A 57,671-nucleotide genomic window follows, 5' to 3' on the forward strand; every position below is an offset into this window, starting at 1 on the left:
CATCCGACATTACTGCGGTGCTGGAGTTTGGCAGCAGTGCCGGATGCGGCGCGAGCGCTTTGTCCGGCCTACGTTTTAATGCCAGCAAAAATGGTGAATCACCTGGGTGATCAACTCGCGGGTGGGTTTAATAAACCGTGTCTCCAGATATTCATCAGGCTGATGGGCTTGATTGATTGAACCTGGTCCTAACACCAGCGTCGGGCATAGCGTCTGAATAAACGGTGCTTCGGTACAGTAGTTCACCACTTCGGTCTGTGCGCCGAGCAATTTCTCAACCACTTCAACCAGTTGATGATTCGGCGGGCACTCATAGCCAGGGATCGGCGGATGCAGTTCTTCGACCGTCAGACGACCCGGCCAGCGTTCGCTTACCGGTGCCAGCGCGTCGTTGAGCAAGCCGTTAAGTTCATTGAGCGTCATGCCTGGCAGCGGACGAATATCCATATGCAACTCACAGCAGGCGCAAATTCGGTTAGATGCGTCACCGCCGTGAATATGCCCGAGGTTGAGCGTGGGATACGGTACGGTAAACGCTTCATAGTGATAGCGTTCTTTAAGGTCGTCACGTAATTGTAAAATATGGCCGATGGCGTCATGCATCAGCTCGATGGCATTCACCCCGCGTGCCGGATCGCTGGAGTGCCCCGACTGACCCATAATGCGAATGGCGTTAGAAATATGGCCTTTATGTGCGCGTACCGGTTGCAGTGACGTCGGTTCGCCAATGATGGCGCAATCCGGGCGCAGGGCGGTGGTTTCGGCAAAATAACGCGCTCCGGCCATACTGGTTTCTTCATCGGCAGTCGCCAGAATGTAGAGCGGCTTTGCAAGCTTCGTAACGTCGACATCGCGTAGTGCATCAAGGATAAACGCAAAGAAGCCTTTCATGTCGGCGGTGCCCAGACCATAGAGCTTGCCGTCATGCTCAGTCAGCGTAAACGGATCGCGCGTCCAGCGCCCGTCATCAAACGGCACGGTATCGGTATGCCCCGCCAGCAACAAGCCGCCAGCGCCGTGTCCGCAACTTGCCAGCATATTAAATTTGTTGCGTGTTCCCGGCAAGGGCTGCACTTCCACATTGAAGCCCAAATCTTTGAACCAACCCGCCAGCAGAGTGATTAAATCTGCATTGCTTTGATCGAGCGCTTCTTCCGTGGCGCTTATTGAAGGTGTGGCAATCAGAGCACGGTAGATCTCGATAAATGGCGGTAATTTGTTTTTCATTGTTGACACACCTCTGGTCATGATAGTATCAATATTCATGCATTAATTGTGAATAAAAATACACTAACGTTGAGCGTAATAAAACCCACCAGCCGTAAGGTGAATGTTTTACGTTTAGCCAGGCAAACAGACATAAGAAGGTGAATAGCCCCGATGTTGAATACGCTGATTGTGGGTGCCAGTGGTTACGCTGGCGCAGAGCTAGTGACCTATGTAAATCGCCATCCGCATATGAACATAACCGCTTTGACTGTTTCAGCGCAAAGCAATGATGCGGGAAAGTTAATCTCCGATTTGCATCCGCAGCTCAAAGGCATCGTTGATCTGCCACTGCAGCCGATGTCGGATATCAGCGAGTTTAGCCCAGGGGTGGATGTGGTGTTTCTCGCCACTGCCCATGAAGTTAGCCACGATTTAGCACCGCAGTTTCTTGATGCAGGCTGTGTGGTATTCGACCTTTCCGGCGCATTCCGCGTTAACGACGCCGCCTTCTATGAAAAATATTACGGCTTTACCCATCAATACCCGGAACTGCTGGAGCAAGCCGCTTATGGTCTGGCGGAGTGGTGCGGCAATAAATTAAAAGAAGCGAATTTGATTGCGGTGCCGGGGTGTTACCCGACGGCAGCGCAGTTGGCGCTTAAACCGTTGATTGATGCCGATCTTCTAGATCTCAATCAGTGGCCGGTCATCAACGCCACCAGCGGTGTAAGCGGTGCAGGACGTAAGGCAGCGATTTCTAACAGCTTTTGTGAAGTCAGCCTGCAACCATACGGTGTCTTTACCCATCGCCATCAACCGGAGATCGCTACACACCTTGGTGCTGACGTGATCTTCACCCCGCATCTGGGCAATTTCCCGCGCGGCATTCTGGAAACGATTACCTGCCGTCTGAAACCGGGCGTGACCCAGGCGCAAGTAGCACAAGTGTTGCAACAGGCATATGCGCATAAACCGCTGGTACGGTTGTATGACAAAGGCGTTCCGGCGCTGAAAAACGTTGTCGGGCTACCGTTCTGCGATATCGGTTTTGCCGTTCAGGGCGAGCATCTGATTGTGGTGGCGACCGAAGACAACTTATTGAAAGGTGCGGCGGCACAGGCAATCCAGTGTGCCAATATTCGTTTCGGCTATGCGGAAACGCAGTCTCTTATTTAAGGGTGCAATGATGAATCCATTAATTATCAAACTGGGCGGCGTATTGCTGGATAGTGAAGAGGCGCTGGAACGGCTGTTTAGCGCACTGGTGAATTATCGCGAGTCTCATCAGCGTCCGTTGGTGATTGTTCACGGCGGCGGCTGCGTGGTGGATGAGTTGATGAAAGGGTTGAATCTGCCGGTGAAAAAGAAAAACGGCCTGCGCGTGACGCCTGCGGATCAGATAGACATTATCACTGGCGCACTGGCGGGAACGGCAAATAAAACCCTGCTGGCGTGGGCGAAGAAACATCAGATTGCTGCTGTGGGGCTGTTTCTCGGTGATGGCGACAGCGTCAAAGTGACCCAGCTCGATGAAGAGTTGGGCCATGTTGGACTGGCGCAGCCAGGTTCGCCTAAGCTTATCAACACGTTGCTGGAAAACGGTTATTTGCCGGTGGTCAGCTCTATTGGTGTGACGGACGAAGGGCAACTGATGAACGTCAATGCTGACCAGGCCGCGACGGCACTGGCGGCAACGCTGGGTGCGGATCTGATTTTGCTTTCTGATGTCAGTGGCATCCTCGACGGTAAAGGGCAACGAATTGCTGAGATGACCGCGGCGAAAGCAGAACAACTGATTGAGCAGGGCATTATTACTGACGGCATGATTGTGAAAGTGAATGCGGCGCTGGACGCTGCACGCACGCTGGGCCGCCCGGTGGACATCGCCTCCTGGCGTCATGCGGAACAGCTTCCGGCACTGTTTAACGGTATGCCGATGGGGACGCGGATTTTAGCTTAATTTTTGTTGGCCGGAGGCACAGCTTCCGGCATTGAATTTCAAAATAAGGAAACAGAGTTATGGCACTTTGGGGCGGGCGTTTTACTCAGGCAGCAGATCAACGGTTCAAACAATTTAATGACTCATTGCGCTTTGATTACCGTCTGGCGGAGCAGGATATTGTCGGCTCTGTAGCCTGGTCCAAAGCCCTGGTAACGGTAGGTGTGTTGACCGCAGAAGAGCAGGTGCAACTAGAAGAGGCGCTGAACGTGCTGCTGGAAGACGTTCGCGCCAGGCCACAACAAATCCTCGAAAGCGACGCCGAAGATATCCATAGCTGGGTGGAAGGTAAACTGATCGACAAAGTGGGTCAGTTAGGCAAAAAACTGCATACCGGGCGTAGCCGTAATGACCAGGTAGCGACTGACCTGAAATTGTGGTGCAAAGAGATGGTCAGCGAGTTGCTGGCGGCTAACCGCCAGTTGCAATCGGCGTTGGTGGAAACGGCGCAAAATAATCAGGACGCAGTGATGCCGGGTTATACCCACCTGCAACGCGCTCAACCGGTGACGTTCGCTCACTGGTGCCTGGCCTATGTTGAGATGCTGGCGCGTGATGAAAGCCGTTTGCAGGACGCGCTTAAGCGTCTGGATGTCAGCCCGTTAGGTTGTGGTGCGCTGGCGGGAACGGCCTATGACATTGACCGTGAACAACTGGCTGGCTGGCTGGGTTTTGCCTCGGCAACGCGTAACAGCCTGGACAGCGTTTCTGACCGTGATCACGTACTGGAACTGCTTTCTGCCGCCGCCATCGGCATGGTGCATCTGTCGCGTTTTGCCGAAGATCTCATTTTCTTTAACACCGGCGAAGCGGGTTTTGTCGAACTGTCTGATCGCGTGACTTCCGGTTCATCCTTAATGCCGCAGAAGAAAAACCCGGATGCGCTGGAGCTGATTCGTGGGAAATGTGGTCGTGTCCAGGGCGCATTAACCGGCATGATGATGACTCTGAAAGGGTTGCCGCTGGCCTATAACAAAGACATGCAGGAAGACAAAGAGGGCTTGTTCGACGCACTCGACACCTGGCTGGATTGCCTGCATATGGCAGCGCTGGTGCTGGATGGGATTCAGGTGAAACGCCCGCGTTGTCAGGAAGCGGCGCAACAGGGTTACGCTAACGCCACTGAACTGGCGGATTATCTGGTGGCAAAAGGCGTACCGTTCCGCGAGGCGCACCATATTGTGGGTGAAGCGGTGGTGGAAGCCATTCGTCAGGGCAAACCACTGGAAGAACTGCCGCTGGCTGAGTTGCAGAAATTCAGCAAGGTGATTGGAGAAGATGTGTATCCGATTTTGTCGTTGCAATCGTGCCTCGACAAACGTGCGGCAAAAGGCGGCGTCTCACCGCAGCAGGTGGCGCAGGCGATTGCTTTTGCAAAGGCGCGGTTGGTGTAACTTGTTTATATCGCTCCCCTGAAAACGGGGAGTTTGCCTTATCATGCCTACGTAGTGTTGCGCTTTGTAAGCCAGATAAGGCGTTTACGCCGCATCTGGCAGGAATTTATCATCATCCTGATGCCCCTGAGTTTTACGTCCAGCCACAGCCATTCTTCGTCACATTCCTTTTAATTCTTGCGTCTTCTTTACGTTTACTTTTCCTATAAAAATCATTTTCAAATACATCAAACAATACATATTTTAATTAATTGAATATAATTAATTTCTATTGCTGTGTTCATTTTTAAGATTAATGGAATTTGTTATGTGATTATTTAACGTGTTGTTTTAACGATGATGGTTAATATTGTAGGCAATATTTAAGGATATTTCTGTTCCTCGGCGGAAAATTTTATTTTTAATGTGATCACGGTTGAATAATCACTTTTTCTTCCTTGTATGGTAGTAGGCATAAAATTAAGTTTAAAACGTCTATTTAAAACACAGGAGAGTGCAATAATGAAAATTATTGCTGCGGACGTTTTTGTCACTTGCCCCGGGCGTAATTTCGTTACGCTTAAAATAACCACTGAAAGCGGACTTTGTGGGCTGGGAGATGCCACATTAAATGGTCGTGAATTGTCGGTCGCTTCCTATCTGAAAGATCATCTTTGTCCACAATTAATAGGTCGCGATGCCAGCCGTATCGAAGATATCTGGCAATTCTTTTATAAAGGTGCTTACTGGCGGCGTGGCCCCGTCACGATGTCGGCAATCTCTGCCATTGATATGGCGTTATGGGATATCAAAGCTAAAGCAGCCAATATGCCGCTGTATCAACTGCTGGGTGGCGCTTCTCGCGAGGGCGTGATGGTCTATTGCCACACCACCGGGCGTACAATTGATGAAGTCCTTGAAGACTATGCAAAACACCAGCAAATGGGCTTTAAGGCGATTCGGGTGCAGTGCGGCGTGCCGGGTATGCAAACTACCTATGGCCTGGCGAAGGGAAAAGGGCTGGCTTACGAACCGGCAACCAAAGGCCAGTGGCCGGAAGAACAATTGTGGTCTTCAGAAAAGTATCTCGATTTTACGCCGAAGCTCTTTGAGGCCGTGCGCAACAAGTTCGGTTTTAATGAACATCTGTTGCATGACATGCACCATCGCCTTACCCCTATTGAAGCGGCGCGCTTTGGTAAGAGCATTGAAGATTACCGCCTGTTCTGGATGGAAGACCCGACACCTGCCGAGAATCAGGAATGTTTCCGTTTGATTCGCCAGCATACCGTGACACCAATTGCGGTCGGAGAAGTCTTTAATAGTATCTGGGATTGTAAGCAGTTAATCGAAGAGCAGTTAATTGACTATATCCGCACGACGATTACCCATGCTGGTGGAATTACCGGGATGCGACGGATTGCCGATTTTGCATCGCTTTATCAGGTGCGTACCGGTTCGCATGGCCCTTCTGATTTATCGCCCATTTGCCATGCGGCAGCACTGCATTTTGATCTCTGGGTGCCTAACTTCGGTGTTCAGGAGTACATGGGTTATTCCGAACAAATGCTTGAGGTCTTCCCGCATAGCTGGCGCTTCGACGCGGGTTATATGCACCCAGGCGATGAACCAGGGCTGGGTATCTCCTTTGATGAGAAGCTGGCGGCGAAATATCCGTATGATCCGGCGTATCTCCCCGTTGCGCGTCTGGAAGACGGTACATTGTGGAATTGGTAGTGATTTAAGCGAAACCGTATATCTGTCGCTTAATTTATTTATTGAGTAATCAAATCTATTCAATTTTCTCAAGGAGTATAAAAATGGATGTTGATTTGCCAGGTAGTGTTGCGGGTAATAAACCGCAACGGATTCGCCGTATTCAGACGGTGGCGCTGGTTTTATTATTTATGGCGGGAATCGTTAATTTTCTCGATCGCTCATCATTGAGCGTGGCAGGCGAGGCGATTCGTGGCGAGTTAGGATTATCAGCCACAGAGTTTGGCGTTTTACTTTCTGCATTTTCTCTGTCTTATGGTTTTTCACAACTGCCTTCCGGTATTTTGTTAGATCGTTTTGGTCCACGAATTGTGTTAGGCGCAGGATTAATATTCTGGTCATTAATGCAGGCATTAACAGGAATGGTTAATTCCTTTAGCCACTTTATTATTATGCGTATTGGACTGGGTATTGGTGAAGCGCCGTTTATGCCTGCGGGGGTGAAATCTATCACCGACTGGTATGCGCAAAAAGAACGCGGCACGGCGCTGGGGATCCTTAACTCATCTACCGTTATCGGTCAGGCCATCGCGCCCCCTGTTCTTGTATTGATGCAACTGGCGTGGGGCTGGAGGACGATGTTTGTCATCATCGGCCTGGCGGGGATTCTGGTTGGGATTTGCTGGTACGCATGGTATCGCAACCGGGCGCAGTTTGTCCTGACCGATGAAGAACGAGCGTATCTCTCTGCACCGGTTAAGCCGCGTCCACAATTGCAATTTAGCGAGTGGCTGGCGCTGTTTAAACATCGGACAACCTGGGGGATGATTTTAGGTTTCGCTGGTGTCAACTATACCGGTTGGCTCTACATTGCGTGGTTACCCGGTTATTTGCAGGCTGCGCAAGGTTTCAGTCTGGCAAAAACCGGCTGGGTGGCGGCGATTCCTTTCCTTGCGGCGGCAGTCGGGATGTGGATCAACGGTATTGTTGTCGATAGACTGGCGAAAAAAGGCTACGACCTGGCGAAGACGCGTAAAACGGCCATTGTTTGCGGTTTGATGATGTCGGCATTAGGGACGTTGCTGGTGGTGCAATCTTCCTCGCCTGCGCAGGCGGTGGCGTTTATCTCAATGGCGCTGTTCTGCGTGCATTTCGCGGGAACATCGGCATGGGGACTGGTGCAGGTGATGGTGTCAGAAACAAAAGTGGCTTCCATCGCTGGTATTCAAAACTTTGGCAGTTTTGTCTTTGCTTCCTTTGCCCCGATCGTGACCGGCTGGGTAGTGGATACTACGCACTCGTTTAATCTGGCGCTGGTTATTGCGGCCTGCGTGACCTTCATCGGCGCGCTGTGTTACTTCTTTATCGTCAAAGATCGCATTGAATAAATATTGGGTCTGGCTCTCTTGTGGGAGCCGGGCGAAATAAAAAAAAGCGGATCCTGGAGATCCGCAAAAGTTCACGTTGGCTTTAGTTATTCGAGTTGAGAAACTCTCGAAACGGGCAGTGACTTCAAGGGTTAAAGAGGTGCCGCTCCGTTTCTGTGAGCAATTATCAGTCAGAATGCTTGATAGGGATAATCGTTCGTTGCTATGCTACCTATCGCCATGAACTATCGTGGCGATGGAGGATGGATAATGAATATTCGTGATCTTGAGTACCTGGTGGCATTGGCCGAACACCGCCATTTTCGCCGTGCGGCAGATTCCTGCCACGTCAGCCAGCCAACCCTGAGTGGGCAAATTCGTAAGCTGGAAGATGAGCTGGGCGTGATGTTGCTGGAGCGGACCAGCCGTAAAGTGTTATTCACCCAGGCGGGAATGCTGCTGGTGGATCAGGCGCGTACCGTGCTGCGTGAGGTGAAAGTCCTTAAAGAGATGGCAAGCCAGCAGGGCGAGACCATGTCCGGGCCGCTGCACATTGGTTTGATTCCAACGGTCGGGCCTTACCTGCTACCGCATATTATCCCGATGCTGCACCAGGCTTTTCCGAAGCTGGAAATGTATCTGCATGAAGCCCAGACCCATCAATTACTGGCGCAACTGGACAGCGGCAAACTCGACTGTGTGATCCTCGCACTGGTGAAGGAGAGCGAAGCATTCATTGAAGTGCCGTTGTTTGATGAGCCAATGCTGTTGGCAATCTATGAAGATCACCCGTGGGCTGATCGTGAATGTGTACCGATGGCCGATCTGGCCGGGGAAAAACTGCTGATGCTGGAAGATGGTCACTGTCTGCGCGATCAGGCAATGGGCTTCTGCTTTGAAGCGGGGGCGGATGAAGATACACACTTCCGCGCGACCAGTCTGGAGACGCTGCGTAACATGGTGGCGGCTGGTAGCGGTATCACTTTACTGCCTGCGCTGGCCGTGCCGCCGGAGCGTAAACGTGATGGCGTTGTTTATCTGCCGTGCATTAAGCCAGAACCACGCCGCACTGTTGGCCTGGTTTACCGTCCGGGTTCGCCGCTGCGCAGTCGCTATGAGCAACTGGCAGAGGCCATCCGTGCAAGAATGGATGGCCATTTCGGTAAAACGTTAAAACAGGCGATTTAAGCCGTTTAGCGCCGCGACCCGATAGGCTTCCGCCATAGTCGGGTAGTTAAAGGTGGTGTTGACGAAGTACTCAATCGTGTTGCCGCCACCTTTCTGTTCCATAATCGCCTGACCGATATGAATAATTTCGGCAGCGCGCTCACCAAAGCAGTGAATTCCCAGAATCTCTTTTGTTTCCCGATGGAACAAAATTTTCAACGTGCCCACGTTCATCCCGACAATTTGCGCACGAGCCAGATGTTTAAACTGGGCGCGGCCCACTTCATACGGCACTTTCATCGCGGTCAGTTGCTGTTCCGTTTTACCGACCGAGCTGATTTCCGGAATGGTGTAGATGCCGGTAGGGATATCTTCAATCAGATGCGCGGTGGCTTCGCCTTTCACCAGCGCCTGTGCGGCAATGCGTCCCTGGTCGTAGGCCGCCGACGCCAGGCTTGGATAACCAATCACGTCGCCCACCGCGTAAACGTGCGGCTGCGCGGTCTGGTACATGCTATTGACCTTTAGCTGACCGCGGCTGTCAGTTTCCAGTCCAATGTTCTGTAACGCCAGTGAATCGGTATTACCGGTGCGACCGTTGGCATAGAGCAGGCAGTCTGCTTTCAGCTTTTTGCCTGACTTCAGGTGCATGATCACGCCGTCGTCACAGCCTTCGATCTTCTCGTACTCTTCGTTGTGACGGATCACCACGCCACTGTTCCAGAAGTGATAGGAGAGAGAATCTGACATCTCCTGATCCAGAAATGCCAGCAGGCGATCACGGGTGTTGATCAGATCGACTTTCACATCCATTCCACGGAAGATCGACGCATATTCGCAGCCGATCACCCCGGCACCGTAGATAAGTACATGGCGCGGTTCGTGATGCATGCTAAGAATCGAGTCGCTGTCGTAAATGCGCGGATGGGTAAAATCGACGTCTGCCGGATGATAAGGGCGAGAACCGCAGGCAATGACATATTTTTCTGCGGTCAGCGTTTCTACCGTGCCGTCAGGGCAATCCAGCGCCAACGTGTGCTCGTCAACAAAGCGAGCGTTTCCCTGCAATATTTCGCAGTGATTACGTTCGTAAAATCCCTGACGCATGCGCGTTTGTTGATTAATCACATTATCGGCATGGTTGAGGATATCGGCAAAAGAAGAGCGGAGCAGCCGTGAATGATCGCTATAAAGAGGGTTTTGATTAAATTCTATAATGCGGCTGACAGCGTGACGGAGGGCTTTCGACGGAATGGTGCCCCAGTGGGTGCAACCGCCGCCAACATTTTGATAACGCTCGATAACTGCGACGCGCGCACCTTGCTTAACCAGACCCATTGCAGCGCCTTCGCCGCCGGGGCCGGAACCTATTACTATGGCATCGTAATCGTAGGAATGTGACATGGTAGGGCTTACCTGTTCTTATACATAAAAGCAACAGAATGGTAACATTTTATCGCGGGTAAGCCAATTGATCCCCGTCATTTATCTGGTTATATCGTGAGCGGCCTTTGCTTTGTCTGCTCCTTCCCTGTCTCATTAATTCGCAATTAAACGCTTTTTCTTATGGCAGATAGTTTTATCTTGCTGAAAAGTGCCTTTTTGTTATTGTCTCCGTGAAATCATTTTATAAAACAAATAGATACATATTTTATATTGATTGGTTATTTGTATTTATACCATCAATGTAATCCGTTAATTAGCCTGTTTATCAGTGAATAAAGGAATAGCCGATGATCGAACACTCTATTCGTGGGTTTGAGGAAGAACTGCGCGAGATCCGCTATCAGATCCATGAAAATCCGGAGCTGGGGTTAAAGGAGTTTAAAACCAGTGCTCTGGTGGCGGAAAAGTTACGCCTGTGGGGTTATGAAGTTGAACAAGGGCTGGCGACGACGGGCGTGGTCGCTACCTTAAAAGTCGGTGACGGAGAGAAAAGTATTGGCTTGCGTGCCGATATGGATGCGCTGCCAATTTATGAAAATAGCGGCAAGTCCTGGGCCAGTAAACATCCCGGTTTAATGCATGCCTGCGGGCATGACGGACATACCACAATATTGCTGGGTGCCGCGCGCTATCTTGCTGAAACCCGCCGCTTTAACGGCACGTTGCGCCTTATCTTCCAGCCAGCGGAAGAAATGATTAACGGCGGCGAGATCATGGTTAAAGAAGGACTTTTTGACCGTTTCCCCTGCGATGTCATTTTCGGCATGCATAACATGCCCGGTCTGCCAGTGGGTAAGTTTTATTTCCAGCCCGGAGCGCTGATGGCGTCAATGGATCAATTCCATATTACGGTTCGTGGTTGTGGCGGACACGGTGCGATCCCTCACAAAGCGATTGATCCGGTGCTGGTTGCCGCACATATCACCACCGCATTACAAAGCATTGTGTCGCGCAATGTCGATCCGCTGGAAGCCGCAGTCATTACCGTCGGCAGTATTGTTGCGGGTGAGGCCGCTAACGTCATTCCTGATAGTGCTGAGATGAAAATTAGCGTCCGCTCTCTTAGCCGTGAAACCCGGCAACTTCTGTTGGCCCGTATTCCCGCTCTGGCACAAGCCCAGGCTATCAGCTTTGGTGCTACGGCTGATGTGACGCATGTTAACGGTACTCCGGTGTTGGTCAACGATGAAGAGATGGCGCGCTTTGCCTGGCAGGTGGCGTGTAAAACGTTTGGTGAAGATCGGGCCGGGTTTGGCATCAAGCCTCTGATGGGCAGTGAAGATTTCTCTTTCATGCTGGAAGCCCAGCCGAAAGGTGCTTTTTTGCTGTTCGGTAATGGCGATGTCGGGGAAGGGGCATGCATGGTGCATAACCCAGGTTACGACTTCAACGATGCAAGTCTGGTTCCGGCAAGCAGCTACTGGGGCGCACTGGTGGAAGCCTGGCTGCAATAAATAAAACAACACACAACATCACTATCTGGCAAGGAACATGGAATGACGGCGATCGTAAATGAAACAGTGGACGTAAAGAAAAAGCCCAGCGGCAAACGGGTGATTTTTGCCTCGGCGTTTGGCAATGCGCTCGAATTTTTTGATTTTGGCGTTTACAACTTTTTTGTGGTCTATATCAGCACGCTTTTCTTTCCACCCAGTGCCGATCACAATGTCGCGCTGTTACTGGCATTTGCAACGTTTGGCGTGAGCTTTTTTATGCGCCCGCTTGGCGGGATTATCGTTGGTGCCTGGGCCGATCGTTTCGGGCGTAAACCGGCGATGGTGTTTACCATTGCCCTGATGAGTCTCGGTACGCTGATGATCGGCATTGCGCCAACATATGCGACGGCGGGATATTGGGGAACAGCGACGCTGGTGCTGGCGCGCCTGATTCAGGGCGTTGCGGCAGGCGGTGAAGTCGGTGCCTCAATGTCTTTGCTGGTTGAGTCAGCTCCGGCAAATCGTCGCGGCTTTTACAGTAGCTGGTCGCTGGCGACCCAGGGGCTGGCAACGACCTTTGGTGGTGTCGTCGCTTTGGGTTTGAGCGCATGGCTGCCGTTCGCCACAGGTTCAGAAACCGTAATGGCGGAGTGGGGCTGGCGTGTACCGTTTTTTATTGGTGTGCTGTTAGCGCCCATCGGTTGCTGGCTGCGCCTGAGTCTGGAAAACGATGTGCCTGAACCTGTGCACCATAAAAAAGCCGCAGCCAGCGAAAGCGCGTTTTCTCTGCTCTTGCAACATAAAGCAACCATCGTTAATGGTGTTTTACTCGCTATTGGTAGTACGGTTGCAACCTATATCTCCCTCTTTTACTACGGCACCTGGGCTGCGAAGTATCTGGCGATGCCTCAACACTATTCTCATGCAGCGATGTTACTGGCGGGCGTTATTACGTTTGTGGGGGCGTTGTTGGTGGGGATGCTGTGTGATTCGGTCGGGCGTAAAAAGCTGATTTTAATCTCCCGGGTGATGGTGTTGATCTGTAGCTGGCCATCGTTCTGGCTGTTGGTGAATTATCCCAGTCCCGGCATGTTGCTGACGGTGGTTTTCGTGATGGTCAGCTTCACCACGCTTGGCGGTGTACCGGTAATGTTGCTGATTTCCGAACTGTTACCGAAACGGATTCGGGCATTGGGCTTCGCACTGGTTTATAGCATTGGCGTAGCAATCTTCGGCGGGTTTGCGCAATACTTTGCCACGCAATCCATTGTGTTACTGGATAGCCTGACGGCGCCAGCGTGGTATCTGGGCGGAGGTACGTTGTTGTCGATGCTGGCGTTGTTGTTTGTGAAAGAACCGGCTAAAGAGTTGCAGTAAATGTGTTTTATTGCGTTACCGTTCATTCACAACACTGGAGCAATCCAGTATGTTCATTCTCTGGTATAGTGCCAACAGTACTTTTGGCAAGGATTTAGACATCGTGATGGGCGTAAGAGCGCAACAAAAAGAAAAAACCCGCCGTTCTCTGGTGGAAGCCGCATTTAGCCAATTAAGTGCTGAACGTAGCTTCGCCAGCCTGAGTTTGCGTGAAGTGGCGCGTGAAGCGGGCATTGCTCCCACCTCTTTTTATCGGCATTTCCGCGACGTAGACGAACTTGGTCTGACCATGGTTGATGAGAGCGGTTTAATGCTGCGCCAACTCATGCGCCAGGCGCGTCAGCGTATTGCTAAAGGCGGGAGTGTGATCCGCACCTCGGTCTCCACATTTATGGAGTTCATCGGTAATAATCCGAACGCCTTCCGGTTATTATTGCGGGAACGCTCCGGCACCTCCGCTGCGTTCCGTGCCGCTGTTGCGCGTGAAATTCAGCACTTCATTGCGGAACTTGCGGACTATCTGGAACTCGAAAACCATATGCCTCGTGCGTTTACTGAAGCGCAAGCCGAAGCAATGGTGACGATTGTCTTCAGTGCGGGTGCCGAGGCGTTGGATGTCGGCGTCGAACAACGTCGGCAATTAGAAGAGCGACTGGTACTGCAACTGCGAATGATTTCGAAAGGGGCTTATTACTGGTATCGCCGTGAACAAGAAAAAACCGCAATTATTCCGGGAAATGTGAAGGACGAGTAATGAAACAAGCAAATCAAGATAGAGGTACGCTGCTGCTGGCGCTGGTTGCAGGCTTATCGATCAATGGTACTTTTGCGGCGCTGTTTAGCTCCATTGTGCCATTTTCTGTATTCCCGATTATTTCCCTGGTGCTGACGGTCTACTGCCTGCATCAACGTTATCTTAATCGCACTATGCCGGTAGGTTTGCCGGGTCTGGCTGCTGCCTGTTTTATTCTCGGTGTTCTGCTGTACAGCACGGTGGTTCGTGCGGAATATCCGGATATCGGTTCTAACTTCTTCCCGGCCGTGCTGTCCGTCATTATGGTGTTCTGGATTGGCGCGAAGATGCGTAACCGTAAGCAGGAAATTGCTGAGTAATCAGTATCATGCTGGATGCTGGCGCATCCAGCATGGGTTTTACTTAGCGGTTAGTAATACGCCGCACTCCATATGGTGCGTGTAGGGGAACTGATCAAACAGAGCCAGACGTTCAACCTTGTGCGTCTGGCTTAATGTTTCCAGATTCTTACATAACGTTTCCGGGTTGCAGGAGATATACAAAATACGCGGATACGCCTGCACCATTTTCTCGGTTTCACTGTCCAGACCGCTGCGCGGTGGGTCGACAAAAATGGTTTCGCACTGATAACTCTTCAGGTCGATACCTTGCAGACGGTTAAACTCACGCACGCCATTCATCGCTTGAGTAAACTCTTCCGCCGCCATACGAATAATTTGTACGTTATCTATATGGTTAGCAGCAATATTGTATTGCGCGGCAGCGACCGACGGCTTGGCGATTTCGGTGGCTAATACTCGATCAAAATTGCGCGCCAGAGCTAATGAAAAATTACCGTTGCCGCAGTACAACTCCAGTAAATCGCCTTTTGAGCCTTTGGTAACATCCAGCGCCCATTCCAGCATCTGAATATTCATCGCCGCGTTTGGCTGGGTGAAGCTGTTTTCTACCTGACGGTAGATCATCTCTTTCCCTGCGACCGGCAGACGCTCATCAATGTAATCCTGATCCAGCTCGATTTTTGTTTTCGTTGCCCGACCAATCAAATGCACATTCAGATTCTGCGCTCGCAGTGCATCGCGCAGGGCTTCTGCCTGCTGACGCCACTCGTCATCCAGCTTTTTATGGTACAGCAGAGAAACGACGGCCTGATTGCTCAATGTGGTGAGGTAATCAATCTGGAACAGCTTGTGGCGCAGAACGGGATTATTACGCACACCCGCAATCATCGCCGTCATCAACTGGTTGATCAGTTCACTGGCGGCGGGGAAGCTATCTACGCGGATGCGGCTTTTGGTCTGTTGATCGAAAATGATGTGGTACAGGTCATCGCCATCGTGCCAGATGCGGAATTCTGCTCGCATCCGATAATGACTGACCGGCGAGCGAAACACTTCCGGAACCAGGTCAGAAAACGGCGCCATCATACTTTGTAAACGTACCACTTTTTCGGCTAACTGCGCTTCATACTGTTCTGTTGGAAGGTGTTCGGGGGTCATGATGTATCCTGAAAATGAAATGTACGCGGCGATTGTAGGGATTGCTCATCAGATGTCCAGATCTTGATGAATTCCTATTTATGCGCGACGTCTGGACAGCAACTTGTTACAACCTGTAGCATCCACTCGCCGGTCCTGTGAGTTAATAGGGAATCCAGTGCGAATCTGGAGCTGACGCGCAGCGGTAAGGAAAGGTGCGATGATTGCGTAATGCGGACACTGCCATCCGGTGGGAAGTCATCATCTCTTTGTATCCTCAGATACCCCTCCAAGCCCGAAGACCTGCCGGCCAACGTCGCATCTGGTTCTCATCATCGCGTAATATTGATGAAACCTGCGGCATCCTTCTTCTATTGTGGATGCTTTACAATGATTAAAAAAGCTTCGCTGCTGACGGCGTGTTCCGTCACAGCCTTTTCCGCTTGGGCACAGGACACCAGCCCGGATACTCTCGTTGTTACTGCTAACCGTTTTGAACAGCCTCGCAGCACTGTGCTTGCTCCAACTACCGTTGTGACACGTCAGGATATTGACCGCTGGCAGTCGGCCTCGGTGAACGATGTTCTACGTCGTCTGCCGGGCGTGGATATCACCCAGAATGGCGGTTCAGGTCAGCTCTCTTCTATTTTTATCCGTGGTACAAACGCCAGCCATGTATTGGTGTTAATTGATGGCGTACGCCTGAATTTGGCGGGGGTCAGTGGTTCTGCCGACCTTAGCCAATTCCCTATTGCGCTTGTCCAGCGAGTTGAATATATCCGTGGACCGCGATCTGCCGTTTATGGTTCTGATGCAATAGGCGGAGTGGTGAATATCATCACCACGCGGGATGAATCCGGCACGGAAATTTCAGCGGGATGGGGAAGTAATAGTTATCAGAACTACGATGTTTCTACGCAGCAACAACTGGGGGATAAAACACGGGTAACTCTGTTGGCCGATTATGCCCATACCCATGGATTTGATGTTGTCGCCTATGGCAATACCGGAACGCAAGCACAACCAGATAACGATGGTTTTTTAAGTAAAACGCTTTATGGTGCGCTGGAGCATAATTTTACTGACACCTGGAGCGGCTTTGTGCGCGGCTATGGCTATGATAATCGTACCAATTATGACGCGTATTATTCTCCCGGCTCACCGTTACTCGATACCCGTAAACTCTATAGCCAAAGTTGGGACACCGGGCTGCGCTATAACGGCGAGTTGATTAAATCACAACTGATTACCAGTTACAGCCACAGCAAAGATTACAACTACGATCCGCATTATGGTCGTTATGATTCGTCCGCGACGCTCGATGAGATGAAGCAGTACACCGTCCAGTGGGCAAACAACGTCACCGTTGGTCACGGTAATATCGGCGCGGGTGTTGACTGGCAGAAGCAAACTACGACGCCAGGCACTGGATATGTTGCAGATGGGTATGATCAACGTAATACGGGGATCTATCTGACCGGGGTACAACAAGTTGGCGATTTTACGTTTGAAGGTGCTGCACGCAGCGATGATAACTCACAGTTTGGTCGTCATGGCACCTGGCAAACCAGTGCTGGTTGGGAGTTCATTGAAGGCTATCGCTTTATCGCTTCTTATGGCACGTCGTACAAGGCACCTAATCTTGGGCAACTGTACGGTTTCTACGGTAATCCGGATCTGAACCCCGAGAAAAGCAAACAGTGGGAAGGTGCGTTTGAGGGGTTAACCGCCGGGGTGAACTGGCGTATCTCCGGGTATCGTAACGATATCAGTGACCTGATCGATTATGACGATCACATCCTGAAATACTACAACGAAGGGAAAGCGCGGATTAAAGGCGTCGAGGCGACCGCCAATTTTGATACCGGACCGCTAACACATACGGTGAGTTACGATTATGTCGACGCACGTAATGCGATTACCGACACGCCGTTATTACGTCGTGCTAAACAGCAGGTGAAATATCAGCTCGACTGGCAACTGTATGATTTTGATTGGGGTATTACTTACCAGTATTTAGGTACTCGCTATGATAAGGATTACTCATCTTATCCCTATCAAACTGTGAAAATGGGCGGTGTGAGCTTGTGGGATATTGCGGTTGCATATCCGGTCACCTCTCATCTGACTGTTCGTGGTAAAATAGCCAACCTGTTCGACAAAGATTACGAGACAGTCTATGGCTACCAAACTGCAGGACGGGAATACACCTTGTCTGGCAGCTACACCTTCTGAACCACGTCCCACCGTGCTGGTGTTTGACTCCGGCGTCGGTGGGCTGTCGGTCTATGACGAGATCCGGCGTCTCTTACCGGATCTCCATTACATTTATGCTTTTGATAACGTCGCTTTCCCGTATGGCGAAAAAAGCGAAGAGTTTATTGTTGAGCGCGTGGTGGAAATTGTCACTGCAGTGCAAGAACGTTATCCCCTTGCATTGGCGGTGGTGGCTTGCAACACCGCCAGTACCGTTTCACTTCCTGCATTACGCGAAAAGTTTGACTTCCCGGTTGTCGGCGTCGTTCCGGCGATTAAACCCGCAGCGCGTCTGACCGCTAATGGCATTGTTGGACTGCTGGCAACTCGCGGAACAGTTAAACGTTCTTATACCCATGAGTTGATCGCGCGTTTCGCCAATGAATGCCAGATAGAAATGCTCGGTTCGGCAGAGATGGTCGAGCTGGCTGAAGCGAAGCTGCATGGCAATGAAGTTTCTCTGGATGCACTAAAGCGTATCTTGCGCCCGTGGTTAAGAATGAAAGAGCCGCCAGATACTGTTGTTCTGGGATGTACCCACTTCCCTCTATTACAAGATGAACTGTTGCAGGTGCTGCCAGAGGGAACCCGGTTGGTGGATTCAGGCGCAGCGATTGCCCGCCGAACGGCCTGGTTACTGGAGCATGAAGCCCCTGATGCAAAATCAGTCGATGCGAATATTGCCTTTTGTATGGCAATGACGCCAGAAGCTGAACAGTTATTGTCCGTTTTACAGCGTTACGGCTTTAAAACGCTCGAAAAACTGACAGTTTCAGGCTGATTTGATTGAAACTTGCGCATTCGGAAAATTATTTTAAATTTCCTCTTGTCAGGCCGGAATAACTCCCTATAATGCGCCACCACTGACACGGAACAACGGCAAATAAGCCGCCGGGTCAGCGGGGTTCTCCTGAGAACTTCGACAGAGAAAAGCGGAAAAATGCTTGACTCTGTAGCGGGAAAGCGTATTATGCACACCCCGCGCCGCTGAGAAAAAGCGAAGTGGCACTGCTCTTTAACAATTTATCAGGCAATCTGTGTGGGCACTCGAAGATACGGATTCTTAACGTCGTAAGACGCTAAATGAATACCAAGTCTCAAGAGTGAACACGTAATTCATTACGAAGTTTAATTCTTTGAGCATCAAACTTTTAAATTGAAGAGTTTGATCATGGCTCAGATTGAACGCTGGCGGCAGGCCTAACACATGCAAGTCGAACGGTAACAGAAAGAAGCTTGCTTCTTTGCTGACGAGTGGCGGACGGGTGAGTAATGTCTGGGAAACTGCCCGATGGAGGGGGATAACTACTGGAAACGGTAGCTAATACCGCATAATGTCGCAAGACCAAAGAGGGGGACCTTCGGGCCTCTTGCCATCGGATGTGCCCAGATGGGATTAGCTAGTAGGCGGGGTAACGGCCCACCTAGGCGACGATCTCTAGCTGGTCTGAGAGGATGACCAGCCACACTGGAACTGAGACACGGTCCAGACTCCTACGGGAGGCAGCAGTGGGGAATATTGCACAATGGGCGCAAGCCTGATGCAGCCATGCCGCGTGTATGAAGAAGGCCTTCGGGTTGTAAAGTACTTTCAGCGGGGAGGAAGGGAGTAAAGTTAATACCTTTGCTCATTGACGTTACCCGCAGAAGAAGCACCGGCTAACTCCGTGCCAGCAGCCGCGGTAATACGGAGGGTGCAAGCGTTAATCGGAATTACTGGGCGTAAAGCGCACGCAGGCGGTTTGTTAAGTCAGATGTGAAATCCCCGGGCTCAACCTGGGAACTGCATCTGATACTGGCAAGCTTGAGTCTCGTAGAGGGGGGTAGAATTCCAGGTGTAGCGGTGAAATGCGTAGAGATCTGGAGGAATACCGGTGGCGAAGGCGGCCCCCTGGACGAAGACTGACGCTCAGGTGCGAAAGCGTGGGGAGCAAACAGGATTAGATACCCTGGTAGTCCACGCCGTAAACGATGTCGACTTGGAGGTTGTGCCCTTGAGGCGTGGCTTCCGGAGCTAACGCGTTAAGTCGACCGCCTGGGGAGTACGGCCGCAAGGTTAAAACTCAAATGAATTGACGGGGGCCCGCACAAGCGGTGGAGCATGTGGTTTAATTCGATGCAACGCGAAGAACCTTACCTGGTCTTGACATCCACAGAACATTCCAGAGATGGGATGGTGCCTTCGGGAACTGTGAGACAGGTGCTGCATGGCTGTCGTCAGCTCGTGTTGTGAAATGTTGGGTTAAGTCCCGCAACGAGCGCAACCCTTATCCTTTGTTGCCAGCGGTCCGGCCGGGAACTCAAAGGAGACTGCCAGTGATAAACTGGAGGAAGGTGGGGATGACGTCAAGTCATCATGGCCCTTACGACCAGGGCTACACACGTGCTACAATGGCGCATACAAAGAGAAGCGACCTCGCGAGAGCAAGCGGACCTCATAAAGTGCGTCGTAGTCCGGATTGGAGTCTGCAACTCGACTCCATGAAGTCGGAATCGCTAGTAATCGTGGATCAGAATGCCACGGTGAATACGTTCCCGGGCCTTGTACACACCGCCCGTCACACCATGGGAGTGGGTTGCAAAAGAAGTAGGTAGCTTAACCTTCGGGAGGGCGCTTACCACTTTGTGATTCATGACTGGGGTGAAGTCGTAACAAGGTAACCGTAGGGGAACCTGCGGTTGGATCACCTCCTTACCTTAAAGAAGCGTTCTTTGAAGTGCTCACACAGATTGTCTGATGAAAATGAGCAGTAAAACCTCTACAGGCTTGTAGCTCAGGTGGTTAGAGCGCACCCCTGATAAGGGTGAGGTCGGTGGTTCAAGTCCACTCAGGCCTACCAAATTTGCACCGCAAATTTGAAGAGGTTTTAACTACATGTTATGGGGCTATAGCTCAGCTGGGAGAGCGCCTGCTTTGCACGCAGGAGGTCTGCGGTTCGATCCCGCATAGCTCCACCATCTCTGTAGTGATTAAATAAAAAATACTTCAGAGTGTACCTGCAAAGGTTCACTGCGAAGTTTTGCTCTTTAAAAATCTGGATCAAGCTGAAAATTGAAACACTGAACAACGAAAGTTGTTCGTGAGTCTCTCAAATTTTCGCAACACGATGATGGTTCGTAAGAAACATCTTCGGGTTGTGAGGTTAAGCGACTAAGCGTACACGGTGGATGCCCTGGCAGTCAGAGGCGATGAAGGACGTGCTAATCTGCGATAAGCGTCGGTAAGGTGATATGAACCGTTATAACCGGCGATTTCCGAATGGGGAAACCCAGTGTGATTCGTCACACTATCATTAACTGAATCCATAGGTTAATGAGGCGAACCGGGGGAACTGAAACATCTAAGTACCCCGAGGAAAAGAAATCAACCGAGATTCCCCCAGTAGCGGCGAGCGAACGGGGAGGAGCCCAGAGCCTGAATCAGTATGTGTGTTAGTGGAAGCGTCTGGAAAGGCGTGCGATACAGGGTGACAGCCCCGTACACAAAAATGCACATGCTGTGAGCTCGATGAGTAGGGCGGGACACGTGGTATCCTGTCTGAATATGGGGGGACCATCCTCCAAGGCTAAATACTCCTGACTGACCGATAGTGAACCAGTACCGTGAGGGAAAGGCGAAAAGAACCCCGGCGAGGGGAGTGAAAAAGAACCTGAAACCGTGTACGTACAAGCAGTGGGAGCCTCTTTAATGGGGTGACTGCGTACCTTTTGTATAATGGGTCAGCGACTTATATTCTGTAGCAAGGTTAACCGAATAGGGGAGCCGAAGGGAAACCGAGTCTTAACTGGGCGTTAAGTTGCAGGGTATAGACCCGAAACCCGGTGATCTAGCCATGGGCAGGTTGAAGGTTGGGTAACACTAACTGGAGGACCGAACCGACTAATGTTGAAAAATTAGCGGATGACTTGTGGCTGGGGGTGAAAGGCCAATCAAACCGGGAGATAGCTGGTTCTCCCCGAAAGCTATTTAGGTAGCGCCTCGTGAATTCATCTCCGGGGGTAGAGCACTGTTTCGGCAAGGGGGTCATCCCGACTTACCAACCCGATGCAAACTGCGAATACCGGAGAATGTTATCACGGGAGACACACGGCGGGTGCTAACGTCCGTCGTGAAGAGGGAAACAACCCAGACCGCCAGCTAAGGTCCCAAAGTCATGGTTAAGTGGGAAACGATGTGGGAAGGCCCAGACAGCCAGGATGTTGGCTTAGAAGCAGCCATCATTTAAAGAAAGCGTAATAGCTCACTGGTCGAGTCGGCCTGCGCGGAAGATGTAACGGGGCTAAACCATGCACCGAAGCTGCGGCAGCGACACTATGTGTTGTTGGGTAGGGGAGCGTTCTGTAAGCCGTTGAAGGTGTGCTGTGAGGCATGCTGGAGGTATCAGAAGTGCGAATGCTGACATAAGTAACGATAAAGCGGGTGAAAAGCCCGCTCGCCGGAAGACCAAGGGTTCCTGTCCAACGTTAATCGGGGCAGGGTGAGTCGACCCCTAAGGCGAGGCCGAAAGGCGTAGTCGATGGGAAACAGGTTAATATTCCTGTACTTGGTGTTACTGCGAAGGGGGGACGGAGAAGGCTATGTTGGCCGGGCGACGGTTGTCCCGGTTTAAGCGTGTAGGCTGATTTTCCAGGCAAATCCGGAGAATCAAGGCTGAGGCGTGATGACGAGGCACTACGGTGCTGAAGCAACAAATGCCCTGCTTCCAGGAAAAGCCTCTAAGCATCAGGTAACATCAAATCGTACCCCAAACCGACACAGGTGGTCAGGTAGAGAATACCAAGGCGCTTGAGAGAACTCGGGTGAAGGAACTAGGCAAAATGGTGCCGTAACTTCGGGAGAAGGCACGCTGATATGTAGGTGAAGCGACTTGCTCGTGGAGCTGAAATCAGTCGAAGATACCAGCTGGCTGCAACTGTTTATTAAAAACACAGCACTGTGCAAACACGAAAGTGGACGTATACGGTGTGACGCCTGCCCGGTGCCGGAAGGTTAATTGATGGGGTCAGCCGCAAGGCGAAGCTCTTGATCGAAGCCCCGGTAAACGGCGGCCGTAACTATAACGGTCCTAAGGTAGCGAAATTCCTTGTCGGGTAAGTTCCGACCTGCACGAATGGCGTAATGATGGCCAGGCTGTCTCCACCCGAGACTCAGTGAAATTGAACTCGCTGTGAAGATGCAGTGTACCCGCGGCAAGACGGAAAGACCCCGTGAACCTTTACTATAGCTTGACACTGAACATTGAGCCTTGATGTGTAGGATAGGTGGGAGGCTTTGAAGTGTGGACGCCAGTCTGCATGGAGCCGACCTTGAAATACCACCCTTTAATGTTTGATGTTCTAACGTGGACCCGTGATCCGGGTTGCGGACAGTGTCTGGTGGGTAGTTTGACTGGGGCGGTCTCCTCCTAAAGAGTAACGGAGGAGCACGAAGGTTGGCTAATCCTGGTCGGACATCAGGAGGTTAGTGCAATGGCATAAGCCAGCTTGACTGCGAGCGTGACGGCGCGAGCAGGTGCGAAAGCAGGTCATAGTGATCCGGTGGTTCTGAATGGAAGGGCCATCGCTCAACGGATAAAAGGTACTCCGGGGATAACAGGCTGATACCGCCCAAGAGTTCATATCGACGGCGGTGTTTGGCACCTCGATGTCGGCTCATCACATCCTGGGGCTGAAGTAGGTCCCAAGGGTATGGCTGTTCGCCATTTAAAGTGGTACGCGAGCTGGGTTTAGAACGTCGTGAGACAGTTCGGTCCCTATCTGCCGTGGGCGCTGGAGAACTGAGGGGGGCTGCTCCTAGTACGAGAGGACCGGAGTGGACGCATCACTGGTGTTCGGGTTGTCATGCCAATGGCACTGCCCGGTAGCTAAATGCGGAAGAGATAAGTGCTGAAAGCATCTAAGCACGAAACTTGCCCCGAGATGAGTTCTCCCTGAGACTTTAAGTCTCCTGAAGGAACGTTGAAGACGACGACGTTGATAGGCCGGGTGTGTAAGCGCAGCGATGCGTTGAGCTAACCGGTACTAATGAACCGTGAGGCTTAACCTTACAACGCCGAAGATGTTTTGGCGGATGAGAGAAGATTTTCAGCCTGATACAGATTAGATTAACCGGCGATAAGCGGGTTGATAACAGAATTTGCCTGGCGGAGATAGCGCGGTGGTCCCACCTGACCCCATGCCGAACTCAGAAGTGAAACGCCGTAGCGCCGATGGTAGTGTGGGGTCTCCCCATGCGAGAGTAGGGAACTGCCAGGCATCAAATAAAGCGAAAGGCCATCCGTAAGGATGGCCTTTTTGCGCTGGTGAAAACTCTTCCTGTCGTTATATCTACAAGCCATCCCCCCGCAGATACGGTAAACTAGCCACGTTTTTGCATCAGGAAAGCAGCTATGAACCACTCCTTAAAACCCTGGAACACCTTCGGCATTGATCGCAATGCGAAGCACATTGTATGCGTGGAAGACGAAAAACAACTACTCAATGCCTGGCAGCATGCAACCGCAGAAGGACAGCCAGTTCTTATTCTGGGTGAAGGAAGTAACGTACTTTTCCTGGAAGATTACTGCGGAACGGTGATTATCAACCGGATCAAAGGTATTGAAATTAACGATACGCCTGATGCTTGGTATTTACATGTTGGGGCGGGAGAAAACTGGCATCATCTGGTGAAATACACTTTGCAGCAAGGTATGCCCGGTCTGGAAAATCTGGCATTAATTCCGGGCTGTGTCGGCTCATCGCCTATCCAGAATATTGGTGCTTATGGCGTAGAATTACAGCGAGTTTGCGATTATGTTGACTGCGTTGAACTGACGACAGGCAAGCAAGTGCGCTTAACAGCTAAAGAGTGTCGTTTTGGTTATCGTGACAGTATTTTTAAGCATGAATATCAGGATCGCTTCGCCATTGTAGCCGTAGGTCTGCGCCTGCCAAAAGAGTGGCAACCTGTACTGACCTATGGTGACTTAACTCGTCTGGAGCCTTCAACGGTGACACCACAGCAAGTATTTGATGCGGTGTGTCATATGAGAACTACAAAACTTCCCGATCCAAAAGTGAACGGTAATGCCGGTAGTTTCTTCAAAAATCCTGTTGTTTCAGTCGAAATGGCTAAAGCGTTACTGGCACAATTTCCAACGGCACCTAATTACCTCCAGGCGGATGGTTCAGTAAAACTGGCTGCTGGCTGGCTCATCGATCAGTGTCAGCTAAAAGGGGCACAGATTGGCGGGGCTGCGGTACATCGTCAACAGGCGCTAGTTCTTATTAATGAAGGCAATGCGAAAAGTGAAGACGTCGTACAACTGGCACATCACGTAAGGCAGAAAGTCGGTGAAAGATTTAACGTCTGGCTTGAACCCGAAGTCCGCTTTATTGGTGCATCAGGTGAAGTGAGCGCAGTGGAGACAATTTCATGAAGGATAATACTGTTCCACTGAAATTGATCGCCCTGTTAGCGAACGGCGAATTTCACTCCGGCGAGCAACTGGGTGAAACGTTGGGAATGAGTCGGGCGGCTATTAATAAACACATTCAGACACTGCGTGACTGGGGTGTTGATGTATTTACCGTTCCGGGCAAAGGATACAGCCTGCCTGAACCAATCCAGTTACTTAATGCCGAACAGATATTGAGTCACCTGGATGGTGGTAATGTTGCTGTGTTACCGGTGATTGATTCTACGAACCAGTACCTCCTTGACCGTATAGGAGAGCTTAAATCGGGCGATGCCTGTGTCGCAGAATATCAGCAAGCGGGTCGTGGTCGCCGTGGGCGGAAATGGTTTTCTCCTTTTGGCGCAAACTTATATTTATCAATGTTCTGGCGTCTGGAGCAAGGCCCTGCTGCGGCGATTGGTTTAAGCCTGGTTATCGGTATCGTGATGGCGGAAGTACTACGCACGCTGGGAGCTGATAAAGTTCGTGTTAAATGGCCAAACGACCTCTATCTGCAGGATCGCAAGCTGGCGGGTATTCTCGTTGAACTGACGGGCAAAACCGGCGATGCGGCACAAATTGTCATCGGTGCCGGGATCAACATGGCCATGCGTCGAGTCGAAGAGAGTGTCGTTAATCAGGGATGGATCACCTTGCAAGAAGCGGGGATCAATCTGGATCGTAATACTCTGGCAGCCACGCTTATACGTGAATTACGGGCGGCGCTGGAACTCTTCGAGCAAGAAGGACTTACTCCTTATTTGGCTCGTTGGGAAAAACTGGATAATTTTATTAATCGCCCAGTGAAACTTATCATTGGTGATAAAGAAATATTTGGGATTTCGCGCGGGATAGATAACCAAGGTGCATTATTGCTTGAACAGGATGGGATAATTAAACCCTGGATGGGCGGTGAAATATCGCTACGAAGCGCAGATAAATAAAAAAAGGGAGCAATAGCTCCCCCTTTAAATTATTTGCGTAGTCTGACTTCTTCTACCGCATGATTAGCACTTTTGGTCAGGATCAGGCTGGCACGTTCGCGAGTAGGAAGAATATTTTGCTTTAAGTTCAGCCAGTTGATTTCCTTCCAAAGCGTCAAGGCAGTATTGATCGCTTCTTCTTTTGTTAATTTAGCGTAGTTATGGAAATAGGAATCCGGATCTGTAAAAGCGCCTTCACGGAATTTCAGGAAGCGGTTGATATACCATGTCTGCAGTAAATCTTCAGGAGCATCAACATATATCGAAAAATCGACAAAATCAGAAACAAAAACATGATGCGGATCGTGTGGGTAATCCATACCGCTCTGTAAGACATTTAATCCTTCAAGAATTAAAATATCAGGCTGCACGACAGTTTTATCGCCATCCGGGATCACATCATAAATAAGATGCGAGTAAACCGGTGCTGTAACGTTTGGCACTCCCGATTTTAGATCGGAAACAAACTTCACCAGACGATGCATATCGTACGACTCCGGGAAGCCTTTCTTCTTCATCAGACCACGTTCTTTAAGCACTTTGTTGGGATGAAGAAAACCATCGGTGGTGATCAGTTCAACACGACGGTGTTCCGGCCAACGGCTTAATAGAGCCTGTAATACACGGGCGGTCGTACTTTTCCCCACCGCAACGCTACCCGCGATGCTGATAATGTAAGGAATGCGTTGTCCGTTAGTACCAAGAAATTGTTCCAGAACTGCCTGACGGCGCAAGTTTGAGCTTATATAGAAGTTCAGCAAACGCGATAAAGGCAAATAGATCTCGGCAACTTCTTCTAACGAGAGATCCTCATTTATACCTTTGAGACGGGCGATCTCATCTTCCGATAACGTCATAGGTACGGAATCACGCAGAGCTGCCCACTGGTTGCGGTCAAACTGTAGGTAAGGCGTCATTAACGTTTGCTCTTTTATACTCATAAGCATGTTTCTGGCGATCATAGCTCTATCGGCAAAGCGATATTTGCCATGGCGCGTCACAGTTCTGTTGAATGGGTTAATGGGCAGGAGGGTAACACCAGATTGGGAGGAATAATAAGAAAAAATCTCTTTCGACAAGCTATCGTTGAAAAGCAATGTGACAGATATTCCATCTACTAAAAAGAATTGTGTTTTAGCTTGGTGCATTGTTAAACAGAATGATGCTGAAAAAGTATGCTAATCTGTCCCCAGTTTGACTGTTTCTTCATCGCGTTGTGTAAAATGTGACCGATAAAACAAATTATGCAATTTTTTAGTTGCATGAGCGCGCATGTCTCCATAGAATGCGCGCTACTTGATGCCGACTTAGCTCAGTAGGTAGAGCAACTGACTTGTAATCAGTAGGTCACCAGTTCGATTCCGGTAGTCGGCACCATCAAGTCCGGTGGGGTTCCCGAGCGGCCAAAGGGAGCAGACTGTAAATCTGCCGTCACAGACTTCGAAGGTTCGAATCCTTCCCCCACCACCAATTTCGGCCACGCGATGCGTAGCCCGAGACGATAAGTTCGCTTACCGGCTCGAATAAAGAGAGCTTCTCTCGATATTCAGTGCAGAATGAAAATCAGGTAGCCGAGTTCCAGGATGCGGGCATCGTATAATGGCTATTACCTCAGCCTTCCAAGCTGATGATGCGGGTTCGATTCCCGCTGCCCGCTCCAAGATGTGCTGATATAGCTCAGTTGGTAGAGCGCACCCTTGGTAAGGGTGAGGTCGGCAGTTCGAATCTGCCTATCAGCACCACTTCTTTTCTCCTCCCTGTTTTTTCCTTCTGTTTATTGCATTCAACAAGTCGGGCATGTTGCCTGGTTGATGTGGTGATATCACCGATTTATCCGTGTCTTAGAGGGACAATCGATGTCTAAAGAAAAGTTTGAACGTACAAAACCGCACGTTAACGTCGGTACTATCGGCCACGTTGACCATGGTAAAACAACGCTGACCGCTGCAATCACTACCGTACTGGCTAAAACCTACGGCGGTGCTGCTCGCGCATTCGATCAGATCGATAACGCGCCGGAAGAAAAAGCTCGTGGTATCACCATCAACACTTCTCACGTTGAATACGACACCCCGACCCGTCACTACGCACACGTAGACTGCCCGGGGCACGCCGACTATGTTAAAAACATGATCACTGGTGCTGCTCAGATGGATGGCGCGATCCTGGTTGTTGCTGCGACTGACGGCCCGATGCCGCAGACCCGTGAGCACATCCTGCTGGGTCGTCAGGTAGGCGTTCCGTACATCATCGTGTTCCTGAACAAATGCGACATGGTTGATGACGAAGAGCTGCTGGAACTGGTTGAAATGGAAGTTCGTGAACTTCTGTCTCAGTACGACTTCCCGGGCGACGACACTCCGATCGTTCGTGGTTCTGCACTGAAAGCGCTGGAAGGCGATGCAGAGTGGGAAGCGAAAATCCTGGAACTGGCTGGCTTCCTGGATTCTTACATTCCGGAACCAGAGCGTGCGATTGACAAGCCGTTCCTGCTGCCGATCGAAGACGTATTCTCCATCTCCGGTCGTGGTACTGTTGTTACCGGTCGTGTGGAACGCGGTATCATCAAAGTTGGCGAAGAAGTTGAAATCGTTGGTATCAAAGAGACTCAGAAGTCTACCTGTACTGGCGTTGAAATGTTCCGCAAACTGCTGGACGAAGGCCGTGCTGGTGAGAACGTAGGTGTTCTGCTGCGTGGTATCAAACGTGAAGAAATCGAACGTGGTCAGGTACTGGCTAAGCCGGGCACCATCAAGCCGCACACCAAGTTCGAATCTGAAGTGTACATTCTGTCCAAAGATGAAGGCGGCCGTCATACTCCGTTCTTCAAAGGCTACCGTCCGCAGTTCTACTTCCGTACTACTGACGTGACTGGTACTATCGAACTGCCGGAAGGCGTAGAGATGGTAATGCCGGGCGACAACATCAAAATGGTTGTTACCCTGATCCACCCGATCGCGATGGACGACGGTCTGCGTTTCGCAATCCGTGAAGGCGGCCGTACCGTTGGCGCGGGCGTTGTAGCTAAAGTTCTGAGCTAATTGCCGATAACATTTGACGCAATGCGCAATAAAAGGGCATCATTTGATGCCCTTTTTGCACGCTTTCGTACCAGAACCTGGCTCATCAGTGATTTTCTTTGTCATAATCATTGCTGAGACAGGCTCTGTTGAGGGCGTATAATCCGAAAAGCGAATACGCGTTTCGATTTGGTTTGCCTCGCGATCGCGGGGTGAAAATGTTTGTAGAATACTTCTGACAGGTTGGTTTATGAGTGCGAATACCGAAGCTCAAGGAAGCGGGCGCGGCCTGGAAGCGATGAAGTGGGTCGTTGTGGTGGCATTGCTCCTGGTGGCAATTGTCGGCAATTACCTTTATCGCGACATTATGCTGCCGCTGCGTGCGCTGGCCGTAGTAATTCTGATTGCTGCAGCGGGTGGTGTCGCGCTGTTAACGACAAAAGGTAAAGCAACCGTTGCTTTTGCCCGTGAAGCGCGTACCGAAGTCCGTAAGGTCATTTGGCCGACTCGCCAGGAAACATTGCACACCACGCTGATTGTGGCTGCGGTTACCGCAGTAATGTCACTGATCCTGTGGGGACTGGATGGTATTCTGGTTCGCCTGGTATCCTTTATCACTGGCCTGAGGTTCTGAGATGTCTGAAGCTCCTAAAAAGCGCTGGTACGTCGTTCAGGCGTTTTCCGGTTTTGAAGGCCGCGTAGCAACATCGCTGCGTGAGCATATCAAATTACACAACATGGAAGAGTTGTTTGGCGAAGTCATGGTCCCGACTGAAGAAGTCGTTGAGATCCGTGGCGGTCAGCGTCGCAAAAGCGAACGCAAATTCTTCCCTGGCTACGTCCTCGTTCAGATGGTGATGAACGATGCGAGCTGGCACCTGGTGCGCAGCGTACCGCGTGTGATGGGCTTCATCGGCGGTACTTCCGATCGTCCGGCGCCAATCAGCGATAAAGAAGTCGATGCGATTATGAACCGCCTGCAGCAGGTTGGTGATAAGCCGCGTCCGAAAACGCTGTTTGAACCAGGTGAAATGGTTCGTGTTAATGATGGTCCGTTCGCTGACTTCAACGGTGTCGTTGAAGAGGTTGATTACGAGAAGTCTCGTCTGAAAGTCTCTGTTTCTATCTTTGGTCGTGCGACCCCGGTAGAACTGGACTTCAGCCAGGTTGAAAAAGCCTAACACAGCGATCAAAAAAGCGGCGATTAAATCGTTGCACAAGGCGCGAGATTGGAATACAATTTCGCGCCTTTTGTTTTTATGGGCCTTGCCCGTAAAACGATTTTTTATATCACGGGGAGCCTCTCTGAGGCGCTATTACCCAACTTGAGGAATTTATAATGGCTAAGAAAGTACAAGCCTATGTCAAGCTGCAGGTTGCGGCTGGTATGGCTAACCCGAGTCCGCCAGTAGGTCCGGCTCTGGGTCAGCAGGGCGTAAACATCATGGAATTCTGCAAAGCGTTCAACGCAAAAACTGATTCCATCGAAAAAGGTCTGCCGATTCCGGTAGTTATCACCGTTTACGCTGACCGTTCTTTCACTTTCGTTACCAAGACTCCGCCGGCAGCAGTTCTGCTGAAAAAAGCGGCTGGTATCAAGTCCGGTTCCGGTAAGCCGAACAAAGACAAAGTGGGTAAAATTTCCCGCGCTCAGTTGCAGGAAATCGCGCAGACCAAAGCTGCCGACATGACCGGTGCCGACATTGAAGCGATGACTCGCTCCATCGAAGGTACTGCACGTTCCATGGGCCTGGTAGTGGAGGACTAAGAAATGGCTAAACTGACCAAGCGCATGCGTGTTATCCGCGAGAAAGTTGATGCGACCAAACAGTACGACATCAACGAAGCTATCGCTCTGCTGAAAGAGCTGGCGACTGCTAAATTCGTAGAAAGCGTGGACGTTGCTGTTAACCTCGGCATCGACGCTCGTAAATCTGACCAGAACGTACGTGGCGCAACTGTACTGCCGCACGGTACTGGCCGTTCCGTTCGCGTAGCCGTATTTACCCAGGGCGCAAATGCTGAAGCTGCTAAAGCTGCAGGCGCTGAGCTGGTAGGTATGGAAGATCTGGCTGATCAGATCAAGAAAGGCGAAATGAACTTTGACGTTGTTATTGCTTCTCCGGATGCAATGCGCGTTGTTGGCCAACTGGGCCAGGTTCTGGGTCCGCGCGGCCTGATGCCAAACCCGAAAGTGGGTACTGTAACGCCGAACGTAGCTGAAGCGGTTAAAAACGCTAAAGCTGGCCAGATCCGTTACCGTAACGACAAAAACGGCATCATCCACACCACCATCGGTAAAGTGGACTTTGACGCTGACAAACTGAAAGAAAACCTGGAAGCTCTGCTGGTTGCGCTGAAAAAAGCAAAACCTACTCAGGCGAAAGGCGTGTACATCAAGAAAGTTAGCATCTCCACCACCATGGGTGCAGGTGTTGCAGTTGACCAGGCTGGCCTGAGCGCTTCTGCAAACTAATGCCTTTACGTGGGCGGTGATTTTGTCTACAATCTTACCCCCACGTACGTTAACGAAAGTTAGCGGCTAAAAAGATTTGTTCGTTGGAGCCTGGCCTAATCCAGGCCTCCGTCGAAGACCGCAGGTGTTTCGTAAGAGACTTAATACCCTGCGTAGACGGTGACAGAACGCTAAGATTATTTTTTTATATTCTGGCTTGTTTCTGCTCACCGTAATTAAGACGCTCTCTCCGTTTGGAGGAGTGAAGTGAGTTCCAGAGATTTTCTCTGGCAAACATCCAGGAGCAAAGCTAATGGCTTTAAATCTTCAAGACAAACAAGCGATTGTTGCTGAAGTCAGCGAAGTAGCCAAAGGCGCGCTGTCTGCAGTAGTTGCGGATTCCCGTGGCGTAACTGTAGATAAAATGACTGAACTGCGTAAAGCAGGTCGCGAAGCTGGCGTATACATGCGTGTTGTTCGTAACACCCTGCTGCGTCGTGCTGTTGAAGGTACTCCGTTCGAGTGCCTGAAAGATGCGTTTGTTGGTCCGACCCTTATTGCATACTCTATGGAACACCCGGGCGCTGCTGCTCGTCTGTTCAAAGAGTTCGCGAAAGCGAATGCAAAATTTGAGGTCAAAGCCGCTGCCTTTGAAGGTGAGCTGATCCCGGCGTCTCAGATCGACCGCCTGGCAACTCTGCCGACCTACGAAGAAGCAATTGCACGCCTGATGGCAACCATGAAAGAAGCTTCGGCTGGCAAACTGGTTCGTACTCTGGCTGCTGTACGCGATGCGAAAGAAGCTGCTTAATCGCAGTTATCTGTTTAACGCATTCGCTTACGTATAAACTTATTCTGATATTCAGGAACAATTTAAATGTCTATCACTAAAGATCAAATCATTGAAGCAGTTGCAGCTATGTCTGTAATGGACGTTGTAGAACTGATCTCTGCAATGGAAGAAAAATTCGGTGTTTCCGCTGCTGCTGCTGTAGCTGTAGCTGCTGGCCCGGTTGAAGCTGCTGAAGAAAAAACTGAATTCGACGTAATTCTGAAAGCTGCTGGCGCTAACAAAGTTGCTGTTATCAAAGCAGTACGTGGCGCAACTGGCCTGGGTCTGAAAGAAGCTAAAGACCTGGTAGAATCTGCTCCGGCTGCTCTGAAAGAAGGCGTGAGCAAAGATGACGCTGAAGCACTGAAAAAAGCTCTGGAAGAAGCTGGCGCTGAAGTTGAAGTTAAATAAGCCAACCCTTCCGGTTGCAGCCTGAGGAATCAGGCTGATGGCTGGTGACTTTTTAGTCACCAGCCTTTTTGCGCTGTAAGGCGCCAGTAGCGTTTCACACTGTTTGACTACTGCTGTGCCTTTCAATGCTTGTTTCTATCGACGACTTAATATACTGCGACAGAGCGTCCGCTCTGTGTAAATCGCAATGAAATGGTTTAAGCGTGATAGCAACAGGCATTGCGGAAAGTATCCATTTTCCGGTCAACAAAATAGTGTTGCACAAACTGTCCGCTCAATGGACAGATGGGTCGACTTGTCAGCGAGCTGAGGAACCCTATGGTTTACTCCTATACCGAGAAAAAACGTATTCGTAAGGATTTTGGTAAACGTCCACAAGTTCTGGATGTGCCTTATCTCCTTTCTATCCAGCTTGACTCGTTTCAGAAATTTATCGAGCAAGATCCTGAAGGGCAGTATGGTCTGGAAGCTGCTTTCCGTTCCGTGTTCCCGATTCAGAGCTACAGCGGTAATTCCGAGCTGCAATACGTCAGCTACCGCCTTGGCGAACCGGTGTTTGACGTCCAGGAATGTCAAATCCGTGGCGTGACCTATTCCGCACCGCTGCGCGTTAAACTGCGTCTGGTGATCTATGAGCGCGAAGCGCCGGAAGGCACCGTAAAAGACATTAAAGAACAAGAAGTCTACATGGGCGAAATTCCGCTCATGACTGACAACGGTACTTTTGTTATCAATGGTACTGAGCGTGTTATCGTTTCCCAGTTGCACCGTAGTCCGGGCGTCTTCTTCGACTCCGACAAAGGTAAAACCCACTCTTCGGGTAAAGTACTGTATAACGCGCGTATTATTCCTTACCGTGGTTCCTGGCTGGACTTCGAATTCGATCCGAAGGACAACCTGTTCGTACGTATTGACCGTCGCCGTAAACTGCCTGCGACCATCATTCTGCGTGCCCTGAACTACACCACTGAACAGATCCTCGACCTGTTCTTCGAAAAAGTTATTTTCGAAATCCGTGATAACAAGCTGCAGATGGAACTGGTGCCGGAACGCCTGCGTGGTGAAACCGCATCTTTTGACATCGAAGCTAACGGTAAAGTGTACGTAGAAAAAGGCCGCCGTATTACTGCGCGCCACATTCGCCAACTGGAAAAAGACGACGTAAAACTGATCGAAGTCCCGGTTGAGTACATCGCAGGTAAAGTAGTTGCTAAAGACTATATTGATGAGTCTACCGGCGAGCTGATCTGCGCAGCGAACATGGAGCTGAGCCTGGATCTGCTGGCTAAGCTGAGCCAGTCTGGTCACAAGCGTATCGAAACGCTGTTCACCAACGATCTGGATCACGGCCCGTATATCTCTGAAACCTTACGTGTCGACCCAACTAATGACCGTCTGAGCGCACTGGTAGAAATCTACCGTATGATGCGTCCTGGCGAGCCGCCGACTCGTGAAGCCGCTGAAAGCCTGTTTGAGAACCTGTTCTTCTCCGAAGACCGCTATGATCTGTCTGCGGTTGGTCGTATGAAGTTCAACCGTTCTCTGCTGCGTGAAGAAATTGAAGGTTCTGGTATCCTGAGCAAAGACGACATCATTGATGTTATGAAAAAGCTCATTGATATCCGTAACGGTAAAGGCGAAGTCGATGATATCGACCACCTCGGCAACCGTCGTATCCGTTCTGTTGGCGAAATGGCGGAAAACCAGTTCCGCGTTGGCCTGGTACGTGTAGAGCGTGCGGTGAAAGAGCGTCTGTCTCTGGGCGATCTGGATACCCTGATGCCTCAGGACATGATCAACGCCAAGCCGATTTCTGCAGCAGTGAAAGAGTTCTTTGGTTCCAGTCAGTTGTCTCAGTTTATGGACCAGAACAACCCACTGTCTGAGATTACGCACAAACGTCGTATCTCCGCACTCGGCCCAGGCGGTCTGACCCGTGAACGCGCAGGCTTCGAGGTTCGAGACGTACACCCGACTCACTACGGTCGCGTATGTCCAATCGAAACCCCTGAAGGTCCGAACATCGGTCTGATCAACTCCCTGTCCGTGTACGCACAGACTAACGAATACGGCTTCCTTGAGACTCCGTATCGTAAAGTAACCGACGGTGTTGTAACTGACGAAATTCACTACCTGTCTGCTATCGAAGAAGGCAACTACGTTATCGCCCAGGCGAACTCCAACCTGGATGAAGAAGGCCACTTCGTAGAAGATCTGGTAACCTGCCGTAGCAAAGGCGAATCCAGCTTGTTCAGCCGCGACCAGGTTGACTACATGGACGTATCCACCCAGCAGGTGGTATCCGTCGGTGCGTCCCTGATCCCGTTCCTTGAACACGATGACGCCAACCGTGCATTGATGGGTGCGAACATGCAACGTCAGGCCGTTCCGACTCTGCGTGCTGATAAGCCGCTGGTTGGTACTGGTATGGAACGTGCTGTTGCCGTTGACTCCGGTGTAACTGCGGTTGCTAAACGTGGTGGTGTCGTTCAGTACGTGGATGCTTCCCGTATCGTTATCAAAGTTAACGAAGACGAGATGTACCCGGGCGAAGCAGGTATCGACATCTACAACCTGACCAAATACACCCGTTCTAACCAGAACACCTGTATCAACCAGATGCCTTGCGTGTCTCTGGGTGAGCCGGTTGAGCGTGGTGATGTGCTGGCTGATGGCCCGTCCACCGACCTCGGTGAACTGGCGCTCGGTCAGAACATGCGCGTGGCGTTCATGCCGTGGAACGGCTACAACTTCGAAGACTCCATCCTCGTCTCCGAGCGTGTTGTTCAGGAAGACCGTTTCACCACCATCCACATCCAGGAGCTGGCGTGTGTGTCTCGTGACACCAAGCTGGGGCCAGAAGAGATCACCGCTGATATCCCGAACGTGGGTGAAGCTGCGCTCTCCAAACTGGATGAATCCGGTATCGTTTACATTGGTGCGGAAGTGACCGGTGGCGACATTCTGGTTGGTAAGGTAACGCCGAAAGGTGAAACCCAACTGACCCCAGAAGAGAAACTGTTGCGTGCGATCTTCGGTGAGAAAGCGTCTGACGTTAAAGACTCTTCTCTACGTGTACCAAACGGTGTATCCGGTACGGTTATCGACGTTCAGGTCTTTACTCGCGATGGCGTAGAAAAAGACAAACGTGCGTTGGAAATCGAAGAAATGCAGCTCAAACAGGCGAAGAAAGACCTGTCTGAAGAACTGCAGATCCTCGAAGCGGGTCTGTTCAGCCGTATCCGAGCTGTGCTGGTAGCCGGTGGTGTTGAAGCTGAGAAGCTCGACAAACTGCCGCGCGATCGCTGGCTGGAACTGGGCCTGACCGACGAAGAGAAACAAAATCAGCTAGAACAACTGGCTGAGCAGTATGACGAACTGAAACACGAGTTCGAGAAGAAACTCGAAGCGAAACGCCGCAAAATCACCCAGGGTGACGATCTGGCACCGGGCGTGCTGAAGATTGTTAAGGTATATCTGGCGGTTAAACGCCGTATCCAGCCTGGTGACAAGATGGCAGGTCGTCACGGTAACAAGGGTGTAATTTCTAAGATCAACCCGATCGAAGATATGCCTTACGATGAAAACGGTACGCCGGTAGACATCGTACTGAACCCGCTGGGCGTACCGTCTCGTATGAACATCGGTCAGATTCTGGAAACCCACCTGGGTATGGCTGCTAAAGGTATCGGTGACAAGATCAATGCCATGCTGAAACAGCAGCAGGAAGTCGCGAAACTGCGCGAGTTCATCCAGCGTGCCTACGATCTGGGCGCTGACGTTCGTCAGAAAGTTGACCTGAGTACCTTCAGCGATGAAGAAGTGATGCGCCTGGCTGAAAACCTGCGCAAAGGTATGCCGATCGCAACGCCGGTATTCGACGGTGCGAAAGAAGCGGAAATTAAAGAGCTTCTGAAACTTGGCGACCTGCCGACTTCTGGTCAGATCACCCTGTACGACGGCCGCACTGGTGAACAGTTCGAACGCCCGGTAACCGTAGGTTACATGTACATGCTGAAACTGAACCACCTGGTCGACGACAAGATGCACGCGCGTTCTACCGGTTCTTACAGCCTGGTTACTCAGCAGCCGCTGGGTGGTAAGGCACAGTTCGGTGGTCAGCGTTTCGGGGAGATGGAAGTGTGGGCGCTGGAAGCATACGGCGCGGCATACACCCTGCAGGAAATGCTCACCGTTAAGTCTGATGACGTGAACGGTCGTACCAAGATGTATAAGAACATCGTGGACGGCAACCATCAGATGGAACCGGGCATGCCAGAATCCTTCAACGTATTGTTGAAAGAGATTCGTTCGCTGGGTATCAACATCGAACTGGAAGACGAGTAATTCTCGCTCAAACAGGTCACTGCTGTCGGGGTAAAACCCGGCAGCGGATTGTGCTAACTCCGACGGGAGCAAATCCGTGAAAGATTTATTAAAGTTTCTGAAAGCGCAGACTAAAACCGAAGAGTTTGATGCGATCAAAATTGCTCTGGCTTCGCCAGACATGATCCGTTCATGGTCTTTCGGTGAAGTTAAAAAGCCGGAAACCATCAACTACCGTACGTTCAAACCAGAACGTGACGGCCTTTTCTGCGCCCGTATCTTTGGGCCGGTAAAAGATTACGAGTGCCTGTGCGGTAAGTACAAGCGCCTGAAACACCGCGGCGTCATCTGTGAGAAGTGCGGCGTTGAAGTGACCCAGACTAAAGTACGCCGTGAGCGTATGGGTCACATCGAGCTGGCTTCTCCGACTGCGCACATTTGGTTCCTGAAATCGCTGCCGTCCCGTATCGGTCTGCTGCTCGATATGCCGCTGCGTGATATCGAACGCGTACTGTACTTCGAATCCTATGTTGTTATCGAAGGCGGTATGACCAACCTGGAACGTCAACAGATCCTGACTGAAGAACAGTATCTGGATGCGCTGGAAGAGTTCGGTGATGAATTCGACGCGAAGATGGGTGCGGAAGCTATTCAGGCACTGCTGAAGAGCATGGATCTGGAGCAAGAGTGTGAAACTCTGCGTGAAGAGCTGAACGAAACCAACTCCGAAACCAAGCGTAAAAAACTGACCAAGCGTATCAAACTGCTGGAAGCATTCGTTCAGTCTGGTAACAAGCCAGAGTGGATGATCCTGACCGTTCTGCCGGTTCTGCCGCCAGATCTGCGTCCGCTGGTTCCGCTGGATGGTGGTCGTTTCGCGACTTCTGACCTGAACGATCTGTATCGTCGCGTCATTAACCGTAACAACCGTCTGAAACGTCTGCTGGATCTGGCAGCGCCGGACATCATCGTACGTAACGAAAAACGTATGCTGCAGGAAGCGGTTGATGCCCTGCTGGATAACGGTCGTCGCGGTCGTGCGATCACCGGTTCTAACAAGCGTCCTCTGAAATCTTTGGCCGACATGATCAAAGGTAAACAGGGTCGTTTCCGTCAGAACCTGCTCGGTAAACGTGTTGACTACTCCGGTCGTTCTGTAATCACCGTAGGTCCATACCTGCGTCTGCATCAGTGCGGTCTGCCGAAGAAAATGGCGCTGGAGCTGTTCAAACCGTTCATCTACGGCAAGCTGGAACTGCGTGGTCTTGCTACCACCATCAAAGCTGCTAAGAAAATGGTTGAACGTGAAGAAGCTGTCGTTTGGGATATCCTGGACGAAGTTATCCGCGAACACCCGGTACTGCTGAACCGTGCACCGACTCTGCACCGTCTGGGTATCCAGGCATTTGAGCCGGTACTGATCGAAGGTAAAGCTATCCAGCTACACCCGCTGGTTTGTGCGGCATATAACGCCGACTTCGATGGTGACCAGATGGCTGTTCACGTACCGCTGACGCTGGAAGCCCAGCTCGAAGCGCGTGCGCTGATGATGTCTACCAACAACATCCTGTCTCCGGCGAACGGCGAACCAATCATCGTTCCGTCTCAGGACGTTGTGCTGGGTCTGTACTACATGACCCGTGACTGTGTTAACGCCAAAGGCGAAGGCATGGTGCTGACTGGCCCGAAAGAAGCTGAGCGTATTTATCGCGCTGGCCTGGCCTCTCTGCATGCGCGCGTTAAAGTGCGTATCACCGAGTATGAAAAAGATGCTAACGGTGAATTAGTCGCGAAAACCAGCCTGAAAGACACGACCGTTGGCCGTGCCATTCTGTGGATGATTGTACCGAAAGGTCTGCCTTACTCCATCGTCAACCAGGCGCTGGGTAAAAAAGCAATCTCCAAAATGCTGAACACCTGCTACCGCATTCTCGGTCTGAAACCGACCGTTATTTTTGCGGACCAGATCATGTACACCGGCTTTGCATATGCAGCGCGTTCCGGTGCATCTGTTGGTATTGATGACATGGTCATCCCGGAGAAGAAACACGAAATCATCTCCGAGGCAGAAGCAGAAGTTGCTGAAATTCAGGAGCAGTTCCAGTCTGGTCTGGTAACTGCGGGCGAACGCTACAACAAAGTTATCGATATCTGGGCTGCGGCGAACGATCGTGTATCCAAAGCGATGATGGATAACCTGCAAACTGAAACCGTTATTAACCGTGACGGTCAGGAAGAGAAGCAGGTTTCCTTCAACAGCATCTACATGATGGCCGACTCCGGTGCGCGTGGTTCTGCGGCACAGATTCGTCAGCTTGCGGGTATGCGTGGTCTGATGGCGAAGCCGGATGGCTCCATCATCGAAACGCCAATCACCGCGAACTTCCGTGAAGGTCTGAACGTACTCCAGTACTTCATCTCCACCCACGGTGCTCGTAAAGGTCTGGCGGATACCGCACTGAAAACCGCGAACTCCGGTTACCTGACTCGTCGTCTGGTTGACGTCGCGCAGGACCTGGTGGTTACCGAAGATGATTGTGGTACTCATGAAGGTATCATGATGACCCCAGTTATCGAGGGTGGCGACGTTAAAGAGCCGCTGCGCGATCGCGTACTGGGTCGTGTAACTGCTGAAGACGTTCTGAAGCCGGGTACTGCTGACATCCTCGTTCCGCGCAACACACTGCTGCACGAACAGTGGTGTGACCTGCTGGAAGAGAACTCTGTCGACGCGGTTAAAGTTCGTTCTGTTGTATCTTGTGACACCGACTTTGGTGTATGTGCGCACTGCTACGGTCGTGACCTGGCGCGTGGCCACATCATCAATAAAGGTGAAGCTATCGGTGTTATCGCGGCACAGTCCATCGGTGAACCGGGTACACAGTTGACCATGCGTACGTTCCACATCGGTGGTGCGGCATCGCGTGCGGCTGCTGAATCCAGCATCCAGGTGAAAAACAAAGGTAGCATCAAACTCAGCAACGTGAAGTCGGTTGTGAACTCCAGCGGTAAACTGGTTATCACTTCCCGTAACACCGAACTGAAACTGATCGACGAATTTGGTCGTACCAAAGAAAGCTACAAAGTGCCTTACGGTGCGGTACTGGCGAAAGGCGATGGCGAACAGGTTGCTGGCGGCGAAACCGTTGCAAACTGGGATCCGCACACCATGCCAGTTATCACTGAAGTAAGCGGTTTTGTTCGCTTTACTGACATGATCGACGGCCAGACCATTACTCGTCAGACCGACGAATTGACCGGTCTGTCTTCGCTGGTTGTTCTGGATTCTGCAGAGCGTACCGCAGGTGGTAAAGATCTGCGTCCGGCACTGAAAATCGTTGATGCTCAGGGTAACGACGTTCTGATCCCAGGTACTGATATGCCTGCGCAGTACTTCCTGCCGGGTAAAGCGATTGTTCAACTGGAAGATGGCGTACAGATCAGCTCTGGTGACACTCTGGCGCGTATTCCGCAGGAATCTGGCGGTACTAAAGACATCACCGGTGGTCTGCCGCGCGTTGCAGACCTGTTTGAAGCTCGTCGTCCGAAAGAGCCGGCAATCCTGGCTGAAATCAGCGGTGTCGTTTCCTTCGGTAAAGAAACCAAAGGCAAACGTCGTCTGGTTATCACCCCGGTAGACGGCAGCGAACCGTACGAAGAGATGATTCCGAAATGGCGTCAGCTCAACGTGTTCGAAGGTGAACGTGTAGAACGTGGTGACGTTATTTCCGACGGTCCGGAAGCACCGCACGACATTCTGCGTCTGCGTGGTGTTCATGCTGTTACTCGTTACATCGTTAACGAAGTACAGGACGTATACCGTCTGCAGGGCGTTAAGATTAACGATAAACACATCGAAGTTATCGTTCGTCAGATGCTGCGTAAAGCCACCATCGTTAACGCAGGTAGCTCCGACTTCCTGGAAGGCGAACAGGTTGAATACTCTCGCGTCAAGATCGCAAACCGCGAACTGGAAGCGAACGGCAAAGTGGGGGCAACTTACTCCCGCGATCTGCTGGGTATCACCAAAGCGTCTCTGGCAACCGAGTCCTTCATCTCTGCAGCATCGTTCCAGGAAACTACACGTGTCCTGACCGAAGCCGCTGTTGCAGGTAAACGTGATGAACTGCGCGGTCTGAAAGAGAACGTTATCGTTGGTCGTCTGATCCCAGCCGGTACGGGTTATGCGTATCACCAGGATCGTATGCGCCGCCGTGCCGCAGGTGAGGCTCCGGCTGCACCGCAGGTGACTGCAGAAGACGCATCTGCCAGCCTGGCAGAACTGCTGAACGCAGGTCTTGGTGGTTCTGACAACGAGTAATCGTTAATCCACAAATAACTTAAAAACCCGCTTCGGCGGGTTTTTTTATGGGTTTAGTTCAGAATTCATATAGTTAACCAGAAATATTAAGAAAGGCAGGGCGAAACGAGGAAGAAGCTTTTCGCCCTGGACAACATTCCTGCTGACGGCACTACCATAAAAAAACGGAAGACTTTCAACAAGTTTCCGTTTTCCATCTTTCGTAACTGCTCGGAATAAATTTATGCTCTTACATTCAGTCTCAAAACCGTTGCGAGGCGCGTCCCAGATAGCTGTCCCAGTCTTTCCATACCGGCTGCAAGCCTTGGGCGGTCAACGCGGCGGCAACAACTTCTGGCCTGCGATCGTCGTGCGGTGAGAATTGTTCCAGTTCAGGGCGACCGTCGGCATAGCCACCTGGCTGCGTTTTCGAGAAGGCGCTGACGTTATTTATTGCCAGCGGAATAACGCGATCGCGAAACCACGGTGATTCCCGCGTGGAGAGTGAGAGTTCAATCTCCGGCGCAAACAGGCGGAAGGAGCAGATGGTTTGCACTAGCTGGCGTTCATCCATAATCGACGCTGGTTCAATGCCGCCAGTACATGGCCGCAACCGTGGGAAGGAGACAGAGTAGCGGCTTTGCCAGTAATGCTGTTGCAGCCACAGCAAATGCTCGGCAACCATGTAGCAGTCAACGCGCCAGTTGTCGGAAAGGCCGATTAGCGCGCCAAGGCCTATCTTATCAATCCCCGCACGACCCAGTCGGTCTGGTGTTTCCAGTCGCCAGAAGAAGTCCTGTTTTTTCCCTTTCAGATGATGGCGGGCATACGTCGCCTCGTGATATGTCTCCTGATAAACCATTACCCCATCCAGACCAAGTTGCTTTAACTTGGCGTATTCCGCTTCTGTCAGTGGTTGTACTTCCATCTGTAGCGAAGAGAACTGTTCACGCAGGATAGGAAGGTGGCGACGAAAGTAATCCATCCCTACTTTCGCCTGATGTTCACCGGTGACCAGCAACAGATGCTCAAAGCCCATTGCCTTAATAGCGGCGCTTTCCCTGGCGATGTCTGCTTCATCCAGCGTTTTGCGCTTGATGCGATTGCTCATGGAAAATCCACAATAGGTGCAGTCGTTAGCACAAAGATTAGAAAGATAGAGCGGGACGTAGAAGTTGACGGTATTGCCAAATCGTTGGCGTGTCAGACGTTGCGCCCGTTGGGCCAGTGGTTCCAGATAATCACTGGCGGCAGGCGAGAGCAATGCCATCATGTCGTCGCGGGTAAGTGACGGCGCATTTAGCGCCCGCTCTACGTCAGCGGCCGTTTTACTGTTGATGCGCAGACGGATGTCGTCCCAGTCCAGTTCTCGCCAGCGATTGCTGAAGGTTTTCATGCTGAAACCTCCAGAAATCCGGTCAGTGGGCTGGTGGCATGAGCAAAGCTACTTCGGCTGCCAGGCCCAGCCTGACGCGCCAGCAGGCCAGCTTCTACTGCCAGACGAAATGCTTTTGCCATGTTGATGGGATCGTCCGCGACGGCAATCGCTGTATTTACTAATACGGCGTCGGCCCCCATTTCCAGCGCCTGCGCGGCATGACTCGGAACGCCGATGCCCGCATCAACCACCACCGGAACCGTGGCTTGCTGGATAATAATCTCCAGCATGGCGCGGGTTTCCAGTCCCTGATTAGAGCCAATTGGTGCGCCGAGCGGCATTACCGCCGCGCAACCGACTTCTTCCAGACGTTTGCACAATACCGGATCGGCACCGCAGTAAGGCAGCACGACAAACCCCTGCTGCACCAGTGTTTCGGCGGCTTTCAGGGTTTCGATGGGATCGGGCAACAACCAGCGGGCATCAGGGTGAATCTCCAACTTCAGCCAGTGTGTGCCTAACGCCTCACGTGCCAGGTGAGCAGCGAAAATGGCTTCTTCTGCTGTTTTCGCCCCGGAAGTATTCGGCAGCAGCGTCATACCCGCAGCGATAAGCGGATCGAGGATAGCGTCGTTGTGCTGGCGCAAGTCGACGCGTTTCATTGCCAGCGTCACCAGTTGACTGCCGGAAGCGCGGATCGCCTCCACCATCAGTTGCGAAGAGGCGAATTTCCCGGTGCCGGTAAACAGATGTGAATCAAACGTTTTGTCCGCAATACGTAACATCTCACCCCCCAGCAATAACCTGAAAAAGCAGGATCTGGTCGCCATCCTGCACGATATGTTGCGCCCATTGCTCGCGCGGGACGATTTGTTGATTAATCGCCAGCGCTGCGCCCGCTTGTTGTTGATTGAGTTGCTCCAGCAGCTCGTGAACAGTTTGTCCGGCGGCGAACTGCATCGGTTGATCGTTAAACAGGATCTGCATTGCATCCTCCACATACAGGGCATTCTGTGGCGCGGCGCAACGCCAGGCTGCGCCACTGGTTCGATTTACCGTCGAACAAACGGAGTTCTCCCGCAGGTGTCTCTATATCGCTTAATAACTTAATTGCTTCCAGTGCCTGCAAAGTACCCATAACCCCGACCACCGGGCCAACCACGCCCGCCGTGCGGCAGTTGCGTTCAGGCTCCAGGTTATCCGGCCACAGACAGCGATAACACCCCTGTTCCCAGGGCGGCGTCAGTACCATCAACTGACCACCAAAACCGACCGCGCTGGCGGTGATAAGCGGCGTGTTGAGTGCCACGCAGGCGGCGTTAATCTCCTGGCGAGTCGCCATATTGTCGGTACAGTCGAGCACCACATCGGCTTGTGCTACCGCATCTTTTAAGGCATGACCCGTTAGCCGTTGTTGTAATGCCATCAGTTGAATATCGGGATTCAATTGCGTCAGTCGCTGTTGGCAGACCTGCGATTTCGGGCGGTCGATATCTTCAGTGGTAAAGAGGATTTGCCGCTGCAGATTACTCAAATGCACATCGTCGTCATCTGCCAGCACCAGAGTTCCGATACCAGCGCCAGCCAGGTACAGCGCAGCAGGCGTACCCAGCCCGCCAAGGCCGATAATCAGCACCTGGCTGTCGAGCAGTTTTTGCTGGCCTTCAATGGCGATGTCATCGAGCAGGATTTGGCGGCTATAACGCATAAAATCACGGTCATTCATCGCCAACTCCTGCAATTTCCAACAACTGAGCTGTTGCCGCACGCCAGTCTGTCGCCTGGGTAATGGCACTGACGACGGCGATGCTACCGACACCCGTCGCCATCACCGCAGGTGCGCGCGCCAGACTGATACCGCCAATCGCCACGGTGGGATAATCAGCCAGGCGCTCAATGTGCCGAGCCAGTTGCGCCAGCCCCTGCGGCGCGGAAGGCATCTGTTTGGTTTGCGTGGGGAACACATGCCCCAGTGCGATATAAGAAGGGCGTGCTGCCAGCGCGACGTCGATTTCCATGTCATCATGGGTCGAAACGCCCAGCCGCAGGCCTGCCGCGCGGATAGCGGCGAGATCGGTGGATTGCAAATCTTCCTGCCCCAGATGGACACCATACGCCTGATGCCTGATCGCCAGTTGCCAGTAATCGTTGATAAACAGTCGTGCGTTATAGCGGTGACCCAGTTCAATTGCCGCTACGACATCAGCTTCCACCTCTTCATCGCGCTGATCTTTAATGCGTAGCTGGAGGGTGCGCACGCCCGCGTCCAGCATGCGTTCGATCCACTGCACACTGTCCACTACTGGATACAGCCCTAAACGAAAAGGTACACGAGGAAAATCAGGCTGATACATCATGCTTCCTCCTTACGCAGGTAGATTTCTCCGCCTCTGGCGCGGAAGTTCTCCGACATATCCGCCATTCCTACTTCAATGGTTTGCGCGGCGGCATAATCGCGCACTTCCTGGCTGATTTTCATCGAGCAGAATTTCGGTCCACACATCGAGCAGAAATGGGCGACCTTGCCAGACTCTTGCGGCAGGGTTTCATCGTGGTAAGCGCGGGCGGTAAACGGATCGAGGGCCAGATTAAACTGGTCTTCCCAGCGAAATTCGAAACGGGCTTTCGACATGGCGTTATCGCGAATTTGTGCGCCCGGATGCCCCTTTGCCAGGTCGGCGGCGTGGGCGGCAATCTTATAGGTGATAAGTCCCTGCTTAACGTCTTCTTTATTGGGCAGACCCAGGTGCTCTTTTGGCGTTACGTAGCAGAGCATCGCGCAGCCAAACCAGCCAATCATCGCTGCGCCAATCCCCGAAGTGAAATGGTCATAGCCCGGCGCAATGTCGGTAGTCAGCGGCCCGAGGGTATAGAACGGTGCTTCGTGGCAGTGCTCTAACTCCTCGGTCATATTGCGGCGAATCATTTGCATCGGCACATGCCCGGGGCCTTCAATCATCACCTGCACGTCATATTCCCAGGCGATTTTGGTCAGTTCGCCCAGCGTATGCAGCTCGGCAAACTGTGCTTCATCGTTAGCATCCTGAATCGAACCGGGACGCAGGCCATCGCCCAGCGACAGCGAAACGTCATAAGCGGCGCAGATTTCACAAATTTCGCGGAAGTGTTGATAGAGGAAGTTTTCCTGATGATGGGAGAGGCACCATTTCGCCATAATCGAACCGCCGCGCGACACAATACCGGTCAGACGTTTAGCGGTCATTGGCACGTAGCGCAGGAGAACGCCCGCATGAATCGTGAAGTAATCCACACCTTGCTCGGCCTGTTCCAGCAGCGTGTCTCGGAACGTTTCCCAGGTAAGATCTTCAGCGATCCCGTTAACCTTTTCCAGCGCCTGATAGATCGGCACAGTACCGATCGGCACCGGGCTGTTGCGCAAAATCCACTCGCGGGTTTCGTGAATATAGCGACCGGTAGAGAGATCCATCACAGTATCCGCTCCCCAGCGCGTGGACCACACCAGTTTTTCCACTTCTTCTTCAATGGAAGAGGTGACCGCTGAGTTGCCGATATTGGCATTCACTTTCACCAGAAAGTTGCGACCAATGATCATTGGCTCAGATTCCGGATGATTGATATTGGCGGGGATAATGGCGCGTCCGGCAGCGACTTCGTCACGGACAAACTCCGCGGTGATATTTTCCGGCAGGCGAGCACCAAAGCTCATACCCGGATGCTGGTGGCGCAAAACTTCGCTACGGATGCGCTCGCGCCCCATGTTCTCGCGAATGGCGATGAACTCCATCTCCGGCGTGATGATGCCCCGGCGGGCGTAGTGTAACTGCGTAACGCGATGGCCTGCTTTGGCGCGTTTTGGCGTTAATACGCCGCTAAAACGCAGTTCATCGAGGCCATCATCCGCCAGTCGCGCTTTAGTGTAATCGGAACTGCGAACGGTGAGTGCTTCAGTGTCGCCGCGTGCATCGATCCACGGCTGGCGCAGTTTTGCCAGCCCTTGCTGTACGTTAATCGCGATTTGCGGGTCGCCATACGGGCCGGAGGTATCGTAGACCGGAATCGCTTCATTTTCTTCGTACTGTGGCTGTTCTTTGCTGCCGCCGATTAGCGTCGGGCTAAGCTGGATCTCACGCATCGGCACGCGCACGCCAGGATGTGTGCCGGTGATGTAAATCCGTTTTGAGTTGGGAAAGGCGGTGCCTTCCAGGGTATCGATAAAATGTTGGGCCTGGGCGCGTTGCTCGCGGCGGGTCAGTTTTGTTGCAGACATAGCTCATTCCAAAAGTTAAGGACGTGGCTTGTCAGACGACGGATGAAGCAAGAGATGATCGCCGCAAAGGCGATGCAATAGCAGATTAACTCTTGTTCCCTTCGCAGGTATTAGCCTGATCAGGTTCCGCGGATCCCGAATGAACGGTCTCAGCCAGTTAAGGCACTCCGACAAGAAATTAGCCCCGCAAACGGGGCGTTGAATGTAAATTACGCGTTAACAGCGCATAACTCAAGCAAGATGTTTGAGGCGGGCAGCGTCAAGCACCAGCAGAATTAGCTTATCTTCCAGCACAAAGCGTGCTTCCAGCGCTTCACCGATGTCAGATAAAACCTGTTGAAACTCAAGATAATTATCATGATCTATGGCGGTTTCCAGACTGGAATCGTAGTAATCCATAATCTGCTGCGTGTTGGCTTCCAGTTGCGGCCAAATCTTCGCGGCGCGAGCGAGCTGCCCGTTGCCTTCCAGTTTATGCAGAATGCGCTCATAAATACTGAAATGCCCGGCAGAAAGGTAATCGACCAGACTCTGGCAAAAATCATCAAGGGCTTTTTCGTTTAGCCTCATGTACGATTCTTTGCCAGGCTTAATGCCAACCAAATTGTAGTAAGCCACGAGCAGATGCTTACGTACATGTAGCCAGCGATCAACCAGTTTGTTACTTCCTCTGACGTGTTCCGTCAGGTTATCGAGCTGGTTAAGCATGATTGACTCCGCAAGTTTGTCTTCAAAAACTGCTCAGTGAGAATGTAAAAAACATGTTAAACATGCCAGTGAAGCAAAGGTAGTGCAAGAGCTATGGATCGTATAATTGAAAAATTAGATCACGGTTGGTGGATAGTCAGCCATGAGCAAAAATTATGGTTGCCGAAGGGAGAATTGCCATATGGCAAAGCGGCAAATTTTGATCTTGTGGGTCAGCGCGCACTGCAGATAGGCGAATGGCAAGGAGAACCTGTTTGGCTGGTACAACAGCAGCGTCGCCATGATATGGGCTCGGTGCGCCAGGTTATTGATCTGGACGTCGGGCTGTTTCAATTAGCCGGACGCGGCGTGCAACTGGCGGAGTTTTACCGTTCGCATAAATACTGCGGATATTGCGGGCATGAAATGTACCCAAGCAAAACCGAATGGGCGATGCTGTGCAGCCACTGCCGTGAGCGTTACTACCCACAAATCGCTCCCTGCATTATCGTTGCCATCCGTCGCGATGATTCGATCCTACTTGCCCAGCATACCCGGCATCGTAACGGTGTCCATACGGTACTCGCCGGATTTGTCGAAGTCGGAGAAACCCTCGAACAGGCGGTCGCGCGGGAAGTGATGGAAGAGAGTGGCATCAAAGTCAGGAATTTGCGTTATGTGACCTCTCAGCCGTGGCCGTTTCCTCAGTCGCTGATGACTGCGTTTATGGCGGAGTATGACAGTGGTGACATCGTGATTGATCCGAAAGAACTGCTGGAGGCGAACTGGTATCGCTACGACGATTTACCATTATTGCCACCACCGGGCACTGTGGCGCGCCGTCTGATAGAAGATACGGTGGCGATGTGTCGGGCAGAGTATGAGTGATGATACACTGACCGCCTGACGCACTAAGGAACAGCCAAAATGACCGAACTCAAAAACGATCGTTATCTGCGGGCGCTGCTGCGCCAGCCCGTTGATGTCACTCCAGTATGGATGATGCGCCAGGCGGGTCGTTACCTACCGGAATATAAAGCTACTCGCGCTCAGGCGGGCGATTTTATGTCGTTGTGCAAAAACGCCGAGCTGGCGTGCGAAGTCACCTTGCAGCCGCTACGTCGCTATCCGCTGGACGCGGCGATTCTGTTTTCCGATATTCTCACCGTTCCGGATGCAATGGGGTTAGGACTCTATTTTGAAGCCGGAGAAGGCCCGCGATTCACCTCGCCAGTCACCTGTAAAGCAGACGTCGATAAACTGCCGATTCCGGATCCGGAAGATGAACTGGGTTACGTGATGAACGCAGTACGTACCATTCGTCGCGAACTGAAAGGCGAAGTACCACTAATTGGTTTTTCCGGCAGCCCGTGGACGCTGGCGACCTACATGGTGGAAGGCGGTAGTAGCAAAGCTTTCACCGTGATCAAAAAAATGATGTATGCCGATCCGCAAGCGCTGCATGCGCTACTCGATAAATTGGCGAAAAGCGTCACCCTGTACCTGAACGCGCAAATCAAAGCCGGTGCGCAAGCGGTGATGATTTTCGACACCTGGGGCGGCGTGCTCACCGGACGTGACTATCAACAGTTCTCGCTCTACTACATGCATAAAATTGTCGATGGGTTGCTGCGTGAAAACGACGGCCGCCGTGTGCCGGTAACACTGTTTACCAAAGGCGGTGGACAGTGGCTGGAAGCGATGGCGGAAACTGGTTGCGATGCGCTGGGTCTCGACTGGACAACGGATATCGCTGATGCGCGCCGCCGCGTGGGTAATAAAGTCGCGTTGCAGGGCAATATGGACCCATCGATGCTGTATGCGCCGCCAGCCCGCATTGAAGAAGAAGTGGCGACAATTCTTGCCGGTTTCGGTCATGGTGAAGGTCATGTCTTCAACCTTGGTCACGGCATTCACCAGGATGTACCGCCAGAACATGCCGGTGTCTTTGTGGAGGCAGTACATCGGTTGTCCGAACAGTACCACCGTTAAGGAGTGATTATGGATCTCGCGTCATTACGCGCTCAACAACTTGAACTGGCCTCTTCTGTGATCCGCGAGGATCGACTCGATAAAGATCCCCCGGATCTGATCGCCGGAGCCGATGTTGGGTTTGAGCAGGGCGGAGATGTGACGCGAGCGGCGATAGTGCTGCTGAAATATCCCACTCTTGAGCTGGTGGAGTATAAAGTGGCTCGCATCGCCACCACCATGCCTTACATTCCTGGTTTTCTTTCCTTCCGCGAATATCCTGCGCTGCTGGCAGCGTGGGAGATGCTGTCGCAAAAACCGGATTTAGTGTTTGTCGACGGTCATGGGATCTCGCATCCGCGTCGTCTTGGCGTCGCCAGTCATTTTGGCTTATTAGTCGATGTGCCAACCATTGGCGTGGCGAAAAAACGGCTATGCGGTAAATTCGAACCACTCTCCAGCGAACCGGGCGCGCTGTCGCCGTTGATGGACAAAGGCGAGCAACTGGCCTGGGTCTGGCGTAGCAAAGCGCGCTGTAATCCGCTGTTTATTGCTACTGGTCATCGGATCAGCGTGGATAGCGCGCTGACGTGGGTACAACGCTGCATGAAAGGCTATCGTCTGCCAGAACCAACGCGCTGGGCGGATGCTGTGGCCTCGGAACGTCCGGCGTTCGTGCGCTATACAGCAAATCAGCCCTAATTCAGGTAAACTGCGGATAATTTCCGTATTTGAGAACACAACATGTTACAAAACCCGATTCATCTGCGTCTGGAGCGCCTGGAAAGCTGGCAGCACGTTACTTTTATGGCCTGCTTATGCGAACGCATGTACCCCAATTACGCCATGTTCTGCCAGCAAACCGGCTTCGGTGATGGGCAGATTTACCGTCGCATTCTTGATCTCATCTGGGAAACGCTGACTGTCAAAGACGCAAAAGTGAATTTCGACAGTCAACTGGAGAAATTTGAGGAAGCTATCCCTTCAGCAGATGATTTCGATCTGTACGGTGTTTATCCGGCAATCGATGCCTGCGTGGCGTTAAGTGAACTGGTTCATTCGCGTTTGAGTGGCGAAACACTGGAACACGCTGTGGAAGTCAGTAAGACTTCCATCACCACCGTTGCGATGCTGGAAATGACCCAGGCTGGTCGCGAAATGAGCGATGAAGAGCTGAAAGAAAACCCGGCCGTTGAGCAAGAATGGGACATTCAGTGGGAAATATTCCGACTTTTAGCCGAGTGCGAAGAACGCGACATTGAGCTGATAAAAGGCCTTAGGGCAGACCTGCGTGAGGCGGGTGAGAGCAATATTGGTATAATTTTTCAGCAATAAGACCAGAAAACGTGAATTAACGCCTGATTTGTCGTACCTGGAGTCTTCCCTTTCGCCCCCCGTCTGGTCTACATTTGGGGGGCGAAAAAAAGTGGCTATCGGTGCGTGTATGCAGGAGAGTGCTATTCTGGCATTTCCGTCGCACTCGATGCTTAGCAAGCGATAAACACATTGTAAGGATAACTTATGAACAAGACTCAACTGATTGATGTAATTGCAGAGAAAGCAGAACTGTCCAAAACCCAGGCTAAAGCTGCTCTGGAGTCCACTCTGGCTGCAATTACTGAGTCTCTGAAAGAAGGCGATGCTGTACAACTGGTTGGTTTCGGAACCTTCAAAGTGAACCACCGCGCTGAGCGTACTGGCCGCAACCCGCAGACCGGTAAAGAAATCAAAATCGCCGCAGCTAACGTACCGGCATTTGTTTCTGGCAAGGCACTGAAAGACGCAGTTAAGTAAGATTGCGTGGCAGTGAACAGTTTTAACGAAGGGGTGGTTTCACCCCTTTTGTCTTTCTGGCGTCGCACATTGATGCTGGCAGGCGTGCTGTTTCTCTCTGCCTGTAGCCACAACTCTTCACTTCCCCCTTTTACCGCCAGTGGGTTTGCCGAAGACCAGGGTGCAGTGCGCATCTGGCGAAAAGACAGCGGCGATAATATCCATCTGCTTGCCGTGTTCAGTCCGTGGCGCAATGGCGATACCACTACCCGTGAATACCGCTGGCAGGGCGATAACCTCACGCTTATCAATATCAACGTTTACAGCAAACCGCCGGTGAATATCCGCGCACGCTTTGACGAGCGCGGTGATCTGAGCTTTATGCAACGTGAATCCGACGGGCAAAAGCAGCAGCTTTCTAACGATCAAATCGATTTATACCGTTATCGTGCAGACCAGATCCGCCAGATTAGCGACGCCTTACGTCAGGGGAGAGTGGTACTGCGTCAGGGACGCTGGCATGCGATGGAACAGACTGTGACTACCTGCGAAGGGCAAACTATTAAGCCTGATTTAGATTCGCAGGCGATAGCGCATATCGAGCGCCGCCAGAGCCGCTCTTCTGTTGATGTGAGCGTGGCATGGCTGGAAGCGCCCGAGGGTTCACAATTACTGTTAGTGGCAAACTCTGACTTTTGTCGCTGGCAACCCAACGAGAAGACGTTCTGATTTACCAGTGGCCCATACCCATATGGCCGCCACCACCTCCGCAGCCACCGTAACCCATGCCCATTCCGACACCGCGTGGAATACCCGCTTCAGCCATCGCAATATCCCGTTTAACTCGCAATTCATCTAATGACTGACGTAAAGTCTCCATCTCTTTGGCGACCGCGTTAATTTTGCTGCTATCCGGTGGATTAGCGGCTAACAGGGCGTTGTATTCATAACGCTTCGTCACCAGTTGTTGTTGCAGCGCGCTGCTTTGGGCGTAAAAGTCATTATGGATTTTCTGCCACGCAGTTTGTTGTTCGCTGGTCAAAGGCGCTGCATTTTGCTGCCACATACCGTGTCCGCCGTGGGCAAATGCAGTTGTTGAGCCTATCGCCATTGCTGAAAACGCCATCATCACCAGGGCAATCTTCGTGTTCCGTTTCATGGTTAATCCTCCAGTGGTTGTCTTACTTTACGTATTGCATCTTTCGTGCCAACGATGAAACACCGATGTAACGGGCAATCTGGCGCGGTTAGCGAGTAAAAATGACCCGCTTGTGGTGGGTAGCGAGTCATTTTTACTCATTGAAAGATAAGCGTTTGTGTTACAGCGCAGGGTAGGGGGCAATAAAAGATGGCATGATTTGTGCTGTCAAAAAGGGATGAACAGGCAAAGAAGAAGATGCGTTTTATGCAACGTTCTAAAGACACATTAGCCAAATGGTTAAGCGCGATCCTCCCCGTAGTCATTGTTGGGCTGGTGGGATTGTTTGCGGTGACGGTGATTCGCGATTATGGGCGGGCAAGCGAGGCTGACCGCCAGGCATTACTGGAAAAAGGTAATGTGCTCATTCGCGCTCTGGAGTCAGGAAGTCGCGTAGGGATGGGGATGCGAATGCACCATGTGCAGCAACAGGCACTTCTGGAAGAGATGGCAGGCCAGCCAGGGGTGTTGTGGTTTGCGGTCACCGATGCGCAGGGCATTATCATTCTTCACAGTGACCCAGAAATGGTCGGGCGTGCACTCTATTCGCCTGATGAAATGCGGCAGTTAAAGCCAGAGGAAAACTCCCGCTGGCGACTGCTTGAGGACGCGGAAAAAACGCCTGCGCTTGAGGTCTATCGTTTGTTTCAGCCCATGTCAGCCTCCTGGAGGCATGGGATGCATAATATGCCGCGCTGTAACGGCAAACCTGAGCCACAGGCAGATGCACAACAGGCTATTTTTATCGCTGTTGATGCCAGTGATCTGGTTGCAACCCAGATTGGGGAGAAGCGCAATACCCTGATTATTCTCTTTGCTCTGGCGACGGTATTGCTGGCGAGCGTGTTGTCATTCTTCTGGTATCGCCGTTACCTTCGCTCGCGCCAGTTATTGCAGGATGAAATGAAGCGCAAAGAGAAGCTGGTGGCGCTGGGGCATCTGGCGGCAGGCGTCGCCCACGAAATCCGTAACCCACTTTCATCGATTAAAGGACTGGCGAAATATTTTGCCGAGCGCACGCCCGCGGGGGGCGAAGCGCATCAACTGGCGCAGGTGATGGCGAAAGAAGCCGACCGTTTGAATCGCGTGGTGAGCGAACTGCTGGAACTGGTCAAGCCAACGCACCTTGCTTTGCAGGCGGTGGAGCTCAATACCCTGATTAACCATTCATTACAACTGGTGAGCCAGGACGCTCAGAGTCGTGAGATACAGTTGTGCTTTAACGCTAACAACGGGTTGCCGGAAATTCAGGCCGACCCGGACAGACTGACTCAGGTACTGTTAAATCTTTATCTCAATGCTATTCAGGCTATTGGTGAGCATGGCGTGATTAGTGTGACGGCAAGTGAAAGCGGCAATGGCGTGAAAATTAACGTTACCGACAGCGGTAAGGGAATTGCGGCAGATCAACTGGAGGCTATCTTCACCCCGTACTTCACCACCAAAGCCGAAGGCACCGGGCTGGGGCTGGCGGTTGTGCATAATATTGTTGAACAACACGGTGGTACAATTCAGGTCGCCAGCCAGGAGGGGAAAGGTGCAACATTCACCCTCTGGCTTCCGGTGAATATTAATCGTAAGGACCCACAAGGATGAAGCACGATAACATCGATATTCTGGTGGTGGATGATGACATTAGCCACTGCACCATCTTGCAGGCATTGCTACGTGGCTGGGGCTATAACGTCGCGCTGGCGAACAGCGGGCGACAGGCGCTGGAGCAGGTGCGGGAACAGGTTTTTGATCTTGTGCTTTGCGATGTGCGAATGGCGGAGATGGACGGCATCGCCACGCTGAAAGAGATTAAAGCGTTAAATCCGGCAATTCCGGTGCTGATTATGACCGCTTACTCCAGCGTCGAGACGGCGGTAGAAGCGCTGAAAACCGGGGCACTGGATTATCTCATCAAGCCGCTGGATTTCGATAACTTGCAGGCAACGCTGGAAAAGGCGCTTGCTCATACGCAGATTGTCGCTTCTGAAACGCCTACCGTGCTAGCCAGCCAGTTTGGGATGGTTGGGAAAAGCCCGGCGATGCAACACTTACTCAGTGAAATAGCCCTCGTCGCACCATCGGAAGCCACGGTGTTGATCCACGGCGATTCTGGCACTGGCAAAGAGTTGGTTGCCAGAGCAATTCACGCCAGTAGCGCACGTAGTGAAAAACCGCTGGTAACGCTCAACTGTGCGGCACTCAACGAATCCTTACTGGAGTCCGAATTGTTCGGTCATGAAAAAGGGGCGTTTACCGGTGCCGATAAACGGCGGGAAGGGCGCTTTGTTGAGGCGGACGGCGGCACGTTGTTTCTCGATGAAATTGGCGATATTTCTCCAATGATGCAGGTTCGTCTGCTGCGTGCCATTCAGGAGCGTGAAGTCCAGCGTGTTGGCAGCAACCAGACTATTTCTGTCGATGTCCGGCTGATTGCCGCGACCCATCGCGATCTTGCCGCAGAGGTGAATGCCGGGCGTTTTCGCCAGGATCTCTACTATCGACTGAACGTGGTGGCGATTGAAGTGCCGGCGCTACGTCAACGGCGGGAAGATATTCCTCTGTTGGCAGATCATTTTCTGCAGCGCTTTGCTGAACGTAATCGCAAGGCGGTAAAAGGCTTTACGCCGCAGGCGATGGATCTGCTAATTCACTACGACTGGCCGGGGAATATTCGTGAACTGGAAAACGCAGTGGAACGGGCGGTGGTGCTACTGACCGGGGAATATATTTCCGAACGCGAGCTGCCGCTGGCGATTGCCAGTACGTCGATTCCGCTGGTGCAAAGTCAGGATATTCAGCCGCTGGTGGAAGTGGAAAAGGAGGTGATTCTGGCGGCGCTGGAGAAAACGGGCGGCAACAAAACCGAAGCCGCCCGCCAGTTAGGGATCACGCGCAAAACGCTATTGGCAAAACTGTCGCGTTAGTTCTGCTCGCGTTCGATGGCGCGCCAGCCGATATCTTTCCGGCAGAAGCAATCATCCCAGTGGATATCGGTCATTAAGGCATAAGCGCGTTTCTGCGCTTCTGCCACGGTATGACCCAGCGCAGTGACGCACAGTACGCGCCCACCGCTGGTGATCACCTGCTCGTCATCTGCCAGTTTCGTACCCGCATGGAACACTTTGCCGTCTTCCACTTCTTCCAGCGGCAGGCCGTGGATCACATCGCCGGTGCGGTAATCCCCTGGATATCCACCCGCAGCCATCACCACGCCGAGAGAAGCACGTTCATCCCACTCGGACGTTTTCTCGTCCAGCTTGCCTTCACAGGCCGCCAGGCAGAGTTCAACCAGATCGGACTTCATGCGCAGCATAATCGGCTGGGTTTCCGGATCGCCAAAGCGGCAGTTAAACTCGATAACCTTCGGATTACCCTGTTTGTCGATCATCAAACCCGCGTAGAGAAAACCGGTGTAGGTGTTGCCTTCCGCCGCCATGCCTTTTACGGTTGGCCAGATGATGCGTTCCATCGTGCGCTGATGAACTTCATCGGTCACCACTGGCGCAGGAGAGTAAGCACCCATCCCGCCGGTGTTCGGCCCGGTATCTTTATCGCCTACGCGTTTGTGATCCTGGCTGGTGGCCATTGGCAGCACATGTTCGCCGTCCACCATCACGATAAAGCTCGCTTCTTCGCCGTCGAGGAACTCTTCGATCACAATGCGATGACCCGCGTCGCCAAAAGCGTTGCCCGCCAGCATATCGTGAACAGCCGCTTCAGCTTCTTCCAGTGTCATCGCCACGATAACACCTTTCCCGGCGGCCAGACCGTCCGCTTTGATAACGATCGGTGCGCCTTTCTCACGCAGATACGCTAATGCAGGTTCTACTTCGGTGAAGTTCTGGTATTCCGCCGTAGGGATCTTATGGCGGGCCAGGAAATCTTTAGTAAATGCTTTCGAGCCTTCCAGTTGTGCGGCACCTGCGGTTGGGCCGAAGATTTTCAGCCCAGCGGCGCGGAAGGTATCAACCACGCCTTTCACCAGCGGTGCTTCCGGGCCGACGATGGTTAGGTCGATCTTTTCGTTTTGCGCGAAATCCAGCAGCGCCGGGATATCGGTCACGCCGATAGCGACGTTTTGCAGCGCAGGTTCCAGCGCCGTTCCCGCATTACCTGGTGCGACAAATACGGTCTCAACCAGCGGCGATTGCGCCGCTTTCCAGGCCAGCGCGTGTTCGCGCCCGCCGTTACCAATCACTAATACTTTCATCTGTCGCTCCATTAATGGCGGAAGTGGCGCATGTCGGTGAAGAGCATCGCAATACCGTGCTCGTCGGCGGCAGCAATCACTTCGTCATCGCGGATAGAACCGCCAGGCTGGATTACGCAGGTCACGCCCGCAGCGGCGGCGGCATCAATACCGTCGCGGAACGGGAAGAACGCGTCAGAAGCCATCGAGGAACCTTTCACTTCCAGACCTTCATCGGCGGCTTTAATACCGGCGATTTTCGCGGAGTACACGCGGCTCATCTGGCCCGCGCCAATCCCGATGGTCATATTGTTTTTGGCATAGACGATGGCGTTGGATTTCACGAACTTCGCCACCTTCCAGCAGAACAGCGCATCACGTAGTTCCTGCTCGGTCGGCTGGCGTTTAGTCACCACGCGCAGTTCTTCTGCGCCAACCATGCCCAGATCGCGATCCTGAACCAGCAAACCGCCATTCACGCGTTTGAAATCGAGGCCCGGAACACGCTCGCCCCACTGACCACAGGTCAGGACGCGCACGTTCTGTTTGGCGGCGGTGATTTTCAGGGCTTCTTCGCTGGCGGACGGCGCAATGATCACTTCAACAAACTGACGGGAGATAATAGCCTGCGCGGTTTCAGCATCCAGCTCACGGTTAAAAGCGATAATGCCGCCGAATGCGGAGGTTGGGTCGGTTTTATACGCGCGATCGTAAGCATCAAGGATCGTGCTGCTGATGGCGACACCGCAGGGGTTAGCGTGCTTCACAATCACACAGGCTGGCTCCGCAAATTCTTTCACGCATTCCAGCGCCGCATCGGTATCAGCGATGTTGTTATAGGAAAGGGCTTTACCCTGAACCTGGATTGCGGTGGCAACGGAGGCTTCTTTC

Annotated in this window: 45 protein-coding genes, 6 tRNA genes, 3 rRNA genes and 2 riboswitches (1 of these 56 only partly in view); of the genes, 40 read left to right on the top strand and 14 right to left on the bottom strand. The window is 51.9% G+C overall.

Features of this window, described 5'->3' with window-relative positions; genetic code table 11:
- Positions 1-75: 75 nt before the first annotated feature.
- Positions 76-1,227 carry an acetylornithine deacetylase gene (argE, locus tag A1SC_RS05125; protein WP_016262752.1) on the bottom strand — a complete coding sequence of 384 codons (1,152 nt, stop codon included), beginning with the start codon at positions 1,225-1,227 and terminating at the stop codon, positions 76-78.
- Between the two features lie 153 nt (positions 1,228-1,380).
- On the opposite strand from argE, the gene argC reads away from it, so the two are divergent.
- The 6 genes from argC to oxyR all read left to right on the top strand — a co-directional run bounded on the left by argC (position 1,381) and on the right by oxyR (position 8,852).
- Positions 1,381-2,385: an N-acetyl-gamma-glutamyl-phosphate reductase gene (gene argC, locus A1SC_RS05120; RefSeq protein ID WP_000935354.1), complete on the top strand. Its 1,005-nt coding sequence runs from the start codon at positions 1,381-1,383 to the stop codon at positions 2,383-2,385.
- Positions 2,386-2,392: 7 nt separating this feature from the next.
- Positions 2,393-3,169 carry an acetylglutamate kinase gene (gene argB / locus A1SC_RS05115; RefSeq protein ID WP_001362445.1) on the top strand — a complete coding sequence of 259 codons (777 nt, stop codon included), beginning with the start codon at positions 2,393-2,395 and terminating at the stop codon, positions 3,167-3,169.
- Between the two features lie 59 nt (positions 3,170-3,228).
- A complete protein-coding gene (gene argH, locus A1SC_RS05110) occupies positions 3,229-4,602 on the top strand; it encodes an argininosuccinate lyase (protein WP_001240113.1) in 1,374 nt (457 codons plus the stop codon).
- Positions 4,603-5,103: 501 nt separating this feature from the next.
- Positions 5,104-6,318: a D-mannonate dehydratase ManD gene (manD, locus tag A1SC_RS05105; protein WP_000690941.1), complete on the top strand. Its 1,215-nt coding sequence runs from the start codon at positions 5,104-5,106 to the stop codon at positions 6,316-6,318.
- A gap of 83 nt (positions 6,319-6,401) precedes the next feature.
- Positions 6,402-7,685: an MFS transporter gene (locus tag A1SC_RS05100; protein WP_000382161.1), complete on the top strand. Its 1,284-nt coding sequence runs from the start codon at positions 6,402-6,404 to the stop codon at positions 7,683-7,685.
- 249 nt (positions 7,686-7,934) lie between these two features.
- Positions 7,935-8,852 carry a DNA-binding transcriptional regulator OxyR gene (gene oxyR, locus A1SC_RS05095; protein WP_001025929.1) on the top strand — a complete coding sequence of 306 codons (918 nt, stop codon included), beginning with the start codon at positions 7,935-7,937 and terminating at the stop codon, positions 8,850-8,852.
- On the opposite strand, the gene sthA is transcribed toward oxyR, so the two are convergent.
- Positions 8,835-10,235, bottom strand: a complete 1,401-nt coding sequence (gene sthA / locus A1SC_RS05090; protein ID WP_000019889.1) for a Si-specific NAD(P)(+) transhydrogenase — start codon at positions 10,233-10,235, stop codon at positions 8,835-8,837. The two genes, oxyR and sthA, sit on opposite strands and share 18 nt — an antisense overlap.
- A 329-nt stretch (positions 10,236-10,564) precedes the next feature.
- Between sthA and A1SC_RS05085 the strand changes: the two genes are divergently transcribed.
- The 4 genes from A1SC_RS05085 to A1SC_RS05070 all read left to right on the top strand — a co-directional run bounded on the left by A1SC_RS05085 (position 10,565) and on the right by A1SC_RS05070 (position 14,203).
- On the top strand, positions 10,565-11,731 hold the full coding sequence (locus A1SC_RS05085; RefSeq protein WP_016262753.1) for a M20 aminoacylase family protein: 1,167 nt from the start codon (positions 10,565-10,567) through the stop codon (positions 11,729-11,731).
- Between the two features lie 42 nt (positions 11,732-11,773).
- Positions 11,774-13,090 carry a citrate-proton symporter gene (locus A1SC_RS05080; protein WP_016262754.1) on the top strand — a complete coding sequence of 439 codons (1,317 nt, stop codon included), beginning with the start codon at positions 11,774-11,776 and terminating at the stop codon, positions 13,088-13,090.
- 103 nt (positions 13,091-13,193) lie between these two features.
- Positions 13,194-13,844 carry an HTH-type transcriptional repressor FabR gene (fabR, locus tag A1SC_RS05075; protein WP_001309117.1) on the top strand — a complete coding sequence of 217 codons (651 nt, stop codon included), beginning with the start codon at positions 13,194-13,196 and terminating at the stop codon, positions 13,842-13,844.
- Positions 13,844-14,203, top strand: coding sequence for a YijD family membrane protein (locus A1SC_RS05070; protein ID WP_000806410.1), 360 nt, complete (start codon positions 13,844-13,846; stop codon positions 14,201-14,203). The genes fabR and A1SC_RS05070 overlap by 1 nt, the downstream gene beginning before the upstream one ends.
- A gap of 39 nt (positions 14,204-14,242) precedes the next feature.
- On the opposite strand, the gene trmA is transcribed toward A1SC_RS05070, so the two are convergent.
- The gene (gene trmA / locus A1SC_RS05065; RefSeq protein WP_000187028.1) at positions 14,243-15,343 is read right to left on the bottom strand and encodes a tRNA (uridine(54)-C5)-methyltransferase TrmA; all 1,101 of its coding nucleotides are present in this window, start codon (positions 15,341-15,343) and stop codon (positions 14,243-14,245) included.
- A gap of 113 nt (positions 15,344-15,456) precedes the next feature.
- A riboswitch (cobalamin riboswitch) is annotated at positions 15,457-15,648 on the top strand.
- A gap of 64 nt (positions 15,649-15,712) precedes the next feature.
- Between trmA and btuB the strand changes: the two genes are divergently transcribed.
- From btuB to birA, 9 genes are all read left to right on the top strand, one after another.
- Positions 15,713-17,557 (top strand): TonB-dependent vitamin B12 receptor BtuB, encoded by a 1,845-nt coding sequence (gene btuB, locus A1SC_RS05060; protein ID WP_000591341.1) that lies wholly within the window; start codon positions 15,713-15,715, stop codon positions 17,555-17,557.
- Positions 17,502-18,359, top strand: a complete 858-nt coding sequence (murI, locus tag A1SC_RS05055; RefSeq protein ID WP_000201835.1) for a glutamate racemase — start codon at positions 17,502-17,504, stop codon at positions 18,357-18,359. Before btuB ends, murI begins: the two co-directional genes overlap by 56 nt.
- A 372-nt stretch (positions 18,360-18,731) precedes the next feature.
- Positions 18,732-20,273: ribosomal RNA gene (locus A1SC_RS05050) — 16S ribosomal RNA — on the top strand.
- Positions 20,274-20,341: 68 nt separating this feature from the next.
- A tRNA-Ile gene (locus tag A1SC_RS05045) sits at positions 20,342-20,418 on the top strand.
- Positions 20,419-20,460: 42 nt separating this feature from the next.
- Positions 20,461-20,536 (top strand) — tRNA-Ala (locus A1SC_RS05040).
- Positions 20,537-20,719: 183 nt separating this feature from the next.
- Positions 20,720-23,624: ribosomal RNA gene (locus A1SC_RS05035) — 23S ribosomal RNA — on the top strand.
- Positions 23,625-23,717: 93 nt separating this feature from the next.
- Positions 23,718-23,833 (top strand): 5S ribosomal RNA (gene rrf / locus A1SC_RS05030).
- The 16S, 23S and 5S rRNA genes sit together here with 2 tRNA genes alongside, the layout of an rRNA operon.
- A gap of 134 nt (positions 23,834-23,967) precedes the next feature.
- Positions 23,968-24,996 (top strand): UDP-N-acetylmuramate dehydrogenase, encoded by a 1,029-nt coding sequence (gene murB, locus A1SC_RS05025; RefSeq protein ID WP_001016702.1) that lies wholly within the window; start codon positions 23,968-23,970, stop codon positions 24,994-24,996.
- Positions 24,993-25,958 carry a bifunctional biotin--[acetyl-CoA-carboxylase] ligase/biotin operon repressor BirA gene (birA, locus tag A1SC_RS05020; protein ID WP_000654622.1) on the top strand — a complete coding sequence of 322 codons (966 nt, stop codon included), beginning with the start codon at positions 24,993-24,995 and terminating at the stop codon, positions 25,956-25,958. Before murB ends, birA begins: the two co-directional genes overlap by 4 nt.
- Positions 25,959-25,987: 29 nt before the next feature.
- On the opposite strand, the gene coaA is transcribed toward birA, so the two are convergent.
- Entirely contained in the window at positions 25,988-26,938 is a 951-nt protein-coding gene (coaA, locus tag A1SC_RS05015) for a type I pantothenate kinase (RefSeq protein ID WP_000023077.1), read from the bottom strand.
- Positions 26,939-27,298: 360 nt separating this feature from the next.
- Here coaA and A1SC_RS05010 point away from each other — a divergent pair.
- The 13 genes from A1SC_RS05010 to rpoC all read left to right on the top strand — a co-directional run bounded on the left by A1SC_RS05010 (position 27,299) and on the right by rpoC (position 41,362).
- A tRNA-Thr gene (locus tag A1SC_RS05010) sits at positions 27,299-27,374 on the top strand.
- An 8-nt stretch (positions 27,375-27,382) separates the two neighbouring features.
- A tRNA-Tyr gene (locus A1SC_RS05005) sits at positions 27,383-27,467 on the top strand.
- A gap of 115 nt (positions 27,468-27,582) precedes the next feature.
- A tRNA-Gly gene (locus tag A1SC_RS05000) sits at positions 27,583-27,657 on the top strand.
- A gap of 6 nt (positions 27,658-27,663) precedes the next feature.
- Positions 27,664-27,739: transfer RNA gene (locus tag A1SC_RS04995), tRNA-Thr, on the top strand.
- A gap of 114 nt (positions 27,740-27,853) precedes the next feature.
- Entirely contained in the window at positions 27,854-29,038 is a 1,185-nt protein-coding gene (tuf, locus tag A1SC_RS04990) for an elongation factor Tu (RefSeq protein ID WP_000031784.1), read from the top strand.
- A gap of 229 nt (positions 29,039-29,267) precedes the next feature.
- Positions 29,268-29,651 carry a preprotein translocase subunit SecE gene (gene secE, locus A1SC_RS04985; RefSeq protein WP_001275702.1) on the top strand — a complete coding sequence of 128 codons (384 nt, stop codon included), beginning with the start codon at positions 29,268-29,270 and terminating at the stop codon, positions 29,649-29,651.
- Position 29,652: 1 nt separating this feature from the next.
- Positions 29,653-30,198 carry a transcription termination/antitermination protein NusG gene (gene nusG / locus A1SC_RS04980; RefSeq protein ID WP_001287521.1) on the top strand — a complete coding sequence of 182 codons (546 nt, stop codon included), beginning with the start codon at positions 29,653-29,655 and terminating at the stop codon, positions 30,196-30,198.
- A gap of 158 nt (positions 30,199-30,356) precedes the next feature.
- Positions 30,357-30,785: a 50S ribosomal protein L11 gene (rplK, locus tag A1SC_RS04975; RefSeq protein ID WP_001085926.1), complete on the top strand. Its 429-nt coding sequence runs from the start codon at positions 30,357-30,359 to the stop codon at positions 30,783-30,785.
- Positions 30,786-30,788: 3 nt separating this feature from the next.
- On the top strand, positions 30,789-31,493 hold the full coding sequence (gene rplA, locus A1SC_RS04970) for a 50S ribosomal protein L1 (protein ID WP_001096679.1): 705 nt from the start codon (positions 30,789-30,791) through the stop codon (positions 31,491-31,493).
- A 292-nt stretch (positions 31,494-31,785) separates the two neighbouring features.
- Positions 31,786-32,283, top strand: coding sequence for a 50S ribosomal protein L10 (rplJ, locus tag A1SC_RS04965; RefSeq protein WP_001207201.1), 498 nt, complete (start codon positions 31,786-31,788; stop codon positions 32,281-32,283).
- Between the two features lie 66 nt (positions 32,284-32,349).
- Positions 32,350-32,715, top strand: coding sequence for a 50S ribosomal protein L7/L12 (rplL, locus tag A1SC_RS04960; protein ID WP_000028878.1), 366 nt, complete (start codon positions 32,350-32,352; stop codon positions 32,713-32,715).
- A gap of 318 nt (positions 32,716-33,033) precedes the next feature.
- Positions 33,034-37,062: a DNA-directed RNA polymerase subunit beta gene (rpoB, locus tag A1SC_RS04955; RefSeq protein ID WP_001314338.1), complete on the top strand. Its 4,029-nt coding sequence runs from the start codon at positions 33,034-33,036 to the stop codon at positions 37,060-37,062.
- A 76-nt stretch (positions 37,063-37,138) separates the two neighbouring features.
- Positions 37,139-41,362, top strand: coding sequence for a DNA-directed RNA polymerase subunit beta' (gene rpoC / locus A1SC_RS04950; protein ID WP_000653962.1), 4,224 nt, complete (start codon positions 37,139-37,141; stop codon positions 41,360-41,362).
- A 241-nt stretch (positions 41,363-41,603) separates the two neighbouring features.
- Here the strand turns inward: rpoC and thiH are convergent, their stop codons facing one another.
- From thiH to A1SC_RS04915, 7 genes are all read right to left on the bottom strand, one after another.
- A complete protein-coding gene (gene thiH / locus A1SC_RS04945; protein ID WP_016262755.1) occupies positions 41,604-42,737 on the bottom strand; it encodes a 2-iminoacetate synthase ThiH in 1,134 nt (377 codons plus the stop codon).
- Complete coding sequence (gene thiG, locus A1SC_RS04940) at positions 42,734-43,504, bottom strand: thiazole synthase (protein WP_016262756.1); 771 nt, start codon at positions 43,502-43,504, stop codon at positions 42,734-42,736. Before thiG ends, thiH begins: the two co-directional genes overlap by 4 nt.
- A 1-nt stretch (position 43,505) precedes the next feature.
- The gene (gene thiS / locus A1SC_RS04935) at positions 43,506-43,706 is read right to left on the bottom strand and encodes a sulfur carrier protein ThiS (RefSeq protein WP_001166252.1); all 201 of its coding nucleotides are present in this window, start codon (positions 43,704-43,706) and stop codon (positions 43,506-43,508) included.
- Complete coding sequence (gene thiF / locus A1SC_RS04930) at positions 43,690-44,445, bottom strand: thiazole biosynthesis adenylyltransferase ThiF (protein WP_001517536.1); 756 nt, start codon at positions 44,443-44,445, stop codon at positions 43,690-43,692. Before thiF ends, thiS begins: the two co-directional genes overlap by 17 nt.
- Positions 44,438-45,073 carry a thiamine phosphate synthase gene (gene thiE, locus A1SC_RS04925; protein ID WP_024191932.1) on the bottom strand — a complete coding sequence of 212 codons (636 nt, stop codon included), beginning with the start codon at positions 45,071-45,073 and terminating at the stop codon, positions 44,438-44,440. The genes thiF and thiE overlap by 8 nt, the downstream gene beginning before the upstream one ends.
- Positions 45,073-46,968, bottom strand: coding sequence for a phosphomethylpyrimidine synthase ThiC (thiC, locus tag A1SC_RS04920; RefSeq protein WP_001517538.1), 1,896 nt, complete (start codon positions 46,966-46,968; stop codon positions 45,073-45,075). The genes thiE and thiC overlap by 1 nt, the downstream gene beginning before the upstream one ends.
- A 79-nt stretch (positions 46,969-47,047) precedes the next feature.
- Positions 47,048-47,148, bottom strand: a riboswitch (TPP riboswitch).
- Positions 47,149-47,199: 51 nt separating this feature from the next.
- Positions 47,200-47,676 (bottom strand): Rsd/AlgQ family anti-sigma factor, encoded by a 477-nt coding sequence (locus A1SC_RS04915; protein ID WP_000934291.1) that lies wholly within the window; start codon positions 47,674-47,676, stop codon positions 47,200-47,202.
- 93 nt (positions 47,677-47,769) lie between these two features.
- Between A1SC_RS04915 and nudC the strand changes: the two genes are divergently transcribed.
- From nudC to A1SC_RS04885, 6 genes are all read left to right on the top strand, one after another.
- Positions 47,770-48,543 carry an NAD(+) diphosphatase gene (gene nudC / locus A1SC_RS04910; protein ID WP_000373924.1) on the top strand — a complete coding sequence of 258 codons (774 nt, stop codon included), beginning with the start codon at positions 47,770-47,772 and terminating at the stop codon, positions 48,541-48,543.
- A 39-nt stretch (positions 48,544-48,582) separates the two neighbouring features.
- Positions 48,583-49,647 (top strand): uroporphyrinogen decarboxylase, encoded by a 1,065-nt coding sequence (gene hemE, locus A1SC_RS04905; protein ID WP_000137657.1) that lies wholly within the window; start codon positions 48,583-48,585, stop codon positions 49,645-49,647.
- A gap of 9 nt (positions 49,648-49,656) precedes the next feature.
- Complete coding sequence (gene nfi, locus A1SC_RS04900) at positions 49,657-50,328, top strand: deoxyribonuclease V (protein WP_016262757.1); 672 nt, start codon at positions 49,657-49,659, stop codon at positions 50,326-50,328.
- 42 nt (positions 50,329-50,370) lie between these two features.
- A complete protein-coding gene (locus A1SC_RS04895; protein ID WP_000940106.1) occupies positions 50,371-50,961 on the top strand; it encodes a YjaG family protein in 591 nt (196 codons plus the stop codon).
- Positions 50,962-51,147: 186 nt separating this feature from the next.
- Positions 51,148-51,420 (top strand): nucleoid-associated protein HU-alpha, encoded by a 273-nt coding sequence (hupA, locus tag A1SC_RS04890; protein WP_001044513.1) that lies wholly within the window; start codon positions 51,148-51,150, stop codon positions 51,418-51,420.
- A gap of 12 nt (positions 51,421-51,432) precedes the next feature.
- Positions 51,433-52,128, top strand: a complete 696-nt coding sequence (locus A1SC_RS04885; protein ID WP_010375907.1) for a DUF1481 domain-containing protein — start codon at positions 51,433-51,435, stop codon at positions 52,126-52,128.
- Between the two features lies 1 nt (position 52,129).
- On the opposite strand, the gene zraP is transcribed toward A1SC_RS04885, so the two are convergent.
- Positions 52,130-52,558 (bottom strand): zinc resistance sensor/chaperone ZraP, encoded by a 429-nt coding sequence (gene zraP, locus A1SC_RS04880; protein WP_000828219.1) that lies wholly within the window; start codon positions 52,556-52,558, stop codon positions 52,130-52,132.
- A gap of 237 nt (positions 52,559-52,795) precedes the next feature.
- On the opposite strand from zraP, the gene zraS reads away from it, so the two are divergent.
- Positions 52,796-54,193 carry a two-component system sensor histidine kinase ZraS gene (gene zraS, locus A1SC_RS04875; RefSeq protein WP_001211947.1) on the top strand — a complete coding sequence of 466 codons (1,398 nt, stop codon included), beginning with the start codon at positions 52,796-52,798 and terminating at the stop codon, positions 54,191-54,193.
- Complete coding sequence (zraR, locus tag A1SC_RS04870; protein WP_000679878.1) at positions 54,190-55,515, top strand: sigma-54-dependent response regulator transcription factor ZraR; 1,326 nt, start codon at positions 54,190-54,192, stop codon at positions 55,513-55,515. Before zraS ends, zraR begins: the two co-directional genes overlap by 4 nt.
- Here the strand turns inward: zraR and purD are convergent.
- Positions 55,512-56,801 carry a phosphoribosylamine--glycine ligase gene (gene purD, locus A1SC_RS04865; protein ID WP_001517541.1) on the bottom strand — a complete coding sequence of 430 codons (1,290 nt, stop codon included), beginning with the start codon at positions 56,799-56,801 and terminating at the stop codon, positions 55,512-55,514. The two genes, zraR and purD, sit on opposite strands and share 4 nt — an antisense overlap.
- A gap of 11 nt (positions 56,802-56,812) precedes the next feature.
- Positions 56,813-57,671 carry the 3' portion of a bifunctional phosphoribosylaminoimidazolecarboxamide formyltransferase/IMP cyclohydrolase gene (purH, locus tag A1SC_RS04860; protein ID WP_016262758.1) on the bottom strand. It continues 731 nt past the right edge of the window, so 859 of the gene's 1,590 nt are visible here — the last part of the coding sequence; its start codon lies off the right edge, out of view; it ends in the stop codon at positions 56,813-56,815.

The sequence above is a fragment of the Escherichia sp. KTE52 genome (genome assembly GCF_000408325.1).
Lineage (GTDB): Bacteria > Pseudomonadota > Gammaproteobacteria > Enterobacterales > Enterobacteriaceae > Escherichia > Escherichia marmotae.

What these genes read in the sequence shown, in the direction of transcription:
- argE (WP_016262752.1), bottom strand. Translation starts at nt 1,227, where the DNA reads ATGAAAAACAAATTACCGCCATTTATCGAGATCTACCGTGCTCTGATT.
- argC (WP_000935354.1), top strand. Translation starts at nt 1,381, where the DNA reads ATGTTGAATACGCTGATTGTGGGTGCCAGTGGTTACGCTGGCGCAGAG.
- argB (WP_001362445.1), top strand. Translation starts at nt 2,393, where the DNA reads ATGATGAATCCATTAATTATCAAACTGGGCGGCGTATTGCTGGATAGT.
- argH (WP_001240113.1), top strand. Translation starts at nt 3,229, where the DNA reads ATGGCACTTTGGGGCGGGCGTTTTACTCAGGCAGCAGATCAACGGTTC.
- manD (WP_000690941.1), top strand. Translation starts at nt 5,104, where the DNA reads ATGAAAATTATTGCTGCGGACGTTTTTGTCACTTGCCCCGGGCGTAAT.
- A1SC_RS05100 (WP_000382161.1), top strand. Translation starts at nt 6,402, where the DNA reads ATGGATGTTGATTTGCCAGGTAGTGTTGCGGGTAATAAACCGCAACGG.
- oxyR (WP_001025929.1), top strand. Translation starts at nt 7,935, where the DNA reads ATGAATATTCGTGATCTTGAGTACCTGGTGGCATTGGCCGAACACCGC.
- sthA (WP_000019889.1), bottom strand. Translation starts at nt 10,235, where the DNA reads ATGTCACATTCCTACGATTACGATGCCATAGTAATAGGTTCCGGCCCC.
- A1SC_RS05085 (WP_016262753.1), top strand. Translation starts at nt 10,565, where the DNA reads ATGATCGAACACTCTATTCGTGGGTTTGAGGAAGAACTGCGCGAGATC.
- A1SC_RS05080 (WP_016262754.1), top strand. Translation starts at nt 11,774, where the DNA reads ATGACGGCGATCGTAAATGAAACAGTGGACGTAAAGAAAAAGCCCAGC.
- A1SC_RS05070 (WP_000806410.1), top strand. Translation starts at nt 13,844, where the DNA reads ATGAAACAAGCAAATCAAGATAGAGGTACGCTGCTGCTGGCGCTGGTT.
- trmA (WP_000187028.1), bottom strand. Translation starts at nt 15,343, where the DNA reads ATGACCCCCGAACACCTTCCAACAGAACAGTATGAAGCGCAGTTAGCC.
- btuB (WP_000591341.1), top strand. Translation starts at nt 15,713, where the DNA reads ATGATTAAAAAAGCTTCGCTGCTGACGGCGTGTTCCGTCACAGCCTTT.
- murI (WP_000201835.1), top strand. Translation starts at nt 17,502, where the DNA reads ATGGCTACCAAACTGCAGGACGGGAATACACCTTGTCTGGCAGCTACA.
- murB (WP_001016702.1), top strand. Translation starts at nt 23,968, where the DNA reads ATGAACCACTCCTTAAAACCCTGGAACACCTTCGGCATTGATCGCAAT.
- birA (WP_000654622.1), top strand. Translation starts at nt 24,993, where the DNA reads ATGAAGGATAATACTGTTCCACTGAAATTGATCGCCCTGTTAGCGAAC.
- coaA (WP_000023077.1), bottom strand. Translation starts at nt 26,938, where the DNA reads ATGAGTATAAAAGAGCAAACGTTAATGACGCCTTACCTACAGTTTGAC.
- tuf (WP_000031784.1), top strand. Translation starts at nt 27,854, where the DNA reads ATGTCTAAAGAAAAGTTTGAACGTACAAAACCGCACGTTAACGTCGGT.
- secE (WP_001275702.1), top strand. Translation starts at nt 29,268, where the DNA reads ATGAGTGCGAATACCGAAGCTCAAGGAAGCGGGCGCGGCCTGGAAGCG.
- nusG (WP_001287521.1), top strand. Translation starts at nt 29,653, where the DNA reads ATGTCTGAAGCTCCTAAAAAGCGCTGGTACGTCGTTCAGGCGTTTTCC.
- rplK (WP_001085926.1), top strand. Translation starts at nt 30,357, where the DNA reads ATGGCTAAGAAAGTACAAGCCTATGTCAAGCTGCAGGTTGCGGCTGGT.
- rplA (WP_001096679.1), top strand. Translation starts at nt 30,789, where the DNA reads ATGGCTAAACTGACCAAGCGCATGCGTGTTATCCGCGAGAAAGTTGAT.
- rplJ (WP_001207201.1), top strand. Translation starts at nt 31,786, where the DNA reads ATGGCTTTAAATCTTCAAGACAAACAAGCGATTGTTGCTGAAGTCAGC.
- rplL (WP_000028878.1), top strand. Translation starts at nt 32,350, where the DNA reads ATGTCTATCACTAAAGATCAAATCATTGAAGCAGTTGCAGCTATGTCT.
- rpoB (WP_001314338.1), top strand. Translation starts at nt 33,034, where the DNA reads ATGGTTTACTCCTATACCGAGAAAAAACGTATTCGTAAGGATTTTGGT.
- thiH (WP_016262755.1), bottom strand. Translation starts at nt 42,737, where the DNA reads ATGAAAACCTTCAGCAATCGCTGGCGAGAACTGGACTGGGACGACATC.
- thiG (WP_016262756.1), bottom strand. Translation starts at nt 43,504, where the DNA reads ATGTTACGTATTGCGGACAAAACGTTTGATTCACATCTGTTTACCGGC.
- thiS (WP_001166252.1), bottom strand. Translation starts at nt 43,706, where the DNA reads ATGCAGATCCTGTTTAACGATCAACCGATGCAGTTCGCCGCCGGACAA.
- thiF (WP_001517536.1), bottom strand. Translation starts at nt 44,445, where the DNA reads ATGAATGACCGTGATTTTATGCGTTATAGCCGCCAAATCCTGCTCGAT.
- thiE (WP_024191932.1), bottom strand. Translation starts at nt 45,073, where the DNA reads ATGTATCAGCCTGATTTTCCTCGTGTACCTTTTCGTTTAGGGCTGTAT.
- thiC (WP_001517538.1), bottom strand. Translation starts at nt 46,968, where the DNA reads ATGTCTGCAACAAAACTGACCCGCCGCGAGCAACGCGCCCAGGCCCAA.
- A1SC_RS04915 (WP_000934291.1), bottom strand. Translation starts at nt 47,676, where the DNA reads ATGCTTAACCAGCTCGATAACCTGACGGAACACGTCAGAGGAAGTAAC.
- nudC (WP_000373924.1), top strand. Translation starts at nt 47,770, where the DNA reads ATGGATCGTATAATTGAAAAATTAGATCACGGTTGGTGGATAGTCAGC.
- hemE (WP_000137657.1), top strand. Translation starts at nt 48,583, where the DNA reads ATGACCGAACTCAAAAACGATCGTTATCTGCGGGCGCTGCTGCGCCAG.
- nfi (WP_016262757.1), top strand. Translation starts at nt 49,657, where the DNA reads ATGGATCTCGCGTCATTACGCGCTCAACAACTTGAACTGGCCTCTTCT.
- A1SC_RS04895 (WP_000940106.1), top strand. Translation starts at nt 50,371, where the DNA reads ATGTTACAAAACCCGATTCATCTGCGTCTGGAGCGCCTGGAAAGCTGG.
- hupA (WP_001044513.1), top strand. Translation starts at nt 51,148, where the DNA reads ATGAACAAGACTCAACTGATTGATGTAATTGCAGAGAAAGCAGAACTG.
- zraP (WP_000828219.1), bottom strand. Translation starts at nt 52,558, where the DNA reads ATGAAACGGAACACGAAGATTGCCCTGGTGATGATGGCGTTTTCAGCA.
- zraS (WP_001211947.1), top strand. Translation starts at nt 52,796, where the DNA reads ATGCGTTTTATGCAACGTTCTAAAGACACATTAGCCAAATGGTTAAGC.
- zraR (WP_000679878.1), top strand. Translation starts at nt 54,190, where the DNA reads ATGAAGCACGATAACATCGATATTCTGGTGGTGGATGATGACATTAGC.
- purD (WP_001517541.1), bottom strand. Translation starts at nt 56,801, where the DNA reads ATGAAAGTATTAGTGATTGGTAACGGCGGGCGCGAACACGCGCTGGCC.